Source organism: Pseudomonas sp. BW7P1 (genome assembly GCF_024981055.1).
Classification (GTDB): Bacteria; Pseudomonadota; Gammaproteobacteria; order Pseudomonadales; family Pseudomonadaceae; genus Aquipseudomonas; species Aquipseudomonas bananamidigenes.
Map to the genome: position 1 here is coordinate 5,667,501 of NZ_CP103374.1, position 57,671 is coordinate 5,725,171.

52 protein-coding genes (2 of these 52 cut by a window edge) are annotated in these 57,671 nt (G+C 60.1%); 28 read left to right on the forward strand and 24 right to left on the reverse strand.

From position 1 onward, the window contains the following. Together NWV16_RS25645 and NWV16_RS25650 are read left to right on the forward strand one after the other, a co-directional pair. On the forward strand, positions 1-1,265 hold the 3' portion of the coding sequence (locus NWV16_RS25645) for a peptidoglycan DD-metalloendopeptidase family protein (RefSeq protein ID WP_260521209.1). The gene continues 160 nt to the left of window position 1, outside the view; the window shows 1,265 of its 1,425 coding nt (coding positions 161-1,425); the start codon falls outside the window, past its left edge; it ends in the stop codon at positions 1,263-1,265. 3 nt (positions 1,266-1,268) lie between these two features. Further along, entirely contained in the window at positions 1,269-2,360 is a 1,092-nt protein-coding gene (locus NWV16_RS25650; RefSeq protein WP_260521210.1) for an anhydro-N-acetylmuramic acid kinase, read from the forward strand. Between the two features lie 73 nt (positions 2,361-2,433). Here the strand turns inward: NWV16_RS25650 and erpA are convergent, their stop codons facing one another. Together erpA and argC are read right to left on the reverse strand one after the other, a co-directional pair. Then, entirely contained in the window at positions 2,434-2,784 is a 351-nt protein-coding gene (gene erpA, locus NWV16_RS25655; RefSeq protein ID WP_003228776.1) for an iron-sulfur cluster insertion protein ErpA, read from the reverse strand. Positions 2,785-2,950: 166 nt separating this feature from the next. Beyond that, the gene (gene argC / locus NWV16_RS25660) at positions 2,951-3,985 is read right to left on the reverse strand and encodes an N-acetyl-gamma-glutamyl-phosphate reductase (protein ID WP_260521211.1); all 1,035 of its coding nucleotides are present in this window, start codon (positions 3,983-3,985) and stop codon (positions 2,951-2,953) included. A 135-nt stretch (positions 3,986-4,120) separates the two neighbouring features. On the opposite strand from argC, the gene hemJ reads away from it, so the two are divergent. The 6 genes from hemJ to coq7 all read left to right on the forward strand — a co-directional run bounded on the left by hemJ (position 4,121) and on the right by coq7 (position 8,614). Next, the gene (hemJ, locus tag NWV16_RS25665) at positions 4,121-4,549 is read left to right on the forward strand and encodes a protoporphyrinogen oxidase HemJ (protein ID WP_260521212.1); all 429 of its coding nucleotides are present in this window, start codon (positions 4,121-4,123) and stop codon (positions 4,547-4,549) included. A 33-nt stretch (positions 4,550-4,582) separates the two neighbouring features. Then, entirely contained in the window at positions 4,583-5,551 is a 969-nt protein-coding gene (locus tag NWV16_RS25670) for an NAD(P)H-dependent flavin oxidoreductase (RefSeq protein ID WP_260521213.1), read from the forward strand. Positions 5,552-5,644: 93 nt separating this feature from the next. Next, positions 5,645-6,592, forward strand: a complete 948-nt coding sequence (locus NWV16_RS25675) for a DUF805 domain-containing protein (RefSeq protein WP_260521214.1) — start codon at positions 5,645-5,647, stop codon at positions 6,590-6,592. Between the two features lie 61 nt (positions 6,593-6,653). Then, entirely contained in the window at positions 6,654-7,442 is a 789-nt protein-coding gene (locus tag NWV16_RS25680) for an SDR family NAD(P)-dependent oxidoreductase (protein ID WP_260521215.1), read from the forward strand. 80 nt (positions 7,443-7,522) lie between these two features. After that, positions 7,523-7,861, forward strand: coding sequence for a histidine triad nucleotide-binding protein (locus NWV16_RS25685; RefSeq protein ID WP_003228789.1), 339 nt, complete (start codon positions 7,523-7,525; stop codon positions 7,859-7,861). Positions 7,862-7,966: 105 nt separating this feature from the next. Beyond that, positions 7,967-8,614: a 2-polyprenyl-3-methyl-6-methoxy-1,4-benzoquinone monooxygenase gene (gene coq7, locus NWV16_RS25690; RefSeq protein WP_260521216.1), complete on the forward strand. Its 648-nt coding sequence runs from the start codon at positions 7,967-7,969 to the stop codon at positions 8,612-8,614. A 61-nt stretch (positions 8,615-8,675) separates the two neighbouring features. On the opposite strand, the gene speD is transcribed toward coq7, so the two are convergent. Both speD and NWV16_RS25700 read right to left on the reverse strand, forming a co-directional pair. Continuing rightward, a complete protein-coding gene (gene speD, locus NWV16_RS25695; RefSeq protein ID WP_007956315.1) occupies positions 8,676-9,470 on the reverse strand; it encodes an adenosylmethionine decarboxylase in 795 nt (264 codons plus the stop codon). A 237-nt stretch (positions 9,471-9,707) separates the two neighbouring features. Then, positions 9,708-10,130: an OsmC family protein gene (locus NWV16_RS25700; RefSeq protein WP_260521217.1), complete on the reverse strand. Its 423-nt coding sequence runs from the start codon at positions 10,128-10,130 to the stop codon at positions 9,708-9,710. A gap of 236 nt (positions 10,131-10,366) precedes the next feature. Here NWV16_RS25700 and crp point away from each other — a divergent pair, with 236 nt between their 5' ends. Further along, positions 10,367-11,011 (forward strand): cAMP-activated global transcriptional regulator CRP, encoded by a 645-nt coding sequence (crp, locus tag NWV16_RS25705; RefSeq protein ID WP_260521218.1) that lies wholly within the window; start codon positions 10,367-10,369, stop codon positions 11,009-11,011. 10 nt (positions 11,012-11,021) lie between these two features. On the opposite strand, the gene NWV16_RS25710 is transcribed toward crp, so the two are convergent. The 4 genes from NWV16_RS25710 to NWV16_RS25725 form a co-directional block, all read right to left on the reverse strand. Beyond that, a complete protein-coding gene (locus NWV16_RS25710) occupies positions 11,022-11,720 on the reverse strand; it encodes a biotin/lipoate A/B protein ligase family protein (RefSeq protein WP_260521219.1) in 699 nt (232 codons plus the stop codon). 94 nt (positions 11,721-11,814) lie between these two features. Further along, complete coding sequence (trpC, locus tag NWV16_RS25715; RefSeq protein WP_260521220.1) at positions 11,815-12,651, reverse strand: indole-3-glycerol phosphate synthase TrpC; 837 nt, start codon at positions 12,649-12,651, stop codon at positions 11,815-11,817. Beyond that, positions 12,648-13,697: an anthranilate phosphoribosyltransferase gene (gene trpD / locus NWV16_RS25720; RefSeq protein ID WP_260521221.1), complete on the reverse strand. Its 1,050-nt coding sequence runs from the start codon at positions 13,695-13,697 to the stop codon at positions 12,648-12,650. Before trpD ends, trpC begins: the two co-directional genes overlap by 4 nt. A 9-nt stretch (positions 13,698-13,706) precedes the next feature. Beyond that, on the reverse strand, positions 13,707-14,300 hold the full coding sequence (locus NWV16_RS25725; RefSeq protein WP_217829606.1) for an aminodeoxychorismate/anthranilate synthase component II: 594 nt from the start codon (positions 14,298-14,300) through the stop codon (positions 13,707-13,709). On the opposite strand from NWV16_RS25725, the gene NWV16_RS25730 reads away from it, so the two are divergent. Beyond that, positions 14,281-14,601, forward strand: coding sequence for a hypothetical protein (locus tag NWV16_RS25730; RefSeq protein WP_260521222.1), 321 nt, complete (start codon positions 14,281-14,283; stop codon positions 14,599-14,601). The genes NWV16_RS25725 and NWV16_RS25730 overlap by 20 nt on opposite strands. A 101-nt stretch (positions 14,602-14,702) precedes the next feature. Further along, positions 14,703-16,613, forward strand: coding sequence for an esterase EstP (estP, locus tag NWV16_RS25735; protein WP_260521223.1), 1,911 nt, complete (start codon positions 14,703-14,705; stop codon positions 16,611-16,613). A gap of 69 nt (positions 16,614-16,682) precedes the next feature. Here estP and trpE read toward each other — a convergent pair whose 3' ends face one another. The 10 genes from trpE to NWV16_RS25785 all read right to left on the reverse strand — a co-directional run bounded on the left by trpE (position 16,683) and on the right by NWV16_RS25785 (position 28,832). Then, a complete protein-coding gene (gene trpE / locus NWV16_RS25740) occupies positions 16,683-18,161 on the reverse strand; it encodes an anthranilate synthase component I (RefSeq protein ID WP_260521224.1) in 1,479 nt (492 codons plus the stop codon). A 71-nt stretch (positions 18,162-18,232) separates the two neighbouring features. After that, positions 18,233-19,051: a phosphoglycolate phosphatase gene (locus NWV16_RS25745; protein WP_065258469.1), complete on the reverse strand. Its 819-nt coding sequence runs from the start codon at positions 19,049-19,051 to the stop codon at positions 18,233-18,235. Beyond that, a complete protein-coding gene (rpe, locus tag NWV16_RS25750; RefSeq protein ID WP_260521225.1) occupies positions 19,048-19,722 on the reverse strand; it encodes a ribulose-phosphate 3-epimerase in 675 nt (224 codons plus the stop codon). Before rpe ends, NWV16_RS25745 begins: the two co-directional genes overlap by 4 nt. A gap of 114 nt (positions 19,723-19,836) precedes the next feature. After that, positions 19,837-20,985: an iron-containing alcohol dehydrogenase gene (locus NWV16_RS25755; protein WP_260521226.1), complete on the reverse strand. Its 1,149-nt coding sequence runs from the start codon at positions 20,983-20,985 to the stop codon at positions 19,837-19,839. A gap of 108 nt (positions 20,986-21,093) precedes the next feature. Continuing rightward, complete coding sequence (locus NWV16_RS25760) at positions 21,094-21,918, reverse strand: ABC transporter permease (RefSeq protein ID WP_260521227.1); 825 nt, start codon at positions 21,916-21,918, stop codon at positions 21,094-21,096. A gap of 12 nt (positions 21,919-21,930) precedes the next feature. Then, positions 21,931-23,178, reverse strand: a complete 1,248-nt coding sequence (locus tag NWV16_RS25765; RefSeq protein WP_260521228.1) for an ABC transporter permease — start codon at positions 23,176-23,178, stop codon at positions 21,931-21,933. Positions 23,179-23,358: 180 nt separating this feature from the next. Continuing rightward, positions 23,359-24,402: an ABC transporter substrate-binding protein gene (locus NWV16_RS25770; RefSeq protein WP_260521229.1), complete on the reverse strand. Its 1,044-nt coding sequence runs from the start codon at positions 24,400-24,402 to the stop codon at positions 23,359-23,361. A 48-nt stretch (positions 24,403-24,450) separates the two neighbouring features. Further along, a complete protein-coding gene (locus NWV16_RS25775) occupies positions 24,451-25,584 on the reverse strand; it encodes an ABC transporter ATP-binding protein (protein ID WP_260521230.1) in 1,134 nt (377 codons plus the stop codon). Positions 25,585-25,802: 218 nt separating this feature from the next. After that, positions 25,803-26,432, reverse strand: a complete 630-nt coding sequence (locus NWV16_RS25780; protein ID WP_260521231.1) for a response regulator transcription factor — start codon at positions 26,430-26,432, stop codon at positions 25,803-25,805. Then, complete coding sequence (locus tag NWV16_RS25785; RefSeq protein ID WP_260521232.1) at positions 26,433-28,832, reverse strand: PAS domain S-box protein; 2,400 nt, start codon at positions 28,830-28,832, stop codon at positions 26,433-26,435. A gap of 73 nt (positions 28,833-28,905) precedes the next feature. Here NWV16_RS25785 and NWV16_RS25790 point away from each other — a divergent pair, with 73 nt between their 5' ends. After that, entirely contained in the window at positions 28,906-29,895 is a 990-nt protein-coding gene (locus NWV16_RS25790) for an alpha/beta hydrolase family protein (RefSeq protein ID WP_260521233.1), read from the forward strand. Between the two features lie 48 nt (positions 29,896-29,943). On the opposite strand, the gene NWV16_RS25795 is transcribed toward NWV16_RS25790, so the two are convergent. Genes NWV16_RS25795 through NWV16_RS25805 form a run of 3 tightly spaced genes read right to left on the reverse strand, consistent with a single transcriptional unit; the run spans position 29,944 to position 32,400 of the window. Next, positions 29,944-30,711 carry a TerB family tellurite resistance protein gene (locus NWV16_RS25795; protein ID WP_065259142.1) on the reverse strand — a complete coding sequence of 256 codons (768 nt, stop codon included), beginning with the start codon at positions 30,709-30,711 and terminating at the stop codon, positions 29,944-29,946. Between the two features lies 1 nt (position 30,712). Further along, positions 30,713-31,384: an N-acetylmuramate alpha-1-phosphate uridylyltransferase MurU gene (gene murU / locus NWV16_RS25800; RefSeq protein ID WP_260521234.1), complete on the reverse strand. Its 672-nt coding sequence runs from the start codon at positions 31,382-31,384 to the stop codon at positions 30,713-30,715. Then, on the reverse strand, positions 31,381-32,400 hold the full coding sequence (locus NWV16_RS25805; protein WP_260521235.1) for an aminoglycoside phosphotransferase family protein: 1,020 nt from the start codon (positions 32,398-32,400) through the stop codon (positions 31,381-31,383). Before NWV16_RS25805 ends, murU begins: the two co-directional genes overlap by 4 nt. A 130-nt stretch (positions 32,401-32,530) precedes the next feature. Here NWV16_RS25805 and NWV16_RS25810 point away from each other — a divergent pair, with 130 nt between their 5' ends. The 11 genes from NWV16_RS25810 to NWV16_RS25860 all read left to right on the forward strand — a co-directional run bounded on the left by NWV16_RS25810 (position 32,531) and on the right by NWV16_RS25860 (position 46,632). Next, positions 32,531-35,332: an LPS-assembly protein LptD gene (locus NWV16_RS25810; RefSeq protein WP_260521236.1), complete on the forward strand. Its 2,802-nt coding sequence runs from the start codon at positions 32,531-32,533 to the stop codon at positions 35,330-35,332. Beyond that, positions 35,313-36,629, forward strand: a complete 1,317-nt coding sequence (gene surA / locus NWV16_RS25815) for a peptidylprolyl isomerase SurA (RefSeq protein ID WP_260521237.1) — start codon at positions 35,313-35,315, stop codon at positions 36,627-36,629. The genes NWV16_RS25810 and surA overlap by 20 nt, the downstream gene beginning before the upstream one ends. Next, the gene (gene pdxA / locus NWV16_RS25820; RefSeq protein ID WP_260521238.1) at positions 36,626-37,615 is read left to right on the forward strand and encodes a 4-hydroxythreonine-4-phosphate dehydrogenase PdxA; all 990 of its coding nucleotides are present in this window, start codon (positions 36,626-36,628) and stop codon (positions 37,613-37,615) included. The genes surA and pdxA overlap by 4 nt, the downstream gene beginning before the upstream one ends. Beyond that, positions 37,612-38,430: a 16S rRNA (adenine(1518)-N(6)/adenine(1519)-N(6))-dimethyltransferase RsmA gene (rsmA, locus tag NWV16_RS25825; protein WP_260521239.1), complete on the forward strand. Its 819-nt coding sequence runs from the start codon at positions 37,612-37,614 to the stop codon at positions 38,428-38,430. The genes pdxA and rsmA overlap by 4 nt, the downstream gene beginning before the upstream one ends. Before the next feature lie 113 nt (positions 38,431-38,543). Next, positions 38,544-38,924, forward strand: coding sequence for a Co2+/Mg2+ efflux protein ApaG (gene apaG, locus NWV16_RS25830; RefSeq protein WP_260521240.1), 381 nt, complete (start codon positions 38,544-38,546; stop codon positions 38,922-38,924). After that, positions 38,924-39,805 carry a symmetrical bis(5'-nucleosyl)-tetraphosphatase gene (locus tag NWV16_RS25835; protein WP_260521241.1) on the forward strand — a complete coding sequence of 294 codons (882 nt, stop codon included), beginning with the start codon at positions 38,924-38,926 and terminating at the stop codon, positions 39,803-39,805. The genes apaG and NWV16_RS25835 overlap by 1 nt, the downstream gene beginning before the upstream one ends. Positions 39,806-39,838: 33 nt before the next feature. Further along, positions 39,839-40,168, forward strand: a complete 330-nt coding sequence (gene glpE / locus NWV16_RS25840; RefSeq protein WP_260521242.1) for a thiosulfate sulfurtransferase GlpE — start codon at positions 39,839-39,841, stop codon at positions 40,166-40,168. Positions 40,169-40,465: 297 nt separating this feature from the next. Beyond that, positions 40,466-42,388, forward strand: a complete 1,923-nt coding sequence (locus tag NWV16_RS25845) for a PrkA family serine protein kinase (RefSeq protein WP_065259133.1) — start codon at positions 40,466-40,468, stop codon at positions 42,386-42,388. Positions 42,389-42,508: 120 nt separating this feature from the next. After that, the gene (locus NWV16_RS25850; protein ID WP_260521243.1) at positions 42,509-43,780 is read left to right on the forward strand and encodes a YeaH/YhbH family protein; all 1,272 of its coding nucleotides are present in this window, start codon (positions 42,509-42,511) and stop codon (positions 43,778-43,780) included. Continuing rightward, positions 43,777-45,339, forward strand: a complete 1,563-nt coding sequence (locus NWV16_RS25855; RefSeq protein ID WP_260521244.1) for a SpoVR family protein — start codon at positions 43,777-43,779, stop codon at positions 45,337-45,339. Before NWV16_RS25850 ends, NWV16_RS25855 begins: the two co-directional genes overlap by 4 nt. Positions 45,340-45,402: 63 nt before the next feature. Then, positions 45,403-46,632, forward strand: a complete 1,230-nt coding sequence (locus NWV16_RS25860; RefSeq protein WP_260521245.1) for a multifunctional CCA addition/repair protein — start codon at positions 45,403-45,405, stop codon at positions 46,630-46,632. 42 nt (positions 46,633-46,674) lie between these two features. Here NWV16_RS25860 and folK read toward each other — a convergent pair whose 3' ends face one another. Both folK and folB read right to left on the reverse strand, forming a co-directional pair. Further along, the gene (gene folK, locus NWV16_RS25865; RefSeq protein ID WP_260521246.1) at positions 46,675-47,196 is read right to left on the reverse strand and encodes a 2-amino-4-hydroxy-6-hydroxymethyldihydropteridine diphosphokinase; all 522 of its coding nucleotides are present in this window, start codon (positions 47,194-47,196) and stop codon (positions 46,675-46,677) included. After that, positions 47,187-47,543 carry a dihydroneopterin aldolase gene (gene folB / locus NWV16_RS25870; protein ID WP_016772885.1) on the reverse strand — a complete coding sequence of 119 codons (357 nt, stop codon included), beginning with the start codon at positions 47,541-47,543 and terminating at the stop codon, positions 47,187-47,189. The genes folK and folB overlap by 10 nt, the downstream gene beginning before the upstream one ends. A 74-nt stretch (positions 47,544-47,617) precedes the next feature. Here folB and plsY point away from each other — a divergent pair, with 74 nt between their 5' ends. Continuing rightward, the gene (gene plsY / locus NWV16_RS25875) at positions 47,618-48,187 is read left to right on the forward strand and encodes a glycerol-3-phosphate 1-O-acyltransferase PlsY (protein ID WP_065259128.1); all 570 of its coding nucleotides are present in this window, start codon (positions 47,618-47,620) and stop codon (positions 48,185-48,187) included. A gap of 22 nt (positions 48,188-48,209) precedes the next feature. Here the strand turns inward: plsY and tsaD are convergent, their stop codons facing one another. Then, positions 48,210-49,235, reverse strand: coding sequence for a tRNA (adenosine(37)-N6)-threonylcarbamoyltransferase complex transferase subunit TsaD (tsaD, locus tag NWV16_RS25880; protein WP_260521247.1), 1,026 nt, complete (start codon positions 49,233-49,235; stop codon positions 48,210-48,212). Positions 49,236-49,434: 199 nt separating this feature from the next. Between tsaD and rpsU the strand changes: the two genes are divergently transcribed. The 4 genes from rpsU to NWV16_RS25900 form a co-directional block, all read left to right on the forward strand. Continuing rightward, complete coding sequence (gene rpsU / locus NWV16_RS25885) at positions 49,435-49,650, forward strand: 30S ribosomal protein S21 (protein ID WP_002551877.1); 216 nt, start codon at positions 49,435-49,437, stop codon at positions 49,648-49,650. 483 nt (positions 49,651-50,133) lie between these two features. Continuing rightward, positions 50,134-52,101 carry a DNA primase gene (dnaG, locus tag NWV16_RS25890; RefSeq protein WP_260521248.1) on the forward strand — a complete coding sequence of 656 codons (1,968 nt, stop codon included), beginning with the start codon at positions 50,134-50,136 and terminating at the stop codon, positions 52,099-52,101. A 67-nt stretch (positions 52,102-52,168) separates the two neighbouring features. After that, positions 52,169-54,016, forward strand: a complete 1,848-nt coding sequence (rpoD, locus tag NWV16_RS25895; RefSeq protein WP_260521249.1) for an RNA polymerase sigma factor RpoD — start codon at positions 52,169-52,171, stop codon at positions 54,014-54,016. Positions 54,017-54,141: 125 nt separating this feature from the next. After that, on the forward strand, positions 54,142-57,671 hold the 5' portion of the coding sequence (locus tag NWV16_RS25900) for a bifunctional diguanylate cyclase/phosphodiesterase (RefSeq protein ID WP_260521250.1). The gene runs 217 nt beyond the window's last position; 3,530 of the gene's 3,747 nt are visible here — the first part of the coding sequence; the start codon lies at positions 54,142-54,144; the stop codon falls past the right edge of the window.

The following is a 57,671-nucleotide window of genomic DNA, read 5'->3' on the forward strand; positions in this document are numbered from 1 at the left end:
CTGAACAACTGACACAAGATCAAGACGCTGCTGACGCGGTTCAAGCCACAAATGAACCAGTAGCCTCACCCTTCGCACAGATCGAAAACAGCGCCGAAGACGCACCTGAAACCGCCCAGGCCACACCAGCGCCTGCACCGGTCGCGCCTGAAAAGAAGGCTCCAGGCCACAGGGAAGTGATTGTCTCCAAGGGCGACACCCTTTCGACATTGTTCGAGAAGGTTGGCCTCCCCGCCGCTGCCGTGCACGAAGTTCTGGCCAGCGACAAACAAGCCAAGCAATTCAGTCAGCTCAAACACGGCCAGAAACTCGAATTCGAGCTCAATCCGCAAGGCCAACTGACCAATCTTCACAGCAAGGTCAGTGATGTTGAAACCATTACGCTCACCAAGAACGACAAGGGTTATGTCTTCAATCGAGTGACCGCCAAGCCAACGGTTCGCACTGCTTACGTCCACGGTGTGATCAACAGTTCACTATCCCAGTCGGCAGCCCGTGCCGGACTTTCCCACAGCCTGACCATGGACATGGCCAGCGTATTCGGCTACGACGTCGACTTCGCCCAGGATATCCGCCAGGGTGACGAGTTCGATGTGATCTACGAACAGAAAGTGGTGAATGGCAAAGCCGTCGGCAACGGTCCGATCCTGTCCGCCCGCTTCACCAACCGCGGCAAGACCTACACCGCCGTGCGCTACACCAATAAGCAAGGCAACAGCAGCTACTACACCGCTGATGGCAACAGCATGCGCAAGGCGTTCATCCGCACCCCGGTAGACTTCGCCCGTATCAGCTCCAAGTTTTCCATGGGCCGCAAACACCCGATTCTCAACAAGATCCGCGCCCACAAAGGTGTCGACTACGCCGCTCCACGCGGTACGCCAATCAAGGCTGCCGGTGACGGCAAAGTACTGTTGGCCGGTCGTCGCGGTGGTTACGGCAACACCGTGATCATTCAGCACGGCAACACCTACCGTACGCTGTACGGCCACATGCAAGGCTTCGCCAAAGGCGTGAAAACCGGCGGTACCGTCAAGCAGGGCCAGGTGATCGGTTATATCGGCACCACCGGCCTCTCCACCGGACCGCACCTGCACTATGAGTTCCAGGTCAACGGCGTTCACGTCGACCCATTGGGCCAGAAGCTACCGATGGCCGATCCGATCGCCAAATCCGAGCGTGCGCGCTTCCTGGCACAGAGCCAACCGCTGATGGCCCGCATGGACCAAGAGAAGGCCACCATGCTGGCCTCGAGCAAGCGCTAAGCCATGGCTCTTTATATCGGCGTGATGTCCGGAACCAGTCTCGACGGTCTGGACATCGCCCTGATCGAGCAAACCTCGGCAATCAACCTGATCGCCACACATTACATCCCCATGCCTGAACCCCTGCGCGCCGAGCTGCTTGGCTTGTGCGCCAGCGGTCCCGACGAAATCGCCCGCTCGGCGATCGCCCAGCAGAACTGGGTAAAGCTTGCGGCCGAAGGTATCCACGCCCTGCTCGAGCAGCAACAACTCGAACCGCAAGCCATTCGCGCGATTGGCAGCCATGGCCAGACCATTCGCCATGAGCCTGCACGCGGTTTCACCGTACAGATCGGCAATCCTGCCCTGCTGACCGAGCTGACCGGGATTACCGTTGTCAGCGACTTCCGCAGTCGTGACGTGGCGGCCGGCGGCCAGGGCGCCCCTCTGGTTCCTGCCTTCCATGAAGCGTTGTTCGAAGAGCGTACCGGCAACCGTGCCGTTCTGAATGTCGGAGGTTTCAGCAATATCAGCCTGATCGAGCCGAACAAACCTGTAGCCGGATTCGACTGCGGCCCCGGGAATGTTCTGATGGATGCGTGGATTCACCGAGAGCGTGGCGAGAACTATGATCGCAACGGTCAATGGGCAGCCAGTGGCAGAGTTGAGCCTGTTCTCCTCAACGCATTGCTGAGCGATCCGTTCTTCTCAACGAAAGGCCCGAAGAGCACCGGCCGGGAAGTGTTCAACCTGCCCTGGCTTGAACGGCAACTGTCGCGCTTGCCGGAGTTCGCCCCTGAAAACGTACAGGCGACACTGCTCGACCTGACAGCTCTGACCATCGTCGAATCGCTGCAAAGTGCCCAATCGAATACTGAAGAGCTTCTGGTCTGCGGCGGCGGCGCCCACAACGCTGCGCTGATGAAGCGTCTTGCCGACCTTCTGCCCAACACGAAGGTCGCCAGCACTGCGACCCACGGTGTAGATCCGGACTGGGTCGAAGCCATGGCCTTCGCCTGGCTCGCCCATTGTTGTCTCGAAGGCATAAGCGCCAATCGCCCCAGCGTCACTGGCGCCAAGGGGCTGCGCGTGCTTGGCGCCATCTATCCCAACTAGGACAAAACGCAAAAAACAAAACGCCGCAGACCGTGAGGTTCTGCGGCGTTTTGTTGTGTACGGTGAAGCGAGATCAGATCGAGAACGAAGAACCGCAACCACAAGTCGTGGTGGCATTCGGATTCTTGATCACGAAACGCGAGCCTTCCAGACCTTCCTGATAGTCCACCTCGGCACCTGCCAGATACTGGAAGCTCATCGGATCGACCACCAGGCTCACACCTTCGCGTTCGACGATGGTGTCGTCCTCAGCCACATCTTCATCGAAGGTGAAGCCGTACTGAAACCCTGAACAACCGCCGCCCGTAACGAATACGCGCAGCTTCAAGCGATCATTCCCCTCTTCATCGACCAGGCTCTTCACTTTGTGCGCGGCACCCTGGGTGAATTGCAAAGCCGTGGGGGTGAAGGATTCGACGCTCATGCTGACTCTCTCCCGGCGTTACGCCGCCATAATGCGTGATGACGCGCATTATCCGCTTGTCCTAGAAAATCGGTCAACTATTGTTACGGTATATCAATAAGGTCATCGGCGACCGAAAATGCAAAAAGGCCCGTCAGACGGGCCTTTTCAGTCAGCAGTATCAGCGTTACGGCAACATGCCCGCGTGGGACAGACCCAGACGCTCTTCCAGACCGAACAGAATGTTCATGTTCTGCACGGCCTGGCCCGAAGCGCCCTTGACCAGGTTGTCAATCACCGACAGCACCACCACCAGATCACCGTCCTGCGGACGATGAACCGCGATACGGCAGACATTCGCACCACGCACACTGCGCGTTTCAGGATGGCTGCCAGCAGGCATCACATCGACGAACGGTTCATTGGCATAACGCTTCTCGAACAGTGCCTGCAAGTCCACCGAGCGATCCACCACGGTCGCGTAAAGCGTGGAATGAATGCCACGGATCATCGGCGTCAGGTGTGGCACGAAGGTCAGGCCGACATCCTTGCCCGCTGCACGACGCAGCCCTTGACGGATTTCCGGCAGATGACGGTGACCTTTCACCGCGTAAGCCTTCATGCTTTCCGACGTTTCGGAATACAGCGAGCCTACCGAAGCGCCACGACCGGCACCGCTGACACCGGACTTGCAGTCCGCGATCAGGTGCGAAGCATCGGCAATGCCCGCCTCGAGCAACGGCAGGAAACCCAGCTGCGTCGCGGTCGGATAGCAACCCGGTACCGCGATCAAGCGCGCCTTCCTGATCTGCTCACGATTGACTTCCGGCAAGCCATAAACCGCTTCGTCCAGCAGCTCCGGTGCTCCGTGGGGCTGACCGTACCATTTGGCCCATTCATCGGCGTCCTGCAGACGGAAGTCCGCCGACAGGTCGATGACCTTGGTGCCCGCCGCCAGCAATTCACCGGCCAACGCATGAGCAACGCCGTGCGGAGTAGCGAAGAACACCACGTCGCAAGCGCCCAGGGTCTTGATGTCCGGGACCGTGAATGCCAGACCATCGTAGTGGCCGCGCAGGTTCGGGTACATGTCAGCCACGGCCAGACCGGCCTCGGATCGGGAAGTGATCACGACCACTTCTGCCTGCGGATGCTGTGCCAACAGACGCAGCAATTCGACACCGGTGTAACCCGTGCCGCCGACGATACCGACCTTGACCATAAACCTGCCCTCAACGAACCCACTGGAAAGCCGTCGATAATAGGGGCCGCGCGCCCCTGCGACAACCGCCAAGGTGACGTGCGGACGCTCAAGCCTCTACTATCCGGCCTACCGTGAATGAGGGAATAACCAAAAATGCTCTATCTCTGGATCAAAGCGCTTCATATCGTCAGCATCGTGTGCTGGTTCGCCGGACTGTTCTACCTGCCGCGACTGTTCGTTTATCACGCCCAAAGTGAAGACACGATCAGCAAGGAACGCTTCAGCATCATGGAGCGCAAGTTGTATCGCGGCATCATGGGCCCGGCGATGGTCGCTGCGCTGGTCTTCGGTGGCTGGCTGATTTACCTGAACCCGGGCATTTTCAGCTCCGGTGCCTGGATCCACGCCAAACTGACGCTGGTGGTGCTGCTGATCGGTTATCACCACATGTGCGGCGCGCAGGTAAAACGATTTGCCCGTGGCGAGAACACCCGCAGCCATGTCTTTTATCGCTGGTTCAATGAAGTGCCGGTTCTGATATTGCTGGCTATCGTAATTCTGGTCGTGGTCAAGCCGTTCTAACTTCAACAGGCATAACTTTCCGGGGGACTTTCGATGTCGCTGCCCGCACTGCTCGAACAACGCCTGCGTCTGCCCGTCGTGGCCGCGCCGATGTTTCTGATCTCCAATCCTGAACTGGTGCTCGCATGCTGCCGCAACGGCGTGGTGGGCAGTTTCCCGGCGCTCAATCAACGCGAAAGCAGCGGATTCAAGGCCTGGCTGGAACAGATCGAAGCCGGACTGGCGACACTCGATAACCCGGCGCCGTATGCCGTGAACCTGATCGTTCACAAGAGCAACCCGCGTCTGGAAGCGGATCTGAACATCTGCGTCGAGCACAAGGTGCCCATAGTCATCACCAGCCTCGGCGCAGTGAAGGAAGTGGTCGATGCGGTGCACAGCTATGGCGGCCTGGTTTTTCACGACGTGACGACTCGCCGCCATGCGGAAAAAGCCGCAGAAGCGGGTGTCGATGGCTTGATTGCCGTTGCCGCCGGCGCCGGCGGACATGCCGGCACCTGGAGTCCGTTCTCATTGATTGCCGAGATTCGCCAGTTCTTCGACAAGACGCTGCTGCTTGCAGGATGTTTGAACCACGGCCATGAGATTCTCGCCGCACAGCTGCTCGGTGCGGATTTGGCCTACTTTGGTACGCGATTCATCGGTACGACCGAAAGTCATGCGCCCGACGCCTACAAGGAAATGCTGCTGACAGCCAAGGCAGCGGACATCATTCATACTCCTGCAGTGTCTGGCGTTCCGGCCAGCTTCATGCGTCAAAGCCTGGAGGCTGCCGGTTTCGACATGGCAGCACTGCAAGGCAGGGGTGAAGTGAACTTCGGCGAAAAACTCAAGCCGATCAACGATGAGGCCAAAGCCTGGAAAACCGTGTGGTCGGCCGGCCAAGGGGTTGGCCAGATCGACGATCTGCCAAGCGTGGACCAACTGGTGGAGCGCCTCGATGCAGAGTATCGCCAAGCCCTGAAACATGCGGCACAGCTACCGAATCGCTGGCCACGCTGAGAAAATTCCGGCCAGTTGCAGCCTGACTGGCCTTACACTTGGCAACTGCGACACGAATCAACTCAACTTCTTCGCGACAAGGATGCCTCGGCCATGAGCGACCCCCGCTACAAGATCGTTTTCGACGGTGCCCTGCAGCCCGGTGTCGATATCACCACCGCCAAACTCAATCTGGCCGACCTGTTCAAGAGCGACGTGAGCGCCATCGAGCGCCTGTTCAACGGCAGCGTCGTTGCCCTCAAACGCGACCTGTCGCACAGTGAGGCCCAGGTTTATCTGCAAGCATTGGGCAAGACGGGGATCGACGCCCGGATCGAGCCGGACACCATCATCGAACTGAATCTGTCCGATGTGCAGGAACATTCCGCCCCCGTGACAGAACCCGACTCTCCCTACGCCCCGCCCCGGGCCAATGTCGGTGAGCAACAGGCGGAATTCGCCACGCTCAAGCCGCTGAGTGCAGAAGGCCGGATCGGCCGCCTTCGCTACCTGGCATGGTCGATGGTGCTGAGTCTGGTGACCCTGCCGATCGTGGGCGTACTGGCGTTGATCGGCCTGGGCCTGGTAAGCACCGATTCGACCTCGGGGCTGATCATCGGCGGTATCTTTGCTTTCTTCCTGTTTCTGGCCTTCGCGATCATCGGCATCCTGTTCAGCATTCAGCGTCTGCACGACATCGGCTGGTCCGGCTGGTTATGGCTGCTGACTCTGGTTCCGTTCGTGGGCAGTTTCTTTCCGCTGGTCATCATGGTCGTGCCGGGCAATGACGGCGCCAATCGCTATGGTCCGCCACCGCCACCTAACAGTACTGCCGTCAAAGTACTGTGCTCCCTGTGGATCGTCTTCATCGGCCTGTTTTTCGTCGGTGGCCTGCTCGGCGGCATTTCCGCGATTCAGCAGGAGTACGAAACCAGTCTTGAAAGCAGTTATGAAAGCGGTTCGGTGACGGCCGATGAGGTCGATGTGGAGGTCGAACCTGCGAATTCAGCCGAGGATGCAGCGCAAGACTCGCCCGCCCCTGTAGACTCTGCGAAAGAATGAACAGCGCTCCCCGCCGTGACACCTGCGTCCACGGCGGGGAGCTGTTGCGATGGAGAACTGCATGACCCGTTACGCTCTGATCACTGGCGCCTCCAGCGGCATCGGCCTGGCCATGGCCGAAGCTCTGGCCCGCCGTGGCCGCAGCCTGATTCTGGTGGCCCGACAGCGTGACCAGCTGGAAAGCATTGCAATCGAACTGACTCAGCGTTTTGGCGTGGAGGTGTTGTTCCGGGCCTGCGATCTGGGCGAGCCGCTGCGTCTTTCCGGGTTTCTGCTGGAACTTGAAGAAGGCGACCGGCAGATCGATCTCCTGGTGAACTGCGCCGGTATCGGCACTTGCGGTCCGTTCCTGGCCCAGGACTGGATGACCGAGCAGGATCTGATCGAGGTGAACATCCTCGCCCTCACCCGCCTGTGCCATGCAATCGGCAACAGCATGGCCCTGCAGGGTGGCGGGCAGATTCTCAACGTGGCGTCGGTAGCCGCGTTCAATCCCGGCCCGTGGATGAGCACCTACTACGCCAGCAAAGCCTACGTTCTGCATTTTTCCGAAGCACTGCGGGTGGAACTGAAAAAATGCGCGGTGCAAGTCTCGGTACTATGCCCGGGCCCCACACGCACCGGGTTCTTCCGCACGGCACAACTGAACAACGAAAAACTCAATGCCAGCAATCTGCTGATGAGTCCCGAGGAAGTCGCGCTGTATACCGTGCGCGCCCTGGAAAAAAACCGCGCGATCATCATTCCCGGCCGGCGTAACCGCTGGTTCGCCTTCCTGCCGCGGCTGGGTTCGCGCTGGCTCAACCGCACCATCGTCGGCATGGTCAACAAAGCTTACTGCCCACGCTGAAGGGCGGACAGGCAAACGGCTGGGCGCGGTGATCCCTCGTGGGTACACTCGGCCCAGCTCACACAACGGAGAAAACAGCTGTGGATACTCTGTTCACCAAGATCATCAACCGGGAAATCCCGGCGAAGATCATCTACGAGGACGACCAGGTTCTGGCGTTCCACGACATCGCCCCGCAGGCACCTGTGCATTTTCTGGTCATCCCGAAAAAACCGGTGCGTACCCTCAACGACCTGACCGAAGACGACAAGGCACTGGCCGGACATATCCTGTTCACCGCCCAGCGTCTGGCACTGGAACTGGGTTGCGAGGAAGGCTTCCGGGTGGTGATGAACTGCAATGAAAAGGGTGGGCAGACGGTCTACCACATTCATATGCACGTACTCGGTCAACGTCAGATGAACTGGCCGCCGGGCTGATCGACTCGAAATCTGTGGGGGCGCCCTGCTCCCACATGACCCAGCGCAAACCTTCCCCGGCCGATTCGGTTAAACTGGCCGCCGAGATTCTTCCCGGAGGTCAGCATGACTACCCAACGTCACTACTCGCCAATCGACCGTCTTCTGCTGCAAGCCGATGCCGCGATGCGGACCCTGCTGCCCTTCAGCGGCCAGCCGTACCGTCCGTCGCCAGCCATCCTGCAACCCGATGCACAGATGAGCGATGAAGACACCCGTCATGTCGCCGGCCTGATGCGCATCAACCATACCGGAGAGGTCTGCGCCCAGGCGCTGTATCAGGGCCAGGCCCTGACCGCCAAGCTGCCCCAGGTGCGGGAAGCCATGGAGCACGCGGCCGAAGAAGAGATCGATCACTTGGTCTGGTGCGAACAACGCATTCATCAGCTGGGCAGTCACACCAGCGTGCTTAATCCGCTGTTCTATGGCATGTCGTTCGGGATCGGGGCAGTCGCCGGGTTGATCAGCGACAAGGTCAGCCTCGGTTTCGTCGCAGCCACCGAACATCAGGTATGCAAGCACTTGAACGAGCACCTGGAGCAATTGCCGGCCGAGGACGAAAAATCCCGGGCAATTCTGGAACAGATGCGCATCGATGAAGAACATCACGCAGAAAGCGCACTGGAAGCTGGTGGTTTCCGCTTTCCTGCACCGGTGAAATTCGGCATGAGTCTTTTGGCCAAAGTGATGACCAAAAGCACCTACCGAATCTGAAAACCGCCCATAAAAAAGGCGACTGCCGCAAAGCAGTCGCCTTTTTTTGCGCCAGGAATTCTTAGCTCGGCATATTGCGTGCGTAGAAGATTTCCAGCATTTCGTGTTTCACACGCTCGGTCACCTGAGCACGTTGCTCGGACGACAGGTTGCTGGTGGCATCGCCGAACAGGTAGTTATCCAGTTCGAAGTTCTTCAGCAGCATTTTGGTGTGGAACAGGTTTTCCTGGTACACGTTCACGTCGGTCATCTGGTACGCGTCGCGGGTGTCTTCGGAAAGGTAGTTCTGGATCGAGTTGATCTCGTGATCGATGAAGTGCTTGTTGCCCTCAACGTCACGGGTGAAGCCGCGCACACGGTAATCCACGGTCACGATGTCCGAATCGAACTGGTGAATGAGGAAATTGAGCGCTTTGAGCGGTGAAATGACACCACAGGTCGACACGTCGATGTCCACACGGAACGTCGCAATACCGGCGTCCGGATGGATTTCCGGGTAGGTATGCACCGTGATGTGACTCTTGTCGAGGTGGGCCAGGATGATTTCCGGCAGCGGACCCGGGGACTCTTCGATCTGGCTTTCGGTCGGGGTGACCGGTTCTTCCGAGATCAGAATCGTGACGCTGGCACCCTGAGGCTCATAGTTCTGACTGGCAATGTTCAGAATGTTGGCACCAATGATTTCGACAACTTCCGTGAGAATCTGCGTCAGGCGTTCGGCGTTGTACTCTTGATTGATGTACTCGACGTAAGCCTGCTGGTCCTGCGGGGTTTCCGCGTAGCAGATGTCATAGATGTTGAAGCTCAAGGTCTTTGTCAGGTTGTTGAACCCGTGGAGCTTGAGTTTGCTTTTCACCGTTAAAAACTCTCTATGTATGCGGCCCGGCCGCGTGATCAAGCATGCCCGTCAAGTGCGAACGACGCACCTGCGTAGGACGGTTAACACCTCTTCGCGATGGCGATTTTGGTTATCTGTTCAGGCGGATGATCCGTCGGCTGACCGATCACTGCCCTGAAAAAAGTGGCGCATTATGCAGACGTCAGCGGGGGATCGCCAGAGTCTGCACTGCTTTTATGATAGTTGAATGTCGGCTCAGCCGAGTTCGACGATTTCGTAGTCGTGGGTGATCGCCACGCCGGCCGCGCCGAGCATGATCGAGGCCGAGCAATACTTCTCCGCCGACAGCTCGATGGCACGTTTGACCTGGGCTTCCTTCAGGCCACGGCCCTTGACCACGAAGTGCATATGGATCTTGGTGAACACCTTCGGATCTTCGGTCGCGCGTTCGGCGTCCAGAAACGCTTCGCAGCTTTCAACGGCCTGACGGGCCTTCTTCAGGATGCTGACCACATCGAAATTGCTGCAACCGCCAACGCCCAGCAAGAGCATTTCCATCGGGCGGACACCCAGATTGCGACCACCGGCGTCCGGCGGACCGTCCATGACCACGACATGACCGCTGCCGGATTCGCCAAGGAACATGGCTTCGCCAGCCCATTGGATGCGTGCCTTCATCGCCGAGACTCCACTGTAGAAAAAAGGGTCGCCAGCTTAGCACAGGGACCCGGCTTGACTGCGAGGGCAGTTCCTAGGACCAATGCCGCGTCAGCGTAGGTAATTTCTCGAATTATCGACGAAGTGTCTGGTAAGCTGGCGCCAATTCACTGGCGCCCAGTCAGTATTTGTAGCGATCGCCTCAGCGCCTCATATAAAAACCAAATATAACCGTGCAGTCTTTTCGGGATACAACCATGGTTGGTATTACCCCCACACCCAAAATCAAGAACCTCGACAAGCTGCTGATGCATTGCCAGCGCAAGCGCCATGCGGCCAAGAGCAACATCATCTGCGCCGGGGATCGCTCGGACACGTTGTACTTCATCATCCGCGGCTCGGTCACGATCCTGATCGAGGACGACGACGGCCGCGAGATGATCATCGCGTACCTGAATGCCGGAGATTTCTTCGGTGAGCTGGGCCTGTTCGAACAGGCCGGCCAGGAACAGGAGCGCAGTGCCTGGGTGCGGGCCAAGGTCGAGTGCGAAGTCGCAGAAATCAGCTACGCCAAATTCCGTGAGTTGTCGCAGCAGGATCCAGACATTCTTTACGTGCTCAGCGGACAAATCGCACAACGCCTGCGCAACACCACGCGCAAGGTCGGCGACCTGGCGTTCTTCGACGTCACCGGTCGTGTCGCTCGCTGTTTGCTGGAACTGTGCAAACAACCGGACGCCATGACCCACCCCGACGGCATGCAGATCAAGGTGACCCGTCAGGAAATCGGCCGGATTGTCGGTTGTTCACGGGAAATGGTCGGTCGCGTGCTCAAGGATCTTGAGGAACGCAACCTGGTGGACGTGAAAGGCAAGACCATGGTGGTCTTCGGCACCCGCTGAGTTACGAAACTCAGCTGGTATAGATCTGCGCCAGCATCAAACGAAAGAGCTCATCGAGACGCGTCAAGGCATCGGGCGCGGGAAATTTTTCATGCAGGGCGATGTGGCTTGCGGCACGCACCCGTTGCTCCAGACCACATGCCTCGTTGAAACGATTGACCGCCGCGACCATCGACTCGCGCTCGTCATCCACCAGCATCGCACCATGCACCAACCCTACCGGGCGCTGACCGCCCTGACTCTGGCGCCAGCGCTGAGCGGTACCCACCATCTTGCGGCCGTCCAGGTTGACGTTGAAACGACCGTCGCAGAATGCGCCGTCGATTTCACCCAGCGACGAAGTGCCACCCAATTCATCCAACAACTGACAGATCGGATCACACAGACGACGGTAACCGGTTTCGATGCGGTTCAGATCGCCTTCGCTGCGAGGCGGTGCATAGACCAGAGCGATGTTGACCGTCGAAGCCGATTGCGGGACAGGCTCGCCACCGGTTTCACGCAGCAACACCGGCCAGCCGGCAGCTGCGGAGATTTCACAGGCTTGATCGAATCCGGGCAGGCGATTCAGACGTCGCGGCATGACCAGCGCGCGATCGCTCGGTTGCCAGAACAGCAGACCGAATTCGGCATTACCGGCGCAGACCGAGGCCAGCAGATCCTGTTCGGCTTGCAGACCGGCTTCGATGGTCAGGGAAGTGGGGATCATAAGGTTTCCATAGGACGTTGAGCCTGAGGTGATCTTATGCTGCCTTCGCGGGCAAGCCCGCTCCCACAGGGATACGGGCGCCTGCGAGAGTCGATCAGTCGAGGGTCGAACCGCTCACCGGAACACCGCGCTCCGGGAAGAACAGACGTTGCAGCTCAATGCCCGGGCTTTCGGCGCGCATGAACGCTTCACCGACCAGGAACGCATAAACGTCGCTGATTTCCATCAGCTCGACATCGGCACGGTTGAGAATCCCGCTCTCGGTGACCACCAGGCGATCGCGCGGAATGCGTGGCAGCAGGTCAAGGGTGGTTTCCAGGCTCACGTCGAAAGTATGCAGGTTGCGGTTGTTGACCCCGACCAGTGGCGTATCGAGGGTTTTCAACGCGCGCTCCAGTTCATCGCCGTCATGGACTTCCACCAGCACATCGAGGCCGACCCCTTTGGCCACCGAAGCCAGCTCGGCCATTTTCACGTCATCCAGCGCGGAAACGATCAACAGCACGCAATCAGCGCCCAGCGCACGGGCTTCGACGATCTGGTACGGATCGATCATGAAGTCCTTGCGGATCACCGGCAGCGTGCATGCAGCGCGGGCCTGTTGCAGGTACGCGTCGGCACCCTGGAAGTAATCGATGTCGGTCAGCACCGACAGACAGGTCGCCCCGCCCTTCTCATAGCTTTTGGCGATGTCGGCGGGAACGAAATTCTCGCGGATCACGCCTTTGCTCGGCGAAGCCTTCTTGATTTCGGCAATCACCGCCGGTTGTTTTTTCTTCGCTTGCGCCAGCAACGCCTGGGCAAAACCGCGAGGTGCATCGGCCGTCTTGGCCAGACTTTCCAGCTCGCTCAGGCTCACACGGGCGCTACGCTCGGCGACTTCCTGAACCTTGCGGGCCAGAATGTTTTCCAGAACCGTCGGTACACTCATCCCTCATTCTCCACTTTGAATACCGCGGTAAAGGCACCCAGCTCCTCGAGTTTTTCCCGAGCAAGGCCGGTGTGCAGAGCGTCGTGGGCCAGCGCCACGCCTTCTTTCAGACTGGTCGCCAGATCGGCAGCGTAAAGCGCCGCACCGGCATTGAGCACGATCATTTCGGCAGCCTTCTGACCGTTCTCGGTCTTGCGCTTGCCCAGTGCATCGCGGATCAGCGCCAGCGAAGCCTCCGGGCCTTCGACCGAAAGGCCGTGCAGACTCTGGCTCTTCATGCCCAGATCTTCCGGCTCGACCCAATATTCAGTGATTTCGTTGTTCTTCAGCTCAGCCACATAAGTCGGCGCAGCGAGGCTGAATTCGTCCAGACCATCCTTCGAATGCACCACCAGCACATGCTTGCTGCCCAGCCGTTGCAAGACTTCGGCCAATGGCCGGCACAGTGCCTGGGTGAATACACCGACGACCTGATGTTTGACGCCGGCCGGATTCGTAAGCGGGCCGAGCATGTTGAACAGGGTGCGCAGGCCGAGATCACGCCGCGGACCGGCGGCGTACTTCATGGCTGTGTGATGGGTCTGGGCAAACATGAAACCGATGCCGACGTTGTCAATGCAACGCGCCACCTGAACCGGCGTCAGGTTGAGGTAAATGCCGGCGGCTTCCAGCAAATCGGCGCTGCCGCTCTTGCCCGACACTGCACGATTGCCGTGCTTGGCCACGGTGCAGCCGGCAGCGGCAACGACAAACGCCGAGGCCGTGGACACGTTGAAGATGTTCGCACCGTCACCGCCGGTGCCGACTACGTCGACCACGCCGTCGAGAGTCTTGAGCTCGACCTGGTCCGCCAGCTCGCGCATCACCGACACTGCACCGACGATTTCGTCGATGCTCTCGCTCTTCATGCGCATGGCCATCATGAACGCGCCAATCTGCGCGTCGGTGCATTGCCCGGTCATGATTTCGCGCATCACGTCGCGCATTTCTTCGGTGCTGAGGTCGAGGTGATCGACGATACGGCTCAGGGCTGTCTTGATATTCATGGAGAGTCCTTAGCGCGTGCCGCCGGTTTGTTTGAGGAAGTTGGCGAACAGTTCATGGCCCTGCTCGGTGAGGATCGATTCCGGGTGAAACTGTACGCCCTCGATGTTCAGGGTCTTGTGACGCAGGCCCATGATTTCGTCGACCGAACCGTCATCGTGCTGCGTCCAGGCCGTCAGTTCCAGGCAATCGGGCAAAGTCTCGTGCTTGACGATCAGGGAGTGATAGCGGGTGACGGTCAACGGACGATTCAGACCGGCAAATACACCCTTGTCCTCGTGGAATACCGGGCTAGTCTTACCGTGCATCACTTGCCGGGCACGCACCACATCACCACCGAAGGCCTGGCCGATGGACTGGTGGCCGAGGCACACACCGAGGATCGGCAGTTTGCCGGCGAAGTGTTTGATGGCGTCGATGGAAATGCCGGCTTCAGTCGGCGTGCACGGACCGGGGGACACCACGATGCGCTCCGGGTTGAGCGCTTCAATTTCGGCGATGGTCAACTCGTCGTTGCGCACGACCTTGACCTCGGCACCCAGCTCGCCGAGGTATTGCACAACGTTGTAGGTAAAGGAGTCGTAGTTGTCGATCATCAGCAACATGGCGTTTCGAACCTCTTTAATTCTGAATTTGAAACAGCCTTCAGATGACTTGACCGGACGCTGCGCGGTGTCGGACGCGCAAGTGGCGACGGCAACGCGACATTTCAAACGGGCAAGGAAGGCAGAGCGATACAGATCCGGCAAGGCCGGCAGAAAAGATTCAGGCGCGCCAACGCCAGCGGGCGTGGGCCTTGATGACTTGATCCAGAAGTTTGCTGACGATCAACACGGGAAAGGTCTCATTCATACGTCTCGGCACAGTAACTTAGCTGGGCAGAGCGTGCAATATGGCCGGACCTGAAGGGGGAAAACTATGGGAGGGTTGACGACCGATGGCAAAACGCCGGATGTTTTTGGTACTGTCGTTTCGTTCCATACAACAATAAATAAACGGACTTGCTCATGATCAAACAGACGTTGTTTGTACCGCTTGCCGGATGCCTGCTCGCACTGGCCTGCGCCCAGGCGAATGCAGCACCCAACCCTTATTCGAATTTCATCGTGTTCGGCGACAGTCTCAGCGACGCCGGGACATTTTCCGATCCGGACGGTCCGGCCGGCTCGGTCAAACGGTTCACCAACCGCACCGGTCCGAACTACCAGGACGGCAGCGGCGAGTTCTACTCGCTGAACGCCACACAGCTGCTCGGAGGTCGCCTGGGCTTCACACCGGACCAGACCGCCTCCGCCGACTCGGCGGTACGTGCCGGCCAGGGTTTGCCGGATGGCAATAACTGGGCAGTCGGCGGTTACCGCACCGACCAGATTCTCGATTCGATCACCAGCACATCCGCCAACGACGAGCGCACCCGCGCCGGCTATCTGCCGTCGAACGGTTTCCGCGCCGATCCGAATGCCCTGTATTACTTGACCGGGGGCGGCAACGACTTCCTTCAGGGCCGTGTTACCAGCCTGTCTCAGGCCAACGCCGCCGCCGACCGACTGGCCGACAGTGTCCGCACCCTGCAAGGCGCGGGTGCCCGCTACATCATGGTCTGGCTGTTGCCGGATATCGGCCTGACCCCGGCTATAAACGGCTCGCCGCTGCAAGCCTTCACCTCACAGCTCAGTGCTCAGTTCAACACCGAGCTGGTGAGTCAGTTGCAGACCGTCGGCGCCAACGTGATCCCGCTGAACGTACCGGTGCTGCTCAAGGAAGCGTTTGCCAACCCGGCACAGTTCGGCCTGGCCACCGACCAGAACCTGGTCGCCACCTGCTTCAGCGGCAGCGGTTGCACCGAAAACGCCCGGTACGGGATCAACAGCGCCACGCCGGATCCGACCAAGCTGATCTACAACGACGCGGTGCACCCGACCGAAGCCGGGCAACGCTTGATCGCCGACTACGCCTACTCGTTGCTGGCCGCCCCGTGGGAACTGACGCTGCTGCCGGAAATGGCCCAGGGCACCCTGCGGGCACATCAAGACGAATTGCGCAATCAATGGCTGGCCGACTGGGAAAACTGGCAAGGCGTCGGCCAATGGCGGGCGATTGTATCCGCTGGCGGCCAGCATCAGGACTTCGACGACCAGCACGCCGGGGCCAGCGCCGACGGCAACGGTTACAACCTGAATATCGGTGGCAGCTACCGTCTCGACGACGCCTGGCGTGTCGGTGTCGCGGCGGGTTTCTATCACCAGAAAATCGAAGCCGGCGACAACGACTCCGAGTACAAGCTCAATTCCTACATGGGCACCGCATTCGCCCAGTACCAGCAAAACCGCTGGTGGGGTGACCTGGCCGTTACCGCCGGGCATCTGGACTACGACAGCCTGAAGCGCAAGTTCCAGCTCGGGGTCAACGAACGCGGCGAGAAAGGCGATACCGACGGCTACGTACTGGCCATCGGCGGCCGCGTCGGCTACGACATCGCGCCAGAGGCCAGCAGCCCGTGGCACCTGTCGCCATTCGTCAGCGCGGACTTCGGCAAGGTGGAAGTGGACGGTTATTCGGAGAAAGGCGCAGATGCCACGGCACTGACCTTCGACGACCAGTCGCGCAACTCCCGTCGTCTCGGCCTGGGTATCCAGGGTAAATACCAGATCAGCGCACAGACCCAGGTCTTCGGCGAATTCGCCCATGAGCGCGAATACAACGACGACGCTCAGGATCTGACGATGAACCTCAACAGCCTGCCGAACAATCGCTACACCCTGGAAGGCTACACACCGCAGACCAACCTGAACCGCCTGAACCTGGGCGTCAGCCACAACCTCACCAGGGAAGTCGCCCTTCGTGCCAGTTACAACGTCCGCAAGGATGACGACTTTACCCAGCAAGGGATCAATGTTGGCGTCAGCCTCGACTTCTGATCAGAAGGCCATAAAAAACGCGGCGCCCTCACAGGCGCCGCGTTTTTTTATGGCTGAATGCCCCGTCACTCAGTCCGGGGTTTGCTCAGCCAGTGCAACAGCCCGGAACATCGCCCGACGCTTGTTGATGGTTTCTTCCCACTCCAGCGCCGGCACCGAGTCGGCAACGATGCCGCCACCGGCCTGCACGTGCAGCTCACCGTTCTTGATCACGGCGGTGCGGATCGCAATCGCGGTATCCATGTTGCCGTTCCAGGCGAAGTAACCGACCGCCCCGCCATAAACACCACGCTTGACCGGTTCCAGTTCGTCGATGATTTCCATCGCACGGATTTTCGGCGCCCCGGACAAGGTGCCCGCCGGCAGGATCGCCCGCAGTGCATCCATGGCGGTCAGGCCTTCTTTCAACTGGCCGGTCACGTTGGACACAATGTGCATCACGTTGGAGTAACGCTCGATGACCATCTTCTCGGTGAGCTTCACCGAACCGATTTCCGAAACACGCCCGGTGTCGTTGCGACCGAGGTCGATCAGCATCAAGTGCTCGGCGATCTCCTTGTCGTCGGACAGCAGGTCTTCTTCCAGCGCCACGTCCGCCTCTTCAGTGGCCCCGCGAGGACGGGTGCCGGCAATCGGGCGCACGGTGATCAGGTTGTCTTCGACCCGCACCAGCACTTCCGGCGAACTGCCGACGACGTGGAAATCGCCGAAATTGAAGAAGTACATGTACGGCGTCGGGTTGAAGCAACGCAGCGCGCGGTACAGGTCGATTGGCGCAGCCTTGAAGTCGATCGACATACGCTGGGACGGCACGACCTGCATGCAGTCACCGGCGAGGATGTATTCCTTGATGGTGTCGACGGCTTTTTCGTAGTCATCCTGAGTGAAACTGGAGCGGAACACCGGCTCGGCCGCCTGCTGTTTGCTGAAATCCAGGCCACGACGCGGGGTGATCGGCTGACGCAGCTTTTCCAGCAATTCCTGCAATTGCGCCTGGCCCTGCTCGTAGGCATCGGCCTGCGCCGGGTCGGCCAGCACGATCGCGTGCATCTTGCCGGCGAGGTTGTCGAACACCACCACCGCATCGGAGACCATCAGCAGGATGTCCGGCACGCCCAGCGGATCCGGGTTCGGGCATTTGCCGAGGCGCTTCTCTACATAACGTACACAGTCGTAACCGAAGTAACCCACCAGTCCGCCGTTGAACCGCGGCAGGCCGGCGATGGTCGGTACGTTGTAGCGGGCCTTGAAGGTTTCAACGAAAGCCAACGGGTCTTCGACGTCGTGGCTTTCGGTCTCGACGCCATCGACGGTGATGCTGACGTGATGATCATGAACCCGCAGCACGGTGCGGCATGGCAGGCCGATGATCGAGTAACGGCCCCATTTCTCGCCACCCTGCACCGATTCGAGCAGGTAGGAATTGGGCTGGTCGGCCAGTTTCAGGTAGATCGACAGCGGCGTGTCGAAGTCGGCCAGGGTTTCACAGGCCAGCGGAATGCGGTTGTAGCCGTCAGCGGCCAGTCGCAGGAATTCTTCGCGGATCATAAATTGCCTCGTGGTGTGAGGTGCAAATCAGTCAGGTAGGCAAACACGCCGGCAGGCCGGCCAGGAACAAGTCAGGCGCGCCAACGCCAGCGGGCCAGGGCCTTGATGACTTTCATCCAGAGTTTGCGGGTAACCACCACGATGGCGTTTCCAGAAGGGGATTGAGAAGCGTCGGGCAACGTTATCTCAGCGGCCGTATCCAGGCAACCGGGAATTAGCTTGCGCAGATCGTCGATCACCAGCGCCGGGGATTCCTCGGCAATCGGCCGGCCATGGTTATAGCCATAGCTGAGCGCGACACATTTGACCCCCGCCGCTTTCGCCGCCAGCACGTCGCTGCGCGAGTCGCCGACGAACAGCGATTGCGAGGCCGGAATGCCGGACATCTTCATGACGAAGAACAGCGCCGCCGGATCGGGTTTCTTCTGCGGCAGGGTATCGCCGCCGATGATCCATTTGAAGTAGCGGCCGATCTTCATCTGATCCAGCAACGGCGCGACGAAGCGCTCCGGTTTGTTGGTGATCAGCGCCATGGCCACGCCCTGCTTGTGCAGCCATTTCAGGGTGTCGCGCACACCGGGATAGACCACGGTCAGCTCATGGCTGGCGCCGTAGGCTTCCATGAACACTTCCAGCGCATGTTCGGCTTCCACATCATCCACGGAAGAATGATCGATGCCGCCGGCCAGCGCCCGGCGTACCAGCACCGGCGCGCCATTGCCGACCCACTCGCGTACGGATTCGATACCGGCAGGCTTGCGCCCGAGAGTGAGCAGCATGTTATCCACCGCCGCCGCCAGGTCGGGTACCGAATCGATCAGCGTGCCATCCAGATCGAACATCACCAGCCTTGGCAGTTGACCCGGGAACAGCTGCTCGAATCCACTCATGGGCGGGCCAGCGCCAGTTCGGAACGCATCTTGTCGATGACTTCCTGATAGTTCGGCGCATTGAAGATCGCCGAGCCGGCGACAAAGGTATCGGCGCCGGCAGCAGCGATTTCACGGATGTTGTTGACGTTGACGCCGCCGTCGATTTCCAGGCGGATGTCACGGCCCGAGGCATCGATGATCGCGCGGGCTTCGCGCAGCTTGTCGAGGGTGCCGGGGATGAACTTCTGCCCGCCGAAGCCCGGGTTGACGCTCATCAGCAAGACCATGTCGACCTTGTCGATCACGTACTTGAGTACGTCCAGCGGGGTCGCCGGGTTGAACACCAGGCCGGATTTGCAGCCGCCTTCACGGATCAGTTGCAGCGAACGATCGACGTGCAGCGTGGCTTCCGGGTGGAAGGTGATGTAGGTGGCGCCGGCCTCGATGAAGTCGCCGACGATGCGATCCACCGGGCTGACCATCAGGTGCGCGTCGATCGGTGCGGTGATGCCGTACTTGCGCAGCGCGGCACAGACCATCGGGCCGATGGTGAGGTTCGGTACGTAGTGGTTGTCCATGACATCGAAGTGAACGATGTCGGCACCGGCGGCCAGAACGTTGTCCACTTCCTCGCCCAGGCGGGCGAAGTCGGCGGAAAGAATCGACGGGGCAATAAGGAAGGGCTGCATGACGCACCTTTTCTGAGCTAAATCACGATGGCGCGCATTGTATACCTCAAGTTTCCGCGCGCGCACCGTGACCGCGATGATTGGGTTGTGCCATGACCGATGACCGGCGGGTTCTCAGTACGCCGCCCGGTAGATCTTCTCGATGTCGGCAGCGCTGAGCTTACGCGGGTTGTTGCGCATCAGACGCTCGATTCCCGCGGCCTCTACCGCCATGGCCGGGATCGCGTCCTCGGGCACGCCGAAACTGCGCAGCCCCTGCGGGATTTCCACCGCTGCACACAGCTCGGCCATCGCCGCGACGGCGCAGTCGGCGGCGTCATTGAGACTCAGATGAGCGGTCTTCACCCCCATGGCTTCGGCGATATCCTGCATCCGTTCGACACAAGCCATTTTGTTCCAGGTCATGACATACGGCAGCAACAGCGCATTGCTTACACCATGGGCAATGTTGAAACGCCCGCCCAGCGGATACGCCAGCGCATGCACCGCGCCGACTCCGGCATTGCCGAACGCCATGCCGGCCATCAGGCTGGCGGTGGCCATGTCTTCCCGGGCCTGCACGTTGGAGGGATTGGCATAGGCCTTTGGCAATGACCGGGCGATCAGCTTGATTGCGCCGATGGCCAGCGAATCGGTGATCGGCGAAGCATTCAGCGACAGGTAGGATTCGATGGCATGCACCAGCGCATCGACGCCACTGGCGGCGGTGACGCTGCGCGGGCAGGTCAGGGTCATCTGCGGACTGACCAGCGCCACGTCAGGTAACAGATAGTCGCTGACGATGCCTTTCTTCAACTGGGCGACCTTGTCCGAAAGAATCGCCACGTTGGTCACTTCGGAACCGGTGCCGGCCGTGGTCGGAATGGCAATCAGCGGCGGACCTTTGCGCGGCACCTGATCGATGCCGAACAGATCTTCCAGCGCGCCGTGATAACCGGCATAGGCGGCAACGCTCTTGGCAATGTCGATGGCACTGCCACCGCCGAGACCGATCAGCCCGTCATGCCCGCCTTCGCGATAGACACGCATGCAGTCCTCGACGATGGCGGTTTCCGGATCCGGCAGCACCCGGTCAAAGATTTCGTATTCGCGCTCGCCGATCTGTGCCAGCGCCAGCGCCACCGTGCCGGACTTGACCAGCGCGGCATCGGTGACGATCAGCGGGTTGTCGATATCCAGCCGCGTGAGCTCGGCCGCCAGTTGCTCGATGGCCCCGGCGCCGGTGATCAGTTTGTGAGCGATCTTGAAGGAGGAAAGACTCATCGTGCGCAGCCTCTTATAGATGTGGGAGCTGAGCACAAGCGTAGCTGGGGAATCGGGGTTGTCTGTCATTCAGCGCATGAATGGCAGACAACCCGGATATTGCAGTCGTCAGACTTGAGCAGTGCGCAGTTTTTCACTCCGCCCACGCAACCATTCCAGCGTCAGCAACAGAATCACCGAGAACGCGATCAACAGCGTCGCCGCCGCTGCAATCGTCGGACTCAGGTTCTCGCGAATGCCGCTGAACATCTGCCTTGGCAACGTTGCCTGCTCTGGGCCGGCAAGGAACAGCGTCACCACCACTTCATCGAACGAGGTCGCAAAGGCGAACAGCGCACCGGAAATCACCCCCGGCGCAATCAGCGGCAAGGTCACCCGACGGAACGTCACCAATGGCGAAGCGCCGAGGCTGGCCGCCGCCCGCACCAGGTTATGGTTGAAACCCTGCAACGTCGCCGACACCGTAATGATCACGAACGGCACACCCAACACCGCGTGCACCACGATCAACGAGAAGAAACTGTTGCCCAGCCCCAGCGGCGCGAAGAACAGGTAGCTGGCCACACCGATGATCACCACCGGCACCACCATCGGGGAAATCACCAGCGCCATCACCAGCGCCTTGCCGGGGAAATCGCCACGGGTCAGACCGATGGCCGCCAGCGTGCCGAACAGCATCGCCAGTACGGTCGCCGCCGGGGCGACGATGATGCTGTTCTTCAGCGAGCGCATCCACTCCGCCGAGGCGAAAAAGTCCTGATACCAGTGCAGCGAAAAGCCCTGCAACGGGTACACCAGGAAACTGCCCGAGTTGAACGACAGCGGCACGATCACCAGCACCGGCAGAATCAGGAACAACAGGATCAGGCCGCAGAGGATCCGCAGGCTGTAGAACCACACCCGCTCGACGGGGGACATATAAGGACTCAGCATTTCAAATTCCCCTTAACCCAGGCGCAGGCGACTGGCGCCCACCAGCCAGCTGTAGATCAGATAAAGCACCACGGTCGCCAGCAGCAACAAGCCGCCGAGTGCAGTGGCCATGCCCCAGTTGATGCTGGTGTTGGTGTAGAACGCGACGAAATAGCTGACCATTTGATCGTTCGGGCTGCCCAACAGCGCCGGGGTGATGTAGTAGCCGATGGCGAGGATGAACACCAACAGGCAACCGGCGCCGACACCGGCATAGGTCTGCGGGAAATACACCCGCCAGAAACTGGCGAACGGATGACAACCGAGGGAAATCGCGGCACGCATGTAGGTGGGCGAGATGCCTTTCATCACGCTGTAGATCGGCAGAATCATGAACGGCAGCAGAATGTGCACCATCGAGATGTAGACCCCGGTGCGGTTGAACACCAGCTCCAGCGGTTTGTCGATCACGCCCATCGCCATCAGTGCGCTGTTGATCAATCCGCCGGACTGCAGCAACACGATCCAGGCGGCCACCCGCACCAGAATCGAAGTCCAGAACGGCAACAGCACCAGAATCATCAGCAGGTTGCTTTGACGGGACGGCAAGTTGGCCAGCAGGTACGCCAGCGGATAGGCCAGCACCAGGCAGATCACGGTGATGATCAGGCCCATCCAGAAGGTCCGGGCGAAGATGTCGAGGTAGATCGCCTGATCCGGTGTGGCCGGGGCCAGTTCGCCGAGGTCGTCGATGCGATGATCCACCGCCGCCAGCAGATAGAACGGGGTGATGCTGCTGGTGTTGCGCTTCACGGCCTGCCAATAGGCCGGATCGCCCCAACGTTCGTCGAGGCCTTCCAGTGCTTCTTTATAAGAGGCCGGTTCGCTGGCGAATGGCAGCGAACGGGCGGTTTTGGTCAGCAGGCTGCGATAGCCGGCCAACTCCATGTTCAAGCGTTTAGACAGATCGCCCAACGTCTGGTTTTTGCGGGCTTCGGCGAGGTCTTCGCCGGCGGCCTTGTAGACCTGTTCGGCGGGCAGTCCGCGACCGTCCCAACTGGCGATGGCCGCCACGGTGCGTGGCATGCCGCCCACCACTTCCGGGTTGCCGACACTTTTATAGAGCAGCGCCACGATCGGCACCAGGAACACCAGCAACAGAAACAGCACCAGCGGCGCGATCAGCGCCTGGGCCTTCCAGCGGTTGACCCGTTCGGCGTGCTTGAGCCGCTGCTTCAAGGTGGGGCTGTTGCCCTCGTTCAGGGGAACGGCGATAGCCATGACGTACTCCGCAAATCGTACTTTCTGATTCATGCAACCTGTGGGAATTGGCTTGTGTGGCGAGGGAGCTTGCTCCCGCCGGGCTGCACAGCAGCCCTGGGATACTCGTGAGTGCTTGGCACCCGGGCGGGAGCAAGCTCCCTCGCCACAACAGTCCACTCCCGAAGTTGGAGTTTTGGGTTACTTCGCAGCCCAGGCGTTGAAGCGCTGCTCCAGTTGCTCGCCGTTGTCAGCCCAGAAACTGACGTCGATCTGCACCTGACTGGCGATGTTCTCCGGAGTGGTCGGCATGTCTTTGAGAATCGCCTTGTCCAGCAATGGCACAGCCTGGGAATTGGCCGGGCCGTAGGCGATGTTTTCCGAGTAGGTCTTCTGCTGCTGTGGCTGCACCGAGAACGCGATGAATTTCTTCGCCGCTTCGGCACGCGCCTTGTCCAGGCCTTTCGGGATGGCCCACGCGTCGAAATCGTAGATGCCGCCGTTCCACACCACTTTCAGGTTGGACTCTTTCTGCACCGCAGCGATACGACCGTTGTAGGCCGAGCTCATGACCACGTCACCCGACGCGAGGTACTGCGGCGGCTGGGCGCCGGCTTCCCACCACTGGATGTTCGGTTTCAGTTCATCCAGTTTCTTGAAGGCGCGGTCCTGACCGTTCTTGCTGGCCAGCTCCTTGTAGACGTCCTTCGGCGCAACGCCGTCGGCCATCAGGGCGAATTCGAGGGTGTACTTGGCGCCTTTGCGCAGGCCGCGCTTGCCCGGGAATTTTTTGGTGTCCCAGAAATCCGCCCAGCTGGTCGGTGCGGTTTTCAGCTTGTCAGCGTTGTAGGCCAGCACGGTCGACCAAACGAAGAAGCCCACGCCGCACGGCTGGATCGCGCCCTTGACGTAGTCTTCGGACTTGCCGAACAGCGCAGGATCGAGCTGTTCGAACATGTCTTCGTCGCAGCCACGGGACAGCTCCGGCGATTCAACCTCTACCAGATCCCAGGACACACTCTTGGTGTCGACCATGGCTTTGACCTTGGCCATCTCACCGTTGTACTCGCCGGCGACGATCTTGCCGTTGCCCGCCGCTTCCCACGGCGCGTAGAAGGCTTTGACTTGCGCCGCCTTGTTCGCCCCGCCAAACGACACCACGGTCAGATCCGGGCCGGCGGCCATAGCGCTTGCCGCACCCATCAGGCCCAGGGACAGGGCTGTGAACTTCAGGGATCTCAACATTTATTGTTCTCTCCACGTGCAGGATTGGTGTTGGTATTGCGGGGCGTTTTAGTGCGCCTCAGGGGGACGCCCTAGTGGATCGAGCGCGCGAACGTGCTCGACCTGCCAGCCAAGCGGAACCACGTCGCCGACCGCGAGCGCTGGATCAAGCTCGGCAATCGGTTGTTTCACGAAGAAGTCGGTCTTGCCGCAGACTTCCAGGCGCACCCGGACGTGGTCGCCCAGATAGATGAATTCGGCCACCCGCCCGGAAAAGCGGTTGACGCATTGATCGCTCGAACCGTTGAGGCTGACACGCTCGGGACGGATCGACAGGGTGACCGGCTCGCCGGTCCGGCCGATGTTGACCGCCAGCGCCTCGACCTTTTCCCCGCGCCCCAACTCGACCACACAGCGCTCGCCGTTCTGGCTGAGCAGGCGACCGTTGAGACGGTTGTTCTCGCCGATGAAGTTGGCGACGAAGGTGTTTTTCGGTTCTTCATAAAGAGTGCGCGGCGGGGCGATCTGCTGGATCTCGCCCTGATGAAACACTGCGACGCGGTCAGACATGGTCAGGGCCTCGCCCTGGTCGTGAGTCACATAGACCACGGTCACGCCGAGGCGCTGGTGCAGGTGTTTGATTTCCATCTGCATGTGTTCGCGCAGTTGCTTGTCGAGGGCGCCGAGCGGTTCGTCCATCAGCACCAGTTGCGGCTCGAACACCAGTGCGCGGGCCAGTGCCACACGCTGTTGCTGGCCGCCGGACAGTTGCGCCGGGTAGCGCGAGGCAAAGGCGTCGAGCTGGACCATGCTCAGGACTTTCTTGACCTTGTCGCTGACGTCGCTCTTGTTCAGGCCACGCACGGTCAGCGGGAACGCCAGGTTCTCGGCTACGGTCATGTGCGGAAAAAGCGCGTAGTTCTGGAACACCATGCCGATGTCGCGCTTGTGCGGCGGCACGTTATTGATCGCCCGCCCGGCCAGGAGGATTTCGCCGGCAGTCGGCGTTTCGAAACCGGCGAGCATCATCAGGCTGGTGGTCTTGCCGGAGCCGGACGGCCCGAGCAGGGTCAGGAACTCACCCTTGCGGATGTCCAGGTTGAGGTCTTTGACGATCAGGTTTTCGCCGTCGTAGCTCTTCTGCACTCCACGAAAGCTGACCAGCACATCGCTGGCCCCTGCGTTTGAATCGACCTGGCTCATACCCACACCTTTGTTATTGATGACTGCTGTGGGATTAAGCCTAGTGGCTGCTTGCAGTCACGCAAATCGGGGCGCAGGAGAGAATCGCCTCAGCCGGATGGAGGGCTTGGGGTAGGGATTGCCCTACAAGGATGGCGTTAATGGATAAGGCAGCGGCGAGTGGCAGGCTGCAAGCCGCAAGTCACGGCAAAAGCGGCTGTCGCTGGCGGATATGGACATCAAAGGAGCTTGTGTTCCATTGCGTACTTCACCAGTTCGGCGAGTGAGGTGATGTTGAGTTTCTGCATCAGCCGCGCCTTGTGCGTGCTGATGGTCTTGCTGCTCAGGGCGAGTTGCTGGGCGATGTCGTTGACGTTGGCGCCCTGGGCCAGGCGTTCGAACACCGAAAACTCGCGCTCCGACAACAATGAATGCAGCGGTCGCGTATCAGTCAGACCGACTTCAAAGACCATGCGGTCGGCCAGATCCGGGTCGATATAGCGCCCGCCTGCCGCCACCTTGCGGATTGCTGTCAGCAGCAATGCCGGATCGCTGTCCTTGGTCGCATAACCGGCGGCACCGACCTTCAGGGCCCGGGCGGCCATCTGCGCCTCATCATGCATCGACAACACCAGAATCGCCGGCGGATTGTTCAGCGCACGAATGCGCGGGATGGCTTCCAGCCCGTTGACCCCGGGCATGGATATATCCAGCAGCACCACTTCGCACGGCACATTGCGCAGGGTTTCGAGCAACTGCTCGCCATTGCTCGCCTCCCCCGCCACTTGCAGGTCCCTGGCCAGGCCAATCAATTGCTTGATGCCTTCGCGAACGATGGTGTGGTCTTCGGCTACCAGTACACGGATCACTTACTTCTCCTCATCCAGCGGCACCCGCACGCTCAGGGTGGTGCCCTCGCCCGGCGCGCTGTCGACTGACAACTGCCCGCCCATGATCAACACACGCTCGCGCATGCCCACCAGCCCGAACGATGTCGGCCTGCCCGCAGCGGCGACAAATCCTACGCCATCATCGCTGACGGTCAGACACAAATCGGTGCCCTCCAGCGCCAGCGTCAACTCCACAGTATGCGCCCGGGCGTGGCGCATGACATTGGTCAGCGCCTCCTGAAGGATGCGGAACAGGCCGATGGCCTTGGCGTCGCTCAGCGGCGGCAGATTGTCCGGCACCTGCACCAGACACGGAATCTGCGTGCGCGCCTCGAAACGCCGGGCCTGCCACTCGATCGCCGAGGCGATGCCGGCATCGAGGATCGGCGGGCGCAACGCCGTCGCCACATCGCGCACCAGCTGAAACAACTGGGCGATCAGGCGTTTCATGCTGCTCAGGCGTTCGTTCAGACCCGGGTCGAGTTGCGCGTAGGCCAGTTCGCACATCGATGTCTCCAGTTTCAACACCGTCAACATCTGCCCCAGCTCATCGTGGACTTCACGGGCGATGCGCGCCTTCTCCTCTTCCCGCACGCTTTCGAGGTGCGCCGACAGTTCGCGCAACTGTTCGCGCGATGCCGCCAATTCCAGTTCGATGCGTTTGCTTTCGGTGATGTCCCAGACAATGCCGTCCCAGACGCAAGCGCCATCCTCCAGTCGTCGGGTGATGGCCTTGATCTCGGCCCAGCGCTGCTCGCCCTGGCGCGTCAGGATCCGCCCCTGCCACGACCAGTCGCTGTCGGTATCCAGCGCGTGATCCTGAGTCTGGTGATAACCGGCCTTGTCGTCCGGATGCACCAGACTGCGCAGCCCCATGTCTCGATGGGCAATGACCGCCGGCGCGTAACCGACCAGACTCTCGCTACCCTCGCTGATGTAGGCAAAGTCGATCTGTCCGCTCACCGGCGCCCGTTCCAGACGGAACACCAGCCCCGGCACGTTGGCGGCGATGCCTTGCAGGCGCGCCTCGCTTTCCTGCAACGCCGCCAGGGCGCGGCGGCGTTCCGTCACGTCGGTGAGGTAGACCACGAGATATTCGCTGTCGCGAAAGCGCAGGAAACTCAGCGACACATCCGCTGGCAAAACACTTCCATCGGCCCGCACACAATTGGTTTCAAAGCTCAGCGGCCCTTCCTCGCTGGCCCGCGCGCGCTTCCACAAATTGAGCCAGCGATCCATGTGCAGGCCGGGTTCGAAGTCGATCAGCGGCCGCTCGATCAGTGCGCCCTGTGGATAACCGAGCATGTGTTCCGCTGCGCGATTGGCGTAACGCACATGGCTGTCCCAGTTGACCCAAAGAATGCCGACGGTGCTCTGGTCGATGGAAAACTGGGTCAGACGAAGGGCTTCTTCACTCGCAGCGCGCAGGGCGATGTCGTCCCGGGCGGCGAGCAGGCGTTGTTCGAGGCTGCGTTGCTGACGCCGCTGCCAGAAAACAATCGCCGCACAACTGAGCAGCAACACAGCGAACAACAGGCTCAGGTTCTGCCAGAACCCCGGCAACTCCGAGAGCCGTGGGTATTTGGGTTGCAGCCATTGTGTGTGCAGGCGCTCCAGATCTTTCGCCGGGATCGCCCGCAAGGCACTTTCAACAATCCCGGCCAGTTCCGGCCAGTCGCGACGGGTGGCGACCCGCAGCAGTTGCGGCAACCCGATATCGCCCACCACCACCAGCCCGGCAAACTCAGGCTCTGTCGACAGACGCCCCAGTTGCGCCTCATCCACCACTGCATAGGACGCCTGCTGGCTCAGCAACAGCTGCAGGGCCTGACGCTCCAGCGGTACGCCTTGCAGATTGAGATGGGGATAGTTTCCGCGCAGGTAATCGGCGGTGGCGCTGGGCATGCGCACCGCCACCCTGGCCTGACTGTCGAGTTTTTCCAGCTCGACCGAGCGGCTGGATTTCTGGTCGCTGACCACCAGTTGCGGCACACGCATATAAGGGTCGGAGAACTGCCAGAGGCGCAGCCCGCCCGGCGTCTGGGTCAGGCCCGGGGCAATATCGATCTCACCGTCCCGGGCGGCGGCTTCAAGCTGCTCCAGGTCGGGAAAATTGCGCCAGCTCAGTTCAATGTCGAGGGCCTTGGCCATCCATTTCATCAACTCGACATTAGCCCCGGACAGCCGTTGCAAGCGCCGGTCGTATTGCGCGTATGGCGCCTGCAAAATCAGGCCGACGCGCAACTCGGCGTGTTGCGTCAACCATTGCCGTTCGCTCGCCGACAACTGCGCAACAGGGCTCGCAGGCGCTGGCGCCGCCCACCCCATCAAGGGAAACGCCAGACAGCCGATAACCCACAGGCAGCAAACACGCATCATTGAAATCTCATCACCTGACAAATTCTGATCAACCCTTTAGGCTGCCGGGATACTTTCTGGCCTGGAATAACCGATGCTCCCTGTCTCCCGCCTGGCAATGCCGGCATTGTGCCTGTCGCTGATCCTGCCTTGTGCGTTTTCCGTCGAAGCCGCCGATCCGGCGCCCGCCCCCGCCGCTGAAAAGCCGGCTGAAGAAAAACCGGTCGAACGCCAGCCGCTGCTTGAGCGTAGTCAGGAAGAGGCCTCGGCACTCGAACGCAAAGTCCCGGCCCAGGAACAGCAACAGTTGCAGGCCGGCAGCGACACCTTTCTCGCGCTGTGGAAACCGGCCAACACCGCCGAACCCAAAGGCGCCGTGATCATCGTCCCCGGTGTCGGCGAAACCGCTGACTGGCCCCAGGCGGTCGGTCCGCTGCGTCGCAAGCTGCCGGATGCCCACTGGAACACCCTGAGTATCACCTTGCCCGATGTGCAAAGCGATACCATTGCACCTCGCGCAGTCGAGGCCCCCGTGGCGGCGAAAAGCGCCGATGCGGGCAGCAAGGACTCGACCACCGCCGAACCGATCGAGCAGGCCGCCGGCGGTGAAGCGGAGGTGGCCGACAAGGTCGTTGCCGAAACCGCCGAAGAACAGTCCAAGATCGACGCCGAACGAATCTTCGCCCGCATCGACGCCGCGATCGGCTACGCCGAACAGCAGGGTGCGCGCAGTATCGTGGTCCTCGGGCACGGTACCGGCGCCTACTGGGCAGCGCGCTTTCTGAACGAAAAGCAGACTGCACAGGTGGAAAAACTGCTGATGATCGCCGCGCAGATGCCCCCCAAGGCCAAGCCTGAACTGGCAGAACTGACGCCATTGCTGAAGCTGCCGACCGCCGACATCTTCTATATGGACAAGCCGCTGGACCGCAACGCCGCGCTGGAGCGCCTACAGGCGAGCAAGCGCTTGAAGACCTCGGCGTTCAGCCAAGTGGCGCTCAAAGCGTTGCCCGACAACAAGGCCGAACAGGAGCAACTGTTCCGTCGCGTGCGCGGCTGGTTGAATCCGCAGAATCCTGACTGACAGAGCACAAAAAAAAGATCGCAGCCCGGGCTGCGATCTTTTTTTCATCTAGCGGAAATCCCGGCGTTCGCGAATCAAGGTGTAGGCATTGTGCAATTCGCGGGTCTTCTCGGTCGCCTCGAGCACCTGAGCCGGCGTCGCCCCGGTGCCGGCGATCTTGTCCGGATGATGACGACTGAGCAGACGGCGATAGGCGCGCTTGATCTGCGCCGGTTCGCTGGTTGCCGACACGCCAAGCAGACGCATCGCTTCCTGATAACTCACCGCTGCGCTGACGATCGGACGCTTGTGCGGTTCGTAATCCGCCGCCAGCGCCTGAATCTGATGAGTCGTCCAGCCCAGCCATTTGCCCCACTGCGCCAACAGTTCGCGCTCGCTGCTGCCGGCCCGACCATCGGCCCAGACCATCCGCCAGCAGGCACGCAACACACCTTCGGCGGCATGGGGTTGAGCACTCAGACGTCGCAGATAACCACGCAGGCGATCACCGCCGGACTTGCCACGATTGAACGCAGCAATGGCCCGGCGCTGTGCCGGTTCGCTCATGTCCAGCGCGCGCATTTCCTGACGTGCCTGCTGGATATGCCCGTCGGTGACGCGCCCGTCGCTCTTGGCCAGACGCCCAAGCAGGACGAACAACAACTCGTCGTTGCGCAGCATCGGCTGGCCGCCGAGTTTTTCCCGCAGATGCCCCCAGCTTTGCAGATGCAGGCGCCGATCCAGCGCCTGTCCCAACAACGCCCCAAGCATGGCCCCCGGAATGCTGGCGATTGCAAATCCCGCTCCGGCTCCAATCAGAGTCCCTGGCCACAACATGTCAGCGACTCGCTTCTATCAAGGATTCGGCTTCAGCCAGACGCTCGTGCGTGCCGACATCGACCCACCGACCTTTCAGTCGTTCACCGCTGACCTTCCCGTCCGCCATGGCCTTGCGCAGCAACGGCGCCAGTTTGAAGGCGCCGTCCGTGCAGCCGTCGAACAGTTGCGGGTGCAGCACGGCGATGCCGCTGTAGGTCAGGGTCGCCGAGTCCGGTTGGCCGTCCTGTACCTGGTCGCCGACCAGGCTGAAGTCGCCGGCCGGGTGATGGGCCGGGTTGTCCGCCAGCACCAGATGCGCCAGACCTGTGATCGGCTGGTGCAAGACGCTGAAGTCGTAATCGGTCCAGATATCACCGTTGACCACCAGGAACGCTTCGTCGCCCAACAGCGGCAAGGCGCGGAAAATGCCGCCACCGGTTTCCAGCGGTTCGCCTTCAGGCGAGTAACGGATGCTCAGACCAAATTGCGAGCCGTCACCCAAATAGTCTTCGATCTGCTGGCCGAGCCAGGCATGGTTGATCACGATTTCGCTGAAACCTGCCGCCGCGAGGGCGCGCAGGTGATACTCGATCAACGGCACGCCTGCGGCACGCACCAGCGGTTTGGGCGTGGTGAGGGTCAGCGGGCGCATGCGCTCGCCCTTGCCCGCCGCCAGAATCATTGCCTTCATGCCGTTACTCCGGCGCGCAGACTGGCCAGCAGCGCCTGCAGTGGCGCCAGCTCCGGACGGCGGGCGATCACGGTCTCTATATAGGAGAAGAAACGGGGTACATCGCCGAGGTAGCGTGGCTTGCCATCACGATGGCAGATGCGGGCGAAAATGCCGATGACTTTCAAGTGGCGCTGCACACCCATCAGGTCGCTGGCGCGCAGGAAGTCTTCGAAATCCGGCTGTACCGGAATGTTGAGTGCCGCCGCCTGCTGCCAGTAGCTTTCGAGCCAGCCGTGCACACGTTCTTCAGGCCAGCTGAGGAACGCATCCTTGAACAGACACGTCACGTCGTAAGTCACCGGGCCATACACCGCGTCCTGGAAGTCCAGCACGCCGGGGTTCGGCTCGCTGATCATCAAGTTGCGCGGCATATAGTCGCGGTGTACCAGCACCTTCGGCTGGGCCAGCGCGCTGTCGATCAGCAGATCGCTGACCTGTTGCCATTGTTGCTGCTGGCTGGCATCGAACTCGATGCCCAGCTCCCGCTTCACGTACCACTCGGGGAACAATTCCAGCTCGCGACGCAGCAATGCGACGTCATAGCTCGGCAACGGCGCCACCATCGGCAACTGCTGAAACGCCAGCAACGCCTGCAGGGCATCACTGAACAATGCGTCGGCATTTTCGCTGTCGATCACGTCGAGGTAGGTCTTGTTGCCCAGATCATTGAGCAAAAGAAACCCGCGATCGAGATCTTCTGCATAAATTTTCGGCACGTTGATACCGGATTTCGCCAGCAAAAAGGCGATATCCACGAACGGTTTGCAGTTTTCCTGAGGGGGCGGCGCGTCCATCACGACGAAACTGCGACCGGCACCTTCCCAGCGGAAATAACGGCGGAAACTCGCGTCGCTGCTGGCTGCAGTCAATGTGGCCGGGGGGACTGCACCCCAGCCCTGAGTGGAGAAAAGTATTGCCAACTGCTCATCGAGCCAAACTTTCAGGTGTTGCAAGCGTACATCTTGGTCAGGCATTGCAAGGGTCTCCGACGGCGCTAGCCGTCAAGCGGGTCATGCTTTATTATCCAGCATCTTTTTCAGACCATCGAGAGGCGTGCGGCCCACACCGCGGGCAGATGGCACGCAGGAAGCCCGGACTAATAAGATGGCATTGAAATCCCCCGCGTTTCGTAAAAAATTTCCGTTGTTGGTAACCGGCAGTCTGCTGGCTATGCAACCTCTGGCCAGTTCGTTCGTTGTGGCCGCCGAGCAGTATGACTGCGCCGTCTCGCCTACGGGCGGCTGGGCATGCTCGCCGAAAACCCCGACGGCGGCATTGCCCCCGCGTCCGGTGCATGACGGCAGCGCCGTCAGCGCCACCGGTGCAGCGCCGGCCGAGAACGGTACGGTTTCGGACTCCGGGCCCAAGCCCGTGCTGGTTACCGAAGCCAAGGGCCGAGGCCTGAAATCCCGTAGCGAAGACTACAGTCACCTCGACTGGGTTCCGCGCGAGAAGCTCACCGCCGCCCAGTTGGCCGAAACCGGTCCTTACTGCTCTGGTTCCTATATCGAACCGATTCGTCCTGGCATGAATGACAAGACGAATAAAAGTGACGCCCCGACCTTTATCGGCGCGAAAGCCTCGCGCTACAACACCGAAGATCAGGTCGGCACGCTGGCCGGTGACGTGGTTCTGCGTCAGGGCAGCATGCAGGTCGAGTCCCAGGAAGCGAGCCTCTATCAGGCCGAGAGCCGCGCCGAACTCAAGGGCGACGTGCGCATCCGCGACAACGGCGCGCTGATCGTCGGCGACCATGCCGATGTGCAGCTCGACACCGGTGAAGCGAAGGTCGACAACGCCGAATACGTGATGCACAAATCGCGCATCCGCGGTAACGCGCTGTACGCCAAGCGTGCCGAAAACGCGATCATCCGCCTGAAAGACGGCACGTACACCACGTGCGAACCGAACAGCAACGCCTGGCAGCTCAAGGGCAACAACATCACCCTGAACCCTGCCACCGGCTTCGGTACCGCGACCAACGTGACGCTGCGGGTCAAGGACATTCCGATCCTGTACACCCCGTACATCTACTTCCCGATCGACGACCGTCGTCAGTCGGGCTTCCTGCCGCCGACCATCGGCACCGGCAGCGACACCGGCTTCATGCTGGTGACCCCGTACTACTTCAACCTGGCACCGAACTACGACGCCACGTTGTATCCACGCTACATGAGCAAGCGCGGCCTGTTGATGGAAGGCGAATTCCGCTACCTGACCAAGTCCAGCGAAGGTCAGTTCGGTGCCGCGTACCTCAACGACGAAGACACCGATCGCAGCAAGCAGACCGATTACGAAAAGAATCGCTACATGTACAACTGGCAACACAAGGGTGGCCTGGACTCCCGCGTGTTCACCCAGGTTGACTACACCAAGATCAGCGATCCGTACTACTTCCAGGACCTGACCACCGACCAGATCGGTGTGAAGAGCCAGGACTTCGTGAATCAGCAGGGTCTGATTTCCTATCGGGGCGATTCGTACACCGCGACCCTGAATGCTCAGCAGTACCAGCTGGCAACCGTTTCGAACATCACGCCTTACGGTCGTCTGCCGCAGATCACCTTCAATGGCCAGCTGCCGTATCACCCGGAAGGCCTGAACTTCGATTACGAGACCGAGATTGTGCGGTTTGATCGTGATCTGAAAAGCGGCACATTTGTTCAGGAAGACGGGATCACTACCGAACCTCGCCTGGACAACAACATCCAGGGCCTGGCCCGCGCCAATGGCGACCGTCTGAACCTGAAGCCTGGTGTCAGCCTGCCGATGAACTGGACCTATGGCTTCCTCAAGCCATCGCTCAAGTATCAGTACACCCAGTACCAGCTGGACCTGGACGGTACCGGTAAATCGCAGATTGCCGCGCAGACTGCCGAGCAGAACAAGCTGAATGGCACCTTCGACAGCAACCAGAGCCGCGGTGTACCGATCGCCAGCGTCGATGGCGGCCTGTACTTCGATCGCAACACGTCCTACTTTGGCAAGAACTACCGCCAGACCCTGGAACCGCGTCTGTTTTACCTCTATGTGCCGAAGGTGGATCAGGAAGACATTCCGGTATTCGACACCAGTGAATACACCTTCAACTACGCCTCGCTGTTCCGCGACAACCGCTTCTCCGGCTCCGACCGCGTCGGCGACGAGAACAAGCTGTCGCTGGGTGTAACCAGCCGCTGGATCGAAGACGACGGTTTCGAGCGTCAACGCATCAGCATCGGTCAGGCTTATTACTTCAAGGATCGTGAAGTACAACTGCCGGGTATCGCGTTCAAGGATCGCAAGGACGCCCAGTCCGACGTATCGCCCTATGCTCTGGAATACGAATACCGCTGGAACCGCGACTGGCGCACCACTGCCGACTACAACTGGGATCCGGACAGCCACAGCCCGCGTTCCGGCAGTGCGATGTTCCACTACCAGCCTGAAGACAACCCGAACAAGGTGGTCAACGTCGGCTATCGCTATCGCAATGATCAGGTCCGGTTCGACCAGAACACCGGTAAATGGTCGGTGGGTGGTGGTGATTACGGCACCCCGGGCCAGCCTGGCTACGTGAAGGATTACTACAAGATCCAGCAGCATGACTTCTCGGTCATCTGGCCGATCGTTCCACAGTGGAGCGCGATCAGCCGCTGGCAGTACGACTACAACCGCAACCGCACGCTGGAAGCCTTCGGTGGTTTCGAATACGACAACTGCTGCTGGAAACTGCGCCTGATCAACCGTTACTGGGTTTCTTACGACGAATTCAGTCAGGAAGCTCCGCAAAACGAAAAAGGCGACCACGGCGTCTTCCTCCAAATTGTTCTGAAGGGACTCGGCGGCCTCACCGGCGCCAAGGTAGAGAGCTTCCTCGACAAAGGCATCCAAGGTTATCGTCAACGTGAAGACCAAGCTTTCTGATTGTCTGCGCCCGCTGATGCTGGGCGCGCTGTTCCTGGGTACCGCAGCCAACGCCGCGGTACAGCCTATCGATAAAGTGGTGGCCATCGTCGACAACGACGTGGTCATGCAGAGCCAGCTGGATCAACGCGTCCATGAAGTTCAGCAGACCATCGCCAAGCGTGGCGGCGGTTTGCCACCTCCGGGCGTGCTGGATCAACAGGTGCTCGAGCGCCTGATCGTCGAAAACCTGCAACTGCAGATCGGCGAGCGCTCCGGTATCCGCATCACCGATGAAGAACTGAATCAGGCTGTCGGCACCATTGCCCAGCGCAACAACATGACGGTCGATCAGTTCCGCGCTGCCCTGTCCCGCGACGGCCTCTCCTATGAGGATGCCCGCGAACAGATTCGTCGTGAAATGATCATCAGCCGTGTGCGTCAGCGTCGTGTTGCCGAGCGCATTCAGGTATCGGAACAGGAAGTGAAAAACTTCCTCGCTTCCGACCTGGGCAAGATGCAGCTGTCCGAAGAACTGCACCTGGCCAATATCCTGATTCCTACCCCGGAAAGCGCCAGCTCCGAAGCGATTCAGAGCGCCGCTCGTCAGGCGATGGAGGTTTATCAGCAACTCAAGCAGGGCGCCGACTTCGGTCAACTGGCCGTTGCCAGGTCCGGCAGCGACAACGCCCTCGAGGGCGGCGACATGGGCTGGCGTAAAGCCGCTCAACTGCCACCACCGTTCGATCGCGAGCTGAGCAGAATGTCGCCGGGCGACATCACTCAACCGGCACGCACTCCGGGTGGTTTCATCATCCTGAAACTGCTGGAGAAACGCGGCGGCGAAAGCCAGATGCGCGACGAAGTGCATGTGCGTCACATCCTGGTCAAGCCAAGTCCGGTCCGCGACGAAGCCAAGACCCGGGAACTGGCCCAGTCGCTGTATAACCGCATCGAAGCCGGCGAAGATTTCGCTGAACTGGCGAAGAAATACTCGGAAGATCCGGGTTCCGCCCTCAACGGCGGCGACCTGAACTGGATCGACCCGAACGCGCTGGTACCGGAATTCCGCGCCGTGATGGCCAAGTCTCCGCAGGGTGAGCTGTCCAAGCCGTTCAAAACCCCGTACGGCTGGCACGTTCTGGAAGTCCTTGGCCGTCGCGCCACCGACAGCACCGAACAGGCCCGCGAGCAGCAAGCGATGACCGTACTGCGTAACCGCAAGTACGACGAGGAGCTGCAGACCTGGCTGCGTCAGATCCGTGACGAAGCGTACGTAGAAATCAAACTCCCTGGCGCAGACCAGGCAGCGCAGTGAAACCCAAGCGTTTCGCGCTGACACCTGGCGAGCCGGCAGGCATCGGTCCCGACCTTTGCCTGCTGCTCGCCTCGCAAGCCCAGCCACACCCTTTGATCGCCATCACCAGCCGTGATCTGCTCCAGGAGCGGGCCGCGCAGCTGGGGCTGGCCGTCAGCCTGGTGCCCGTCTCGCCCGATCACTGGCCGGACGTACCGGCGCCGGCCAACAGCCTTTATGTCTGGGATACTCCGCTCAGCGCTCCGGTGGTCGCGGGACAACTGGACAAGGCCAACGCCGCTTTCGTCCTCGAAACCCTGACCCGCGCCGGCAACGGCTGCCTGAACGGCGACTTCGCCGGAATGATCACCGCCCCGGTGCACAAAGGTGTGATCAACGAGTCAGGCATCGCCTTTTCCGGCCACACGGAATTCCTCGCTGATCTGACCCATACCGCTCAAGTGGTGATGATGCTCGCTACCCGCGGTTTGCGCGTGGCACTGGTGACCACTCACCTGCCCCTGCGCGACATCGCCGATGCGATCACGCCCGAGCGACTGGAGCGTGTCACACGGATCCTGCACGCCGATCTGCAAGACAAATTCGGCATCGCCCGGCCGCGCATCCTGGTCTGCGGGCTCAACCCGCACGCCGGTGAAGGCGGACACCTGGGCCATGAAGAAATCGACATTATCGAACCGACATTGGAACGCCTGCGCGGCGAGGGCATGGACCTTCGTGGCCCGCTGCCTGCCGACACTCTGTTTACCCCCAAATATCTGGAGCACTGCGACGCAGTGCTGGCGATGTACCACGACCAGGGCCTGCCCGTGCTCAAGTACAAAGGCTTCGGCGCAGCGGTCAACGTGACCCTGGGTCTGCCGATCATCCGCACCTCCGTCGACCATGGCACCGCCCTGGATCTGGCCGGCAGCGGCAAGATTGACACCGGCAGTCTGCAAGTCGCCCTGGAAACCGCCTACCAGATGGCCGAGACCCGTTTATGACCGAGCAATACCAACACAAGGCGCGCAAACGCTTTGGCCAGAACTTTCTGCACGATGCCGGCGTCATCGACCGCATCCTGCGCTCCATCAATGCCAAATCCGGTGACCGCATGCTGGAAATCGGACCGGGCCAGGGCGCACTGACCGCCGGCATCCTTAATTCCGGCGCGCAGCTGGACGTCGTGGAACTGGACAAGGACCTGATCCCGATCCTCAACCAGCAGTTTGCCGGCAAGAGCAATTTCAACCTGCATCAGGGTGATGCGCTGAAGTTCGACTTCAATACCCTGAACGCCGCACCGAACAGCCTGCGCGTGGTCGGCAACCTGCCGTACAACATTTCCACACCGCTGATTTTCCACCTGCTGAACAATGCCGCGATCATTCGTGACATGCACTTCATGCTGCAGAAGGAAGTCGTTGAGCGTCTGGCTGCCGGTCCGGGTGGTGGTGACTGGGGTCGTCTGTCGATCATGGTTCAGTACCATTGCCGGGTCGAACATCTGTTCAACGTCGGTCCAGGTGCATTCAACCCGCCGCCAAAGGTCGACTCGGCCATAGTGCGTCTTGTGCCTCACGCGGTACTGCCGCACCCTGCCAAGGATCACCGCCTGCTGGAGCGCGTCGTGCGCGAAGCTTTCAACCAGCGCCGCAAGACTCTGCGCAACACCCTCAAACAATTGCTGAGCAATGCCGAGATCGAGGCCGCCGGTGTCGATGGCAGTCTGCGACCCGAGCAACTCGATCTGGCTGCCTTCGTGCGCCTGGCCGACCAGCTCGCCGACAAACCTGCGCCGGCCCCGAAAGCCGACTGACAGGCACGCATCGCTCCCGGGCAAGAGCGCCACTCTGGTCTCCTGCCCGATACTTGCCTAGACTCAACCCATCGGCGATAGCCGCTTTTCGCCAAGTCCTCAAGGCCTCTTGCATGTCCGATCCCCGTTATCAGGTCGATGTCAGCGTCGTTACTCACTATCTGGCAGACCAATCGCAACCCGAGCATGACCGCTTCGCCTTCGCCTACACCATCACCGTGCAGAACAATGGCGAACAGCCGGCCCGCCTGATGTCCCGACATTGGGTGATCACCGATGGCGACGGGCATGTCGAGGAAGTGCGCGGCGCCGGTGTCGTCGGGCAGCAACCCTTGATCGACGCAGGAAAAAGCCACACTTACAGCAGCGGCACAGTCATGACCACCAAGGTCGGCACGATGCAGGGCAGCTATGCAATGGTCGCCAGCGACGGCAAGCATTTCGACGCGATCATCAAACCCTTCCGCCTCGCCGTTCCGGGAGCGCTGCACTGATGGCGACGTATGCCGTCGGCGACCTGCAGGGCTGTCTCGAACCGCTCAAGTGCCTGCTCGGGCAAGTCGCGTTCGACCCGGCAGTGGACCGGTTGTGGCTGGTAGGCGACCTGGTCAACCGTGGCCCGCAATCGCTGGAAACCCTGCGTTTTCTCTATGGCATGCGCGAGTCACTGGTCTGCGTCCTCGGCAATCACGACCTGCATCTGCTGGCCGCCGCAAACAATATCGAGCGGATGAAAAAGTCCGACACCCTGCGCGAGATTCTCGAAGCACCGGACTGTGCCGAACTGATGGAGTGGCTGCGTCAGCAGAAACTCATGCACTACGACGAGCAACGCGAAGTCGCCATGACTCATGCAGGCATCCCCCCGCAATGGTCACTGCGCAAGGCCCTGAAGTATGCCGCAGAAGTCGAGACCGCCCTGCGCGATGACAATCTGCTCCCGGCCTTCCTCGACGGCATGTACGGCAACGAGCCGACGAAGTGGGACAGCGAACTCAAAGGTGTGGCCCGGCTGCGGATCATCACCAACTACTTCACGCGCATGCGCTTCTGCACCGCCGAAGGCAAGCTCGACCTCAAGAGCAAGGAAGGCCTGGACACGGCGCCGCCGGGCTACAAGCCGTGGTTCCAGCACAAGGAACGCAAGACCCGTGGCCTGCGGATCATTTTCGGCCACTGGGCGGCACTGGAAGGCGATGTCCACGAGCCCGGCATTTCAGCCCTCGACACCGGTTGCGTATGGGGCGGAAGCATGACCCTGATGAACGTCGACAGCTTTGAACGGCTGTCGTGCAAATGCGACGAACACGGCGGCGCCCTGCCTCCCGTCGCCCCACCGACCACCGAAACCTCGCCAGTCAGCGCCCCGCGTTAGACTGCGTTTTCAGCCGAGCCACAGGAACCCGCCATGAGCGAATTCAAACGTATCCCCCCGGAACAGGCCCAGGCCCTGCGCGAGCAAGGTGCCGTGGTGGTCGATATCCGTGACCCGCAGACCTACGCCGCGCTGCACATCGCAGGATCGAAGCATGTGGATAACCACTCCATTGCCGATTTCATCCGCAACGCCGACCTCGACGCCCCGTTGGTGGTGGTCTGCTATCACGGTAACTCCAGCCAGAGCGCAGCGGCTTATCTGATCAGCCAGGGCTTCTCCGACGTGTACAGCATGGACGGCGGCTTCGAGCTTTGGCGTACGACCTTTCCTTCGGAAACCGCGCAAGGCATTTCCGAATAATTTTTTTGTCACGTGCAGGCCCCGGCTCCCGTGGGCTCGCGCGGTGGCAGACGAACGGTCTGCCACAACTAATTACGTATCTCGCCTTTACCTCCCGAATTCCCAACTATCCTTAAGCCCAGGCCATCCAAAACAGGGGAGAGCCGGTACACCGGCGCACGGGTCATCGGGAGTGACTTTCGCGATTGTCGATCGCGAAAGGGTTCTGGGGGGTAAACAACAGCTGTCATCGCAGCTGCTTGCCAGCATCGACTGAGTGATCCGGCGTCGGCTCCACGTATCGAGCGAGGTGACGTCATGAGTATCTTTAGCCACTTCCAACAACGCTTCGAGTCCACACGCCAGGAAGAATTCTCGCTGCAGGAATACCTGGAACTGTGCAAAAAGGATCGCAGCGCCTACGTTTCCGCCGCCGAGCGTCTGTTAATGGCTATCGGCGAACCGGAGCTGCTCGACACCTCGACCAATTCGAGGCTGTCGCGAATCTTCTCCAACAAGGTGATCCGCCGCTATCCGGCCTTTGAAGACTTCCACGGGATGGAAGAATGCATCGACCAGATCGTGTCGTATTTCCGTCATGCCGCCCAGGGCCTCGAGGAGAAGAAACAGATCCTCTACCTGCTCGGTCCCGTCGGCGGCGGTAAATCGTCCCTGGCCGAGAAGCTGAAACAGCTCATGGAAAAAGTGCCCTTCTATGCCATCAAGGGCTCGCCGGTATTCGAATCGCCCCTGGGTCTGTTCAACGCCACCGAAGATGGCGCGATCCTCGAAGAAGACTTCGGCATTCCCCGGCGCTACCTGAACACCATCATGTCGCCATGGGCCACCAAGCGCCTGGCCGAATTCGGCGGTGACATCAGCCAGTTCCGTGTGGTCAAGCTGTACCCGTCGATCCTCAACCAGATCGCCGTGGCCAAGACCGAACCGGGCGACGAGAACAACCAGGACATCTCCGCGCTGGTGGGCAAGGTCGATATCCGCAAGCTGGAAGAGTTCCCGCAGAACGACGCTGACGCCTACAGCTACTCCGGTGCGCTGTGCCGGGCCAACCAGGGCCTGATGGAATTCGTCGAAATGTTCAAGGCACCGATCAAGGTGCTGCACCCGCTGCTGACTGCAACCCAGGAAGGCAACTACAACAGTACCGAAGGTCTCGGCGCGATTCCGTTTACCGGAATCCTGCTGGCCCACTCCAACGAATCGGAGTGGCATACCTTCCGCAACAACAAGAACAACGAAGCGTTCATCGACCGGATCTATATCGTCAAAGTGCCGTACTGCCTGCGGGTCAGCGACGAAGTGAAGATCTACGACAAGCTGTTGTTCAACAGTTCCCTGGCCAAGGCCCATTGCGCGCCGGACACGTTGAAGATGCTGGCGCAGTTCACTGTGCTGTCGCGCCTGAAAGAGCCGGAAAACTCCAACATCTATTCCAAGATGCGGGTTTACGACGGCGAAAACCTCAAGGATACCGATCCAAAGGCCAAATCGATCCAGGAATACCGCGACGCAGCAGGTGTCGACGAGGGCATGAACGGTCTGTCGACCCGGTTCGCATTCAAGATCCTGTCCAAGGTCTTCAACTTCGACCCCCATGAAACCGCCGCCAACCCGGTACACCTGCTCTATGTGCTGGAACAGCAGATCGAACAGGAACAGTTCCCGGCGGAAGTCCGTGAACGCTATCTACGCTATCTGAAGGAGTATCTGGCACCGCGTTATATCGAGTTCATCGGCAAGGAGATCCAGACGGCCTATCTCGAGTCTTACAGCGAATACGGCCAGAACATCTTCGACCGCTACGTACTGTATGCGGACTTCTGGATTCAGGATCAGGAATACCGCGATCCGGAAACCGGCGAGATCCTCAACCGCGTAGCCCTCAACGAGGAACTGGAAAAGATCGAGAAACCGGCCGGTATCAGCAATCCGAAGGATTTCCGCAACGAAATCGTCAACTTCGTATTGCGCGCCCGAGCCAACAACAATGGCAAGAATCCGACCTGGCTCAGCTACGAAAAACTGCGGGTGGTCATCGAGAAGAAAATGTTCTCGAACACCGAGGACCTGCTGCCGGTCATCAGCTTCAATGCCAAGGCCAGCAAAGAGGATCAACAGAAACACAACGACTTCGTTACACGAATGGTCGAGCGCGGCTACACCGACAAACAGGTACGACTGCTGTCCGAGTGGTATCTGCGGGTCCGGAAATCGCAGTAAAGCAGCTGCAAGCTACAGGTTTCGAGCTGCAAGTTAAAAACGCATGAGCCCTGATGCCAGGGCATATGCTTGCACTTGCGGCTCGCAGCTCACTACTTGAAGCTGCCCGGAGGGCCTCTCATGAGCTATGTGATCGACCGACGCCTCAATGGCAAGAACAAGAGCACGGTAAACCGCCAGCGCTTCCTGCGGCGTTACCGTGACCACATCAAGAAGGCTGTCGAAGAGGCGGTCAGCCGGCGTTCCATTACCGACATGGAGCACGGCGAACAAATCAGCATTCCCGGTCGCGACATCGATGAACCGGTGCTTCACCATGGTCGCGGCGGCAAACAGACCGTGGTCCATCCCGGCAACAAGGAATTCACCGCTGGTGAGCACATCGCCCGCCCGCCGGGAGGTGGCGGAGGCCGCGGACCGGGCAAGGCCGGCAACTCCGGCGAGGGCATGGACGAGTTCGTCTTCCAGATCACCCAGGAAGAATTTCTCGAGTTCATGTTCGAGGATCTCGAACTGCCCAACCTCGTCAAACGCAACCTGACCGGCACCGATACCTTCAAAACGGTTCGCGCCGGGATCAGCAACGAGGGCAACCCATCCCGGATCAACATCATCCGTACTCTGCGCTCGGCCCATGCCCGCCGAATCGCACTGTCCGGCAGCAGCCGCGCCAAGCTGCGTGAGGTCAAGGAAGAACTGGAGCGCCTGAAACGCGAAGAACCGGACAACTTCGGCGACATTCAGGACCTTGAGGCGGAAATAGAGAAACTCAGCGCACGTATCCATCGCGTTCCGTTTCTCGACACCTTCGACCTCAAGTACAACCTGCTGATCAAGCAACCGAACCCCAGTTCCAAAGCGGTCATGTTCTGTCTGATGGACGTCTCCGGATCCATGACTCAAGCGACCAAGGACATCGCCAAACGCTTTTTCATCCTGTTGTATCTGTTCCTGAAGCGGAACTACGACAAGATCGATGTGGTGTTCATCCGCCATCACACCAGCGCCCGGGAAGTGGACGAGGAAGAGTTTTTCTATTCAAGGGAAACCGGCGGCACCATCGTCTCCAGCGCCCTGAAACTGATGCAGGAGATCATGGCCGAACGCTACCCGAGCAATGAATGGAACATCTACGCGGCCCAGGCTTCCGACGGCGACAACTGGAACGATGACTCGCCGATCTGCCGCGACATTCTGATCAACCAGATCATGCCGTTCGTGCAGTACTACACTTATGTGGAGATCACACCGCGCGAACATCAGGCCCTGTGGTACGAATACGAACGCATCGCCGAAGCCTTTTCCGACACTTTTGCCCAGCAGCAGCTGGTCTCGGCCGGAGATATCTACCCGGTCTTCCGTGAACTCTTCCAGCGCAGGTTAGTGACATGACCGCCAAAGAGCAGAAGCGCCAACCCATTTCCACCGGCTCTGAATGGACGTTCGAGCTGATCCAGGCCTACGACCGCGAAATCGCCCGGATCGCGGCCGGCTATGCCCTGGATACCTATCCCAACCAGATCGAAGTGATCACCGCCGAGCAGATGATGGACGCCTACGCTTCGGTCGGCATGCCACTGGGCTATCACCACTGGTCCTACGGCAAGCACTTCCTCAGCACCGAGAAGTCCTACAGTCGCGGGCAGATGGGACTGGCCTACGAGATCGTGATCAATTCGGATCCGTGCATCGCCTATCTGATGGAGGAAAACACCATCTGCATGCAGGCACTGGTGGTGGCCCACGCCTGCTACGGTCACAACAGCTTTTTCAAGGGCAATTACCTGTTCCGCACCTGGACCGATGCCAGCTCGATCATCGACTACCTGGTGTTCGCCAAGCAGTACATCATGCAGTGTGAGGAGCGTCACGGCATCGACGCGGTGGAGGACCTGCTGGATTCCTGCCATGCCCTGATGAACTACGGTGTCGACCGCTACAAGCGCCCGTACCCGATTTCCGCCGAGGAGGAGCGGCGCCGGCAGAAGGACCGCGAAGAGCACCTGCAGAAACAGATCAACGACCTGTGGCGCACCATTCCCAAAGGTGCGGACAAGTTCAGCGACAAGGACAATGCCCGTTTTCCGGCCGAGCCGCAGGAGAACATCCTCTACTTCATCGAAAAACACGCGCCGTTGCTGGAGCCGTGGCAACGGGAAATCGTGCGCATCGTGCGCAAGATCGCCCAGTATTTTTATCCACAGCGCCAGACCCAGGTAATGAACGAAGGCTGGGCGACTTTCTGGCACTACACGCTGATGAACGACCTGTACGACGAAGGACTGGTCACCGACGGTTTCATGATGGAATTCCTGGCGTCCCATACCAGCGTGGTGTTCCAGCCAGGTTTCGACAGTCCTTACTACAACGGCATCAACCCCTATGCGCTTGGCTTTGCCATGTACCGCGACATCCGGCGCATGTGCGAAGAACCGACGGAAGAAGACCGTCGCTGGTTCCCGGAAATCGCCGGCAGCGACTGGCTGTCGACCATCAAGTTCGCCATGAGCAGCTTCAAGGATGAGAGTTTCATCCTGCAGTACCTGTCGCCGAAGGTGATTCGCGACCTCAAGCTGTTCAGCATCCTCGATGATGACCAGAGAGACGATCTGCTGGTACCCGCCATCCATGACGAGAGCGGCTATCGGATCATCCGCGAAACGCTCGCGGCACAATACAATCTGGGCAACCGCGAGCCGAACGTGCAGATCTACAGCATCGACCGGCGCGGTGATCGTTCGCTGACCCTGCGTCATCAGCAGCACGATCGCAAACCGTTGGGCGACTCCACCGAGGAGGTCCTCAAGCACCTGCATCGGCTTTGGGGGTTCGATATCCATCTGGAAACCCTGCAGGGCGACCAGATCATGAAAACCCATCATGTCCCCCCCCGCAGCGAACATGGCGAAGGGGATTACGGTCGGCTCGATCTGGCGGTCATTCATCTTTGATCCCGTTCCGACCTCCGAAAGTCCGGCGCAAGGGTTATCCTGTCGGGCCAACGGAGGTTTTTTATGCAGATTTACAAGGTCGGCGGCGCAGTACGTGATCGCCTGCTGGGCAAACCGGTCACCGATATCGATTGGGTGGTGGTCGGTGCCACCACCGAAGAAATGCTCGCCAAGGGTTTTCGCCCGGTAGGCGCAGACTTTCCTGTGTTTCTTCATCCGAAAAGCGGCGAGGAATACGCCCTCGCCCGCACCGAACGCAAGAGCGGTCGCGGTTACGGCGGGTTCACCTTTCACGCCAGCCCCGAGGTCACGCTTGAAGAAGACCTGACTCGCCGCGACCTCACGATCAACGCCATGGCCGAGGACGATCAGCTAAATCTGACGGACCCCTATCACGGTCAGCGTGATCTGGAAGACCGAATCCTGCGCCACGTTTCCCCCGCGTTCACCGAAGATCCGTTGCGAGTCCTGCGTGTCGCCCGCTTTGCGGCTCGCTACGCAGAGCTTGGCTTCAAGGTCGCCCCCGAGACCCTGGACTTGATGCACCAGCTCAGCGACTCCGGCGAGCTGGAAGCCCTGACGCCTGAGCGCAGCTGGAAAGAGATTTCTCGCGCACTCATGGAAAATCAACCTCAGGTATTCATTCAGGTGTTGCGTGACTGTGGCGCACTCAAAGTGCTGATGCCCGAGGTTGACGCCCTGTTCGGCGTGCCCCAGCCGGAAAACCACCACCCGGAAATCGACAGCGGCATTCATACCTTGAGCGTGCTTGAGCAAGCCGCCCTGCACAAACAACCGCTGACAGTGCGCTGGGCCTGCCTGCTGCACGACCTCGGTAAAGGCCTGACCCCGCAGGAAGAATGGCCACGGCACATCGCCCATGAGCACAAAGGTCTGAAACTGATAAAAGCCGTCAACGAGCGCTTCAAGGCACCGAAGGACTGTCAGGAACTGGCTTTGCTGGTCGGGCAGTACCACACCCACGGCCATCGTGCGCTGGAACTGAAGGCTTCGACCTTGCTGGAGCTGCTGCAGAGCTTTGACGTTTATCGCAGACCGCAGCGTTTTGAAGAGTTCATTATGGCCTGCGAGATGGATGCTCGCGGACGCAAGGGACTTGAACAGCGAAGTTATCCACAGGCGGATTATCTGCGAGGCGCAGCCAATGTGGCGCGGGGCGTTGCGGTTCAGCCGTTGCTGGAGAAAGGATTCAAGGGCCCGGAACTGGGCGAAGCACTCAAGCGTGAACGGCTCAAGGCGTTGAAGGCTTACAAGGAATCAGCTTCTTCTTGAGAATTTCTGGCGCCATCGCGAACCCGTCCGCGATGGCGCCAGTCAGCTCAACAAGTCCGAAGGCGTGAGCTGAATACCGCGCCATTCAAATCCGACCGGTGCCAGCACCTGATCGATCTGCGCTTCGGCCCACAGAGTGGCAAAGCTTTTTCCCACACCAGGATGCACCCGATCCGGTGCGATCAGTGACAGCGGCCACAACACAAAAGCATTTTTCAGAATTTCGGCGCGAGGCAGGATCAGTCCGTCGAAATTGCCTGCCAGGTCGCCATACAGCAGGACGTCGATATCCAGCGGCAGCCCCTTGCGATCCGGGGCATAACGACCGTTATCCGCCTCGATGAATTTCAGCCGTCGATCCAGCTCCATCAGCGGCAGATCGGTGCAGGCCGATACCACGAAATTGAAGAACGGGCCGCTCTTGATCCCCACCGGCTGGCTTTCGAACACCGCCGAGCAGCGAATATCCACCAAAAAACCGGCCAGGGCGTCCAGGCCCGCGCGCAAATGAGTTTCGCGCTCGATATTGCTGCCGAGCCCGAGATAGACCTGAGTCAGCGACATCCGCGCTCGATCTCCACACCGACACCACCCTTGGCGGCTGGAACCGCGCCTGGCTTGGTCAGCTTCAGGCGCACCCAGGTGATCTTGAATTCGGCCATCAGCACTTCAACCAGACGCTCAGCGAACGTTTCGACAAGCTGAAACTGCGCCTGCTCGGCAAAAGCCTGGATTCGAGTGGAAACACTGGCGTAGTCGAGCGCCAGCGTCAGATCGTCGCCGGCGGCGGCCGGGCGATTGTCCCAGGCGAAGCTCAGATCAAGTCGCAGGCACTGTCGGATGCCGCGCTCCCAGTCGTAGGCACCGATCACGGTGTCGACTTCCAGGCCCTCGATAAACACTCTGTCCAAGCACTTCTCTCCGCTGCACGACAAGGGCGCATTGCGCCGTTAGAATCAGGGCGTCCTCGCCCGGAATAGTTAGCATGTTTTGGTCACTGGCGATCCTCGCCTACCTGCTCGGCTCGCTGTCCTTCGCCATTTTGCTCAGCCGCCTGACCGGGAATCCGGATCCGCGAATGAGTGGCTCGGGTAATGCCGGTGCCACCAACATGCTGCGCCTGGCCGGTCGCAAACTCGCGATCCTGACCCTGCTGGGTGATCTCTGCAAGGGCCTGCTGCCGGTGCTGATCGCTTCGGCGGCGGGCCTTGCGCTGCAGGATCAGGCATGGATCGGCGTCTGTGCCGTGATCGGTCACCTGTTCCCGCTGTACTTCCGTTTTCGCGGTGGCAAAGGCGTTGCAACCGCGGCCGGCATGCTGCTGGGCCTGTATCCGCCCGCGGCATTGCTGGCCGTATGCGCCTGGCTGTTGACGTTCTACCTGACCCGCACCAGCTCGCTGGCAGCACTGATCGCCACGCCACTGACCCTGCCATTACTGGCCTGGCAGGAACCGGCAGCGCTGTTGCCGATGAGCACGCTCACGCTGCTGATCGTCTGGCGTCACCGGGGCAATCTACGCGACCTGTTTGCCGGGCGCGAACGGCATTTTTAAATACCGTACGCAAGCGTCACTATCACAGCGCCGACAACTGCTCCATTGGCCAGCGGGCCTGTACGCTGATTGCCAGGCTTTCCTGCTGACCGGCCTGCAAGCGCTGACATCCGGCAAAGGCAATCATCGCGCCATTGTCGGTGCAAAATTGCGGGCGGGCGTAGAACACGTCGCCCTTCATGTCACCCAGCATTTTTTCCAGCGAGATACGCAACGCCTTGTTGGCGCTGACACCACCGGCGATGACCAGACGCTTCATGCCGGCCTGCTTCAGTGCGCGCTTGCACTTGATGGTCAAAGTCTCCACCACGGCCTGCTGGAACGCCAGCGCGATGTCGCAACGGGCTTGCTCGCTGTCGTCCCCGGCGCTGACGCATTGCTGCCAGGTATTGAGGGCGAAGGTCTTCAGGCCGCTGAAACTGAAATCCAGCCCCGGGCGATCACACATCGGACGCGGAAAGGTGAAGCGTCCTGCAACGCCCTTCTCCGCCGATCTGGCGATTTCCGGACCACCCGGATAATTGAGGCCCATCATCTTTGCAGTTTTGTCGAAGGCTTCGCCCGCAGCATCATCAAGGGTTTCGCCGAGCAGGCTGTACCGGCCGATGCCATCGACCTGAACAAGCTGCGTATGGCCACCGGACACCAACAAGGCGACGAACGGAAACTCCGGCGGTTTTGACTCCAGCATCGGCGCCAGCAAATGGCCTTCCATATGGTGCACGCCAAGCGCTGGAATACCCCAGGCGAAAGCCAGCGCCTGAGCACAGGATGCGCCTACCAGCAATGCCCCGACGAGACCGGGGCCCGCGGTATAGGCGATGGCATCGATCTCGGTCGGCACGCAGTCGGCCTCGGTCAGCACCTGACGAATCAAGGGCAGCATGCGCTTGACGTGATCGCGCGAAGCCAGCTCCGGCACCACGCCGCCATAGACGCGGTGCAGGTCGATCTGGCTGAACAGGGCGTCGGCCAGCAGACCGCGCTCACTGTCGTACAATGCGACGCCGGTTTCGTCGCAAGAAGTTTCTAATCCCAGTACTAGCATGGGTTTGCGCCTTGTTTAGGCTGAATTCGAAGGCGCGCATAATAGTCGTCACAGAATGCCCCGACCAGCGGTTTTCGATCAGAGGCTTTGCATTCCGAGCGTTGAGGGGTTAACATCCGCAACCCTTAAAAACCGACGTCTTCAAGTGCTCTTTTGCCGCGAGGATGTTGACCCCGGTAATGAATGAAGGTAGCTCTGGATGCCAGCCGTCAAAGTAAAAGAGAACGAACCCTTCGACGTAGCTCTGCGTCGTTTCAAGCGCTCCTGCGAAAAAGCCGGTGTACTGGCTGAAGTTCGTAGCCGCGAATTTTACGAGAAGCCAACTTCCGAGCGTAAGCGCAAGGCAGCAGCCGCTGTCAAGCGTCACGCCAAGAAAGTTCAGCGCGAACAGCGCCGCGCCGTTCGTCTGTACTAATACACAGACGTTCGTAGCAAGCTTCTGCCAAGCCCGGCCTTCCGCCGGGCTTATGGCATTTGCGGAAAACGCTTGATGCTTCACCGTCGAAGCCGCAGACGCGACCGAGACAAATCCGCTTCACCGCGTCAGACCTGGCTCTTTTGCCAGCGGTGCACGTCTTTTCTGACGAGCCTTTCAAGGCTGCTGACGAGCACACCCACTGATTCTTCTTACGACGATCAGCCCAAGGCACCTGCTTGCGTGCCCGTTTCATGAGCTATCCGAGGCCCTAAACCGGCCGCATGCGGATTCAGCGCAACACTTTCAAATGGTCGAAGACTGATAGGTACTAACGTCAGTGGCTTTTCGGCAGATACACTTCCCGACAGCAAATGCGCAGACGACACCGGTCGAACCGCACCTATCGTGCGCTTTCAGGCATGACCCGCGCCCGGTCGCCCTTCGCATAGAACCCTTTACCGCGCAGACGACGAGAACGCCATGGCCGGGCTGATTCCCCAGAGCTTCATTGACGACCTGCTGAACCGCACCGACATCGTCGACGTGGTCAGCTCGCGCGTGCAACTGAAGAAGGCCGGCAAGAACTACACCGCCTGCTGCCCGTTCCACCAAGAGAAAACCCCGTCATTCAGCGTGAGCCCCGACAAGCAGTTCTATTACTGCTTCGGTTGCGGTGCCGGTGGCAACGCGCTCGGCTTTCTCATGGACCACGACAATCTGGACTTCCCCCAGGCCGTCGAGGACCTGGCCAAAGCCGCCGGCATGGAAGTCCCCCGCGAAGAGGGCAGCCGCTCGCACAAGCCACGACAGCCGACCGATTCGCCGCTCTATCCGCTGTTGTCCGCTGCCGCCGATTTTTACCGTCAGGCACTTAAAAGTCATCCGGCACGCAAAGCGGCCGTGGATTACCTCAAGAGCCGCGGCCTGACCGGTGAGATTGCCCGGGACTTCGGCCTCGGCTTCGCCCCACCGGGCTGGGACAATCTGTTCAAGCATCTGAGCAGCGATACCCTGCAGCAGAAAGCCATGATCGACGCCGGCCTGCTGATCGAGAACGCCGAAACCGGCAAGCGCTATGACCGCTTTCGCGATCGAGTGATGTTCCCGATCCGCGATGCTCGAGGACGCGTCATTGCATTCGGCGGCCGGGTTCTCGGCGATGACAAGCCGAAATACCTGAACTCGCCGGAAACCCCGGTTTTTCATAAAGGCCAGGAACTCTACGGTCTGTATGAGGCCCGCAAGAACAACCGTAACCTCGACGAAATCATCGTCGTCGAGGGCTACATGGACGTCATTGCCCTGGCCCAGCAAGGCTTGCGCAACGCCGTTGCGACACTGGGTACAGCCACCAGCGAGGAACACCTCAAGCGTCTTTTCCGCGTCGTACCGAATGTGCTGTTCTGCTTCGACGGCGACCAGGCCGGTCGCAACGCCGCTTGGCGCGCGCTCGAGGCGACGCTGAGCAGCCTGCAGGACGGCCGTCGGGCACGCTTTCTGTTTCTGCCCGAAGGCGAAGACCCGGACACCCTGATCCGCGCCGAAGGCACCGACGCCTTTCTCGCCCGGATCAATCAGCACGCACAACCACTGGCAGACTACTTCTTCCAGCAACTGACCGAAGAAGCCGATCCGCGCTCGCTTGAAGGCAAGGCACACATGGCCACCCTCGCCGCGCCGCTGATCGACAAGGTGCCGGGAGCCAATCTGCGGATCCTGATGCGCCAGCGCCTGACCGAAATCACCGGCCTGAGCAGCGAGACCGTCAGCCAACTGGCCCAGAGCGCACCACAGGAAGCGCCACCCGCCTACGATCCGGGCATCGATTACGACGCCATGCCGGACTACAGCGACTACCATCAGCCGCAGGCACAGGAGATGTACGTGCCGCAGCAGGAATGGACACCCAAGAAACCGGGGGCCGGCGGCAAAAAATGGGACAAGAAACCCTGGGACAAGAACGGCAAGCGTGGCGCAGATCGCGATCAATCGCATGCCCCAAGAGTGCCGGCTCCGGTCGAGCCACCAATCATGGCCGCCCTGCGGACGGTGATCCATCACCCGCAACTGGCCCTGAAAGTCGAGACCGCGAGCCATTTCGCGGACGAAGACAATACCAATACCCAGCTGCTGGTGGCCTCACTGGAAGCCGTACAAAAGAATCCTCAGCTAAACTCTTTTCAGTTGATCTCGCGATGGCATGGTACCGAACAAGGCCGATTGCTGACCCGCCTGGCAGAAAAGGAGTGGTTGATCAACGGAGAAAACCTTGAACAACAGTTTTTCGACACCATAACCAGCTTGTCAGCCCGCCAGCGTGAGCGAAAGCTGGAACAACTTCTCAGGAAATCACGTCAAAGCGATCTGAGCACCGAAGAAAAATATTTGCTGCTCGACCTGCTCAAACGTGATGTTCCTGCATCAAACCCGACCTCAACTGGCGCGTGAGGTCATAGCTCAGGTATAATCCTCGGCTTGTTTTTTGCCCGCCAAGACCTTCAGTGGATAGGGTGTTATGTCCGGAAAAGCGCAACAGCAGTCTCGTATTATTGAGTTGATCAAACTGGGTCGTGAGCAGAAGTATCTGACTTACGCCGAGGTCAACGACCACCTGCCCGAGGATATTTCAGATCCGGAGCAGGTGGAAGACATCATCCGCATGATTAACGACATGGGGATCCCCGTACACGAGAGTGCTCCGGATGCGGACGCCCTTATGTTGGCCGACGCCGATACCGACGAGGCCGCTGCGGAAGAAGCCGCCGCTGCGCTGGCAGCGGTGGAGACCGATATCGGTCGCACCACTGACCCGGTGCGCATGTATATGCGTGAAATGGGTACGGTCGAGCTTCTGACTCGTGAAGGCGAAATCGAAATCGCCAAGCGTATCGAAGAGGGCATCCGTGAAGTGATGAGTGCAATCGCGCACTTTCCCGGCACGGTTGACCATATTCTCTCCGAGTACGATCGGGTCACCAGCGAAGGCGGTCGCCTGTCCGACGTCCTGAGTGGTTACATTGATCCGGACGACGGCACTACGCCACCCGCTGCCGAAGTGCCTCCGCCTATCGATGCGAAAACCGAAAAAGCGGACGACGATTCCGAGGACGATGACGCCGAAGCGTCGGATGACGAAGAAGAAGCCGAAAGCGGTCCGGACCCGGTCATTGCCGCGCAGCGTTTCGGCGCCGTGGCCGAGCAGATGGAAATCACTCGCAAGGCCCTGAAAAAGCACGGTCGTCACAACAAGGCGGCGATTGCCGAGCTGTTGGTTCTGGCTGATCTGTTCATGCCGATCAAGCTGGTACCGAAGCAATTCGAAGCCTTGGTCGAGCGCGTTCGCAGCGCCCTGGATCGTCTGCGCCAGCAAGAGCGTGCGATCATGCAGCTGTGCGTACGTGACGCACGCATGCCGCGTGCCGACTTCCTGCGCCAGTTCCCGGGCAATGAAGTCGATGAAAGCTGGTCCGACGACCTGGCAAAAGGCAAAAGCAAGTACGCCGAGGCCATTGGCCGCGTACAGCCGGACATCATCCGTTGCCAGCAGAAGCTGATCGCGCTGGAAACCGAAACCGGTCTGACCATCGCCGAGATCAAGGACATCAACCGTCGCATGTCGATCGGTGAGGCAAAAGCCCGCCGCGCGAAGAAAGAGATGGTTGAAGCGAACCTGCGTCTGGTGATCTCCATCGCCAAGAAGTACACCAACCGTGGCCTGCAATTCCTCGACCTGATCCAGGAAGGCAACATCGGTCTGATGAAGGCCGTGGACAAGTTCGAATACCGTCGTGGTTACAAATTCTCGACTTACGCCACCTGGTGGATCCGTCAGGCGATCACTCGCTCGATCGCCGACCAGGCTCGCACCATCCGTATTCCGGTGCACATGATCGAGACGATCAACAAGCTCAACCGCATTTCCCGGCAGATGTTGCAGGAAATGGGTCGCGAACCGACCCCGGAAGAGCTGGGTGAGCGCATGGAAATGCCTGAGGACAAGATCCGCAAGGTATTGAAGATCGCCAAAGAGCCGATCTCCATGGAAACCCCGATCGGTGATGACGAAGACTCTCATCTGGGTGACTTCATCGAAGACTCGACCATGCAGTCGCCAATCGATGTCGCCACGGTCGAGAGCCTGAAGGAAGCGACCCGCGAAGTACTGTCCGGCCTCACTGCCCGTGAAGCCAAGGTGCTGCGCATGCGTTTCGGTATCGACATGAACACCGACCATACGCTCGAAGAAGTCGGCAAACAATTTGACGTGACCCGTGAGCGGATCCGTCAGATCGAAGCCAAGGCGCTGCGCAAGCTGCGCCACCCGACGCGAAGCGAACACCTGCGTTCGTTCCTCGACGAGTGATCCCAGAACCCCCGGCCCAGGCCGGGGGTTCTGCTTTCAGGGCAGATTAAATACCTCGCACTGCCTTCCCTTGCGCACAGCCCGTCTACACTCGAAGCATTCCCCCGTGCCATAACGAGACCGTTATGCCCAGACTGGCGTCCGTGCTTTTTTTGCTGTCACTGATGATCTGGACCGCAACGGCTGACGCGCTGACTCTGACCGATGAAGAACGTAGCTGGCTGGCGGCTCACCCGGACTTGCGCCTGGGTGTCGATGCATCGTGGCCACCTTTCGAGTTTCGCGATGACCAGAACCGCTATCAGGGCCTGGCCGCAGACTATATCGATGTGATCCGCCAGCGCCTGGCCATCAAACTTACGCCAATCGAACCCTCGAGCTGGACAGCCGTGCTCGAACAGGCCAAAAACGGCACGATCGATCTGTTGCCCGGCATCATGTCGACCCCGGAGCGCCAGAGTTATCTGGCCTTCACCCGTCCTTACCTGGATTTTCCGATCGTCATCCTCGCCCACGTCGGCGGCCCGCAACCCCGCAAGATCGATGACCTCTACGGGCTGAAGATCGCCGTTGTCGAAAACTATGCACCCCATGAACTGCTGCGCACCCATCATCCCGATCTGAATCTGGTCGCCATGCCCAACGTCAGTTCGGCGCTGCAGGCCCTGGCCACCGACGAAGTGGACGCTGTGGTCGGCGATCTGGCCTCCAGTGTCTGGAGCCTGCGCCAGCTCAAGCTCGATGGTCTGTATGTCAGCGGCGAAACCCCTTATCGCTATCAACTGGCGATGGGGGTGCCTCGGGAAAACAAAATGCTGGTGGGCATTCTGGATAAAGTCCTGGCCGACATGCCCCCGGAGCAAATCAGCAGCATTCAGGAGCATTGGGTAGGCAACGTGCTCGATCATCGGACATTCTGGTCCGATCTTTTGATCTACGGGCTGCCTGGCCTGTTGTTTCTGATCATCGTTCTGGCGATGGTCATCCGTATCAATCGCCGTCTGAGTTCGGAAATCGCCCGTCGCATCGACCTCGAACAGGAACTGCGCAGCAGCGAATACCACTATCGTGGCCTGGTGGAGAGTCTGTCGGCCATTGCCTGGGAAGCGCGGATCAGTGATTTCACCTACAGCTATGTGTCGCCCCATGCCGAGGATCTGCTCGGTTATCCGCTGTCTCACTGGCTGATTCCGGGGTTCTGGCGCAACATCATTCACCCGGCAGACCTCACCCGTGCGCAGAGTTTCTGCGATCACGAGGTGCTTGCCGGACGGGACCACAGCCTGGATTACCGGGTGATCACCGCCGACGGCCGCTGCCTGTGGGTGCGTGACATTGTCAGTCTGATCGAGCACGGTCACGAGCCGGTCATGCGCGGCCTGATGATCGATATCAGCGAAACCAAGCGCACCGAAGAAGCCCTGCGCCTGTCCGAACAGAAATTCGCCTCGGTTTTCCAGCAGTGCCCGGACATTCTGGTGATCGCGCGTCTGTCCGATGGCTGCCTGCTGGAGGTCAACGAAGCATTTGAAGAGCAGATCGGACTCAAGGCGGCAGACGTCATCGGTCAGACCGCCACCGAACTCAATATCTGGGGTATACCCGGCGTTGGCCCCGGCCTGCTGCAACGGCTGCAGGCCGGCAGCATTCGCAATCTGGAGATGCCCTTTCGCCGCAGCAACGGGCAAGTGTTCACCGGATTGATTTCCGCCGAGCCCTTCGAGCTCGACACGACACCTGCACTGGTCGTTGTGGTTCGCGACATCACCCAGCTCAAGGAAACCCAACAGCTGCTGCAAACCTCCGAAGAAAAGTTCGCCAAAGCCTTCCACGCCTCGCCGGACGGCCTGCTGCTCTCGCGTCAGAGCGATGGCCTGTTACTGGAAGTCAATGAAGGTTTCAGCCGTATCACCGGCTTCAACAGTGCCATGTCGGTGGACCGCTCGGCACTGGATCTGGGAATCTGGGTCAACCTCAACGAGCGCAAGCAAATGCTCGATCTGTTGCACCGTGACGGTTTCGTTCGCGACTTCACCTGTCATATTCGCCGCAGCGACGGGCAGATCCGTCTCTGTGAAGTCTCCAGCCGTCCACTGCCGATCGGTGATGACGACTGCATGCTGACCATCGCCCGGGACATCACCGAACGCCACCTGATGCAGGAAAAACTGCAACAGGCCGCAACGGTGTTCGAGAGTACCGCCGAAGGCGTATTGATCACCGATACGCAACAGCACATCAGCGCCGTGAATCGCGCATTCACCGAAATCACCGGCTACAGCGAAAGCGAGGCGCTCGGCCATACGCCGCGCCTGCTCGCCTCCGGGCTGCATGACAGCGCGTTCTACGCGGCGATGTGGCATCAACTGACCGACGAAGGCCACTGGCAAGGCGAGATTTCCAACCGGCGAAAGAATGGCGAGTTGTACCCCAGCTGGCTGACCATCAGCGCCGTGCGCAATCGCGACAGCCTCATCACTCACTTTGTCGCGGTGTTTGCGGATATTTCCAGCCTCAAGCACGCCCAGGCGAAACTCGACTACCAGGCCCACCACGACCCACTGACCGGTCTGCCCAACCGGACGCTGTTCGAAAGCCGCCTGCTGACGGCATTGAACAGTCAGCAGGAAAACGGTGGTCTGGGTGCCGTGCTGTTCCTCGATCTCGACCGTTTCAAGCACATCAACGACAGCCTCGGCCACCCGGTCGGTGATCTGTTGCTCAAGGGCATTGCCGTGCGCCTCAAGGAACAACTTCGCGATATCGATACAGTGGCGCGGCTCGGTGGCGATGAATTCATCATTCTCCTGCCGGGCCTGCAACAGGCCGGCGATGCCGACAATATCGCCTCCAAACTGCTGAACTGCTTTGGCGCACCGTTCCAGGCCGGCGAACACGAGTTTTTCATCAGTGCCAGCATCGGCACCAGCCTCTATCCCCGCGACGGCTGCGATGTTGCCACCCTGATCAAGAACGCCGACGCAGCGATGTACCGCTCCAAGGCCAAGGGCCGCAACCGCGTCGAGAGCTACACCCGCGACCTGACTGCACAGGCCAGCGAACGGGTGGCACTGGAGCATGAGTTGCGCCGTGCCATCGAGCGCGAGGAGTTGTACCTCTACTACCAACCGAAAATCAGTCTCGACGATCACCGTCTGGTCGGTGCCGAAGCCCTGATCCGCTGGCGCCATCCGAACTTCGGCGAAGTTCCGCCGGAGCATTTCATCCCGCTGGCGGAAGAAAACGGCATGATTCTGCAGATCGGCGACTGGGTGCTGGAAACCGCCTGCCGGCAGATGTTCGAGTGGAACCAGATTTACGAATCCCTGGGACCGCTGTCGGTAAACCTCGCCGGCGCACAACTGCGCCAGCCGAATCTGTTGGGGCGCATCGAACAGTTGCTCAAGGACAACCGCCTGAAGCCTGACTTGCTGCAACTGGAAATTACCGAAAACTTCATCATGAGCCAGGCCGAAGAGGCGCTGGCGGTGCTGCATCAACTCAAACACCTCGGCGTACAACTGGCCATCGACGACTTCGGCACCGGCTATTCCTCGCTGAGCTACCTCAAACGCCTGCCGCTGGACATCCTCAAGATCGACCAGTCCTTCGTCCGCGGCCTGCCCGACGACCCGCACGACGCCGCGATTGTGCG

Bases quoted from the DNA above. Each gene is read 5' to 3' on its own strand.
- NWV16_RS25650 (WP_260521210.1), top strand. From the start codon at position 1,269: ATGGCTCTTTATATCGGCGTGATGTCCGGAACCAGTCTCGACGGTCTG.
- erpA (WP_003228776.1), bottom strand. From the start codon at position 2,784: ATGAGCGTCGAATCCTTCACCCCCACGGCTTTGCAATTCACCCAGGGT.
- argC (WP_260521211.1), bottom strand. From the start codon at position 3,985: ATGGTCAAGGTCGGTATCGTCGGCGGCACGGGTTACACCGGTGTCGAA.
- hemJ (WP_260521212.1), top strand. From the start codon at position 4,121: ATGCTCTATCTCTGGATCAAAGCGCTTCATATCGTCAGCATCGTGTGC.
- NWV16_RS25670 (WP_260521213.1), top strand. From the start codon at position 4,583: ATGTCGCTGCCCGCACTGCTCGAACAACGCCTGCGTCTGCCCGTCGTG.
- NWV16_RS25675 (WP_260521214.1), top strand. From the start codon at position 5,645: ATGAGCGACCCCCGCTACAAGATCGTTTTCGACGGTGCCCTGCAGCCC.
- NWV16_RS25680 (WP_260521215.1), top strand. From the start codon at position 6,654: ATGACCCGTTACGCTCTGATCACTGGCGCCTCCAGCGGCATCGGCCTG.
- coq7 (WP_260521216.1), top strand. From the start codon at position 7,967: ATGACTACCCAACGTCACTACTCGCCAATCGACCGTCTTCTGCTGCAA.
- NWV16_RS25700 (WP_260521217.1), bottom strand. From the start codon at position 10,130: ATGAAGGCACGCATCCAATGGGCTGGCGAAGCCATGTTCCTTGGCGAA.
- crp (WP_260521218.1), top strand. From the start codon at position 10,367: ATGGTTGGTATTACCCCCACACCCAAAATCAAGAACCTCGACAAGCTG.
- NWV16_RS25710 (WP_260521219.1), bottom strand. From the start codon at position 11,720: ATGATCCCCACTTCCCTGACCATCGAAGCCGGTCTGCAAGCCGAACAG.
- trpC (WP_260521220.1), bottom strand. From the start codon at position 12,651: ATGAGTGTACCGACGGTTCTGGAAAACATTCTGGCCCGCAAGGTTCAG.
- trpD (WP_260521221.1), bottom strand. From the start codon at position 13,697: ATGAATATCAAGACAGCCCTGAGCCGTATCGTCGATCACCTCGACCTC.
- NWV16_RS25725 (WP_217829606.1), bottom strand. From the start codon at position 14,300: ATGTTGCTGATGATCGACAACTACGACTCCTTTACCTACAACGTTGTG.
- estP (WP_260521223.1), top strand. From the start codon at position 14,703: ATGATCAAACAGACGTTGTTTGTACCGCTTGCCGGATGCCTGCTCGCA.
- trpE (WP_260521224.1), bottom strand. From the start codon at position 18,161: ATGATCCGCGAAGAATTCCTGCGACTGGCCGCTGACGGCTACAACCGC.
- NWV16_RS25745 (WP_065258469.1), bottom strand. From the start codon at position 19,051: ATGAGTGGATTCGAGCAGCTGTTCCCGGGTCAACTGCCAAGGCTGGTG.
- rpe (WP_260521225.1), bottom strand. From the start codon at position 19,722: ATGCAGCCCTTCCTTATTGCCCCGTCGATTCTTTCCGCCGACTTCGCC.
- NWV16_RS25755 (WP_260521226.1), bottom strand. From the start codon at position 20,985: ATGAGTCTTTCCTCCTTCAAGATCGCTCACAAACTGATCACCGGCGCC.
- NWV16_RS25760 (WP_260521227.1), bottom strand. From the start codon at position 21,918: ATGCTGAGTCCTTATATGTCCCCCGTCGAGCGGGTGTGGTTCTACAGC.
- NWV16_RS25765 (WP_260521228.1), bottom strand. From the start codon at position 23,178: ATGGCTATCGCCGTTCCCCTGAACGAGGGCAACAGCCCCACCTTGAAG.
- NWV16_RS25770 (WP_260521229.1), bottom strand. From the start codon at position 24,402: ATGTTGAGATCCCTGAAGTTCACAGCCCTGTCCCTGGGCCTGATGGGT.
- NWV16_RS25775 (WP_260521230.1), bottom strand. From the start codon at position 25,584: ATGAGCCAGGTCGATTCAAACGCAGGGGCCAGCGATGTGCTGGTCAGC.
- NWV16_RS25785 (WP_260521232.1), bottom strand. From the start codon at position 28,832: ATGATGCGTGTTTGCTGCCTGTGGGTTATCGGCTGTCTGGCGTTTCCC.
- NWV16_RS25790 (WP_260521233.1), top strand. From the start codon at position 28,906: ATGCTCCCTGTCTCCCGCCTGGCAATGCCGGCATTGTGCCTGTCGCTG.
- NWV16_RS25795 (WP_065259142.1), bottom strand. From the start codon at position 30,711: ATGTTGTGGCCAGGGACTCTGATTGGAGCCGGAGCGGGATTTGCAATC.
- murU (WP_260521234.1), bottom strand. From the start codon at position 31,384: ATGAAGGCAATGATTCTGGCGGCGGGCAAGGGCGAGCGCATGCGCCCG.
- NWV16_RS25805 (WP_260521235.1), bottom strand. From the start codon at position 32,400: ATGCCTGACCAAGATGTACGCTTGCAACACCTGAAAGTTTGGCTCGAT.
- NWV16_RS25810 (WP_260521236.1), top strand. From the start codon at position 32,531: ATGGCATTGAAATCCCCCGCGTTTCGTAAAAAATTTCCGTTGTTGGTA.
- rsmA (WP_260521239.1), top strand. From the start codon at position 37,612: ATGACCGAGCAATACCAACACAAGGCGCGCAAACGCTTTGGCCAGAAC.
- apaG (WP_260521240.1), top strand. From the start codon at position 38,544: ATGTCCGATCCCCGTTATCAGGTCGATGTCAGCGTCGTTACTCACTAT.
- NWV16_RS25835 (WP_260521241.1), top strand. From the start codon at position 38,924: ATGGCGACGTATGCCGTCGGCGACCTGCAGGGCTGTCTCGAACCGCTC.
- glpE (WP_260521242.1), top strand. From the start codon at position 39,839: ATGAGCGAATTCAAACGTATCCCCCCGGAACAGGCCCAGGCCCTGCGC.
- NWV16_RS25845 (WP_065259133.1), top strand. From the start codon at position 40,466: ATGAGTATCTTTAGCCACTTCCAACAACGCTTCGAGTCCACACGCCAG.
- NWV16_RS25850 (WP_260521243.1), top strand. From the start codon at position 42,509: ATGAGCTATGTGATCGACCGACGCCTCAATGGCAAGAACAAGAGCACG.
- NWV16_RS25855 (WP_260521244.1), top strand. From the start codon at position 43,777: ATGACCGCCAAAGAGCAGAAGCGCCAACCCATTTCCACCGGCTCTGAA.
- NWV16_RS25860 (WP_260521245.1), top strand. From the start codon at position 45,403: ATGCAGATTTACAAGGTCGGCGGCGCAGTACGTGATCGCCTGCTGGGC.
- folK (WP_260521246.1), bottom strand. From the start codon at position 47,196: ATGTCGCTGACTCAGGTCTATCTCGGGCTCGGCAGCAATATCGAGCGC.
- plsY (WP_065259128.1), top strand. From the start codon at position 47,618: ATGTTTTGGTCACTGGCGATCCTCGCCTACCTGCTCGGCTCGCTGTCC.
- tsaD (WP_260521247.1), bottom strand. From the start codon at position 49,235: ATGCTAGTACTGGGATTAGAAACTTCTTGCGACGAAACCGGCGTCGCA.
- rpsU (WP_002551877.1), top strand. From the start codon at position 49,435: ATGCCAGCCGTCAAAGTAAAAGAGAACGAACCCTTCGACGTAGCTCTG.
- dnaG (WP_260521248.1), top strand. From the start codon at position 50,134: ATGGCCGGGCTGATTCCCCAGAGCTTCATTGACGACCTGCTGAACCGC.
- rpoD (WP_260521249.1), top strand. From the start codon at position 52,169: ATGTCCGGAAAAGCGCAACAGCAGTCTCGTATTATTGAGTTGATCAAA.